This is a genomic window from Amycolatopsis echigonensis, assembly GCF_014174495.1.
GTDB lineage: Bacteria > Actinomycetota > Actinomycetes > Mycobacteriales > Pseudonocardiaceae > Amycolatopsis > Amycolatopsis echigonensis.
This window is the reverse complement of record NZ_JACJHR010000029.1, coordinates 57,554-105,781: the sequence shown is the minus strand read 5'-3', so window position 1 is coordinate 105,781 and position 48,228 is coordinate 57,554. Positions and strand designations below refer to the sequence as shown.

The window sequence follows — 48,228 nt, the reverse complement described above, 5'->3', positions numbered from 1 at the left end:
CTGAGTCCGTGAGGGTTCCCCTCACGGCATCCGGGGGCGGGTGCGCAGTAGCTTGGGGGCCATGGGTGACGAAAAGCGCGAACTTCCCCCGATCCCCGACCGGCTGCCGGTGACGGTGGTCGACGCGCACACTCACCTGGACGCGTGCGGAGCGAAGACCGCGGCCGATGTTGCGGAGATGGTTGACCGGGCGGAGCGGGCTGGAGTTGCTCGCGTCGTCACAGTCGCGGACGATCTTGCCGCTGCTCGCTGGGCTTCCGAAGCGTCCACCTGGGACTCTCGCGTCTTCGCCGCAGTAGCTATCCATCCCACGCGCACCAAGGAATTCGGGCCGGATGAACAGTCCGAAGTGGAGCGTTTGGCGCGCGGGGAGCGAGTGGTCGCGGTTGGTGAGACCGGCCTCGATTACTACTGGGACTACTCGCCGCACGATGCGCAGCAGGCGGCGTTTCGCTGGCACATCGACCTCGCGAAGCGGCTTGGCAAAGCGCTCATGATCCACGATCGCGACGCGCACGAGGACGTGCTTCGCATTCTCGACGAGGAAGGCGCGCCCGAGACGGTCGTCTTCCACTGCTTCTCCGGCGACGAGCGGATCGCGCGCCGCTGTATCGACAAGGGCTACATCTTGTCCTTCGCCGGCACGGTCACCTTTAAGAACGCCCGCGGGCTGCACGAGGCCGCGCGCATCGTGCCGCGCGGGCAGTTCCTTGCGGAGACGGACGCGCCGTTTCTGACGCCTCATCCCTACCGTGGGCGGCCGAACGAGCCGTATTGCACCGCCTACACCGTTCGCTTCCTCGCTCAGCTGCGCGGCGAAGCGGTCCACGAGGTGGCCGAAGCGGTCCGGACCACTGCCGAACGCGCATACCAGCTGCCCACGTGATTCCGTAGTGTCACAACGGGTTGCACGGATTGCGACATTCGAGACCGCGCATTCGTCCACCTGATGAGTGACACAAGTCACGACACTCCGGGGGGTGTTTGCGCAACCTGCCGACACCCGTTACTGTCCCGTGATCGTGCCGGTCGGTACCGCGCAGCGGAGCCGGCTGATACGCCCACCAGTCACGTCAGTGCACGTCGGGGAAGCGGAACCGAGGTTGGTACGACTCGGAACCGTGACGATGGCGCTGGCTGGGGGTGTCGGACTTGAGAGGCGCACCTGAGGGTGCGTCGCGAACGAAGGACGACGCGCGACGATCGCGCGGTGTCTTGGGAAAGGGAACGACCCGGTGACTGGTAGTCGGCAGGATGACTCGCGTCTTGACGCGGGTTCGGCGTATTTCTCCTCCTCCGAGTCCTCGGTGGCCGTGCTCGACCGCGAGCTCGAGGACACCGCCTACGGGCAGCTTGACTTCTCCGACGAGCTTCGCGTGACCGAGCAGGACGTGCTCGCCGCGCTCGGCCCGGACGCCGACGCTCTGATGTCGGAAATCGACGTCGACGTCGACGAGCTGATCCGCCTCATCAACGCGGAAACCACGATGCTTCCGCCGCTCGTCCTCCCGGACGAGGTCGAGCAGGACCGCACCGCCTCCCCGCAGGCCAAGAAGGCCGCGGTCGAGGAAGGGCTGCGCGAGGCGACCAAGACCTGGAAGCGCCGCTTCCTCAAGGGCGCCGTGCTTTCGCTGCTGGTCACCGTCGGCGGTGGCGGCGCGGCGGCGCTCGCGATGAACAAGAGCATCACCGTCGACGTCGACGGCCACCAGCAGACCGTGCACAGCTACGGCGGCACCGTCGGCGAGGTGCTCAAGGACGCGGGCCTGTCGGTCGGCGAGCACGACGCGCTTTCGCCCTCTCCGCAGGCGCAGGTCGGCGACGGCGGCGTCATCAAGCTCGAGCGCGGCCGTCAGCTGAACCTCGTCGTGGACGGCGTGTCGCGGCCCTCCTGGGTCCGGGCGACCACGCTCGGCGAGGCCATGAACCAGCTCGGCATGGGCAGCATGCTTTCGCAGGGCGCGTGGACGTCGATGCCGTCGTCCGGCGAACTGCCGCTCGAGGGCTCCACCGTCCAGGTCAAGACCCTCAAGCACATCACGCTTTTCGACGGCACCAACGCGCCGCGCCAGGTGAGCACCAACGCGGTGACCACCAAGGAGCTCGTCTCCGACCTGAAGCTGAACCTGGGCCCGGACGACGCGATCGAGGGCGGCCTCGACGTCAGCCTGAAGAACGGCGCCGAGGTCCACGTCAGCCGCATGGGCGTGTCGATGGTCAACCAGGAAGAGACCATCGACCCCGAGGTGCAGAAGGTCGACGACCCGACGCAGCTGCAGGGCCAGCAGAGCGTCGAGGACCCGGGCACGCCGGGCAAGAAGCTGGTGACCTACAAGGTCACCAAGCGCAACGGCGAAGAGATCTCTCGCGAGCAGGTCTCGGAGAAGACCCTCGTCGAGGCCAAGGCCAAGATCATCAAGGTCGGCACCAAGCAGCCGCCGCAGCCGGCGATCGGCGACGGGTCCGCGTGGGACCGCATCGCGCAGTGCGAGTCGGGCGGCAACTGGGCCATCAACTCCGGCAACGGCTACTACGGCGGCCTCCAGTTCGACAAGCAGACCTGGGACGCCTACGGCGGTGACCAGTACGCCTCGCTGCCGAACCAGGCGAGCCGGGAGCAGCAGATCGCGGTGGCCGAGAAGGTCCGCGACGCTCGCGGCGGCAGCTACAGCGCCTGGCCGGTCTGCGGCCAGCGCGCCTGATCGGGTTTTCCGCCGGTGGTCGTGGGCTTCGTGCCCGCGGCCACCGGCTTTTTCGTGCCGCGAGCAGGGTCGCGGGCGGCGCTGGGTAGGCTCGTCCGGTGGTGGAACTGCTGGGACCTGCCGAAATCCGCGGGCTGGCCGACGAACTCGACGTCCGGCCCACGAAGAAGCTCGGGCAGAACTTCGTGCACGACCCCAACACGGTCCGCCGCATCGTCGAACTCGGCGGCGTGCGGCTGGGGGACGTCGTGCTGGAGGTCGGGCCCGGTCTCGGCTCGCTGACGTTGGGGCTGCTCGCCGCGGGCGCTCAGGTCATCGCTGTGGAGGTCGACCCGGTACTCGCCGCCCGCCTGCCGCGCACCGTGGCCGAGCGCGCGCCGGAGGCAGCGGACCGGCTGACCGTTGTCGGAGCTGACGCGCTGCGGGTGCGGGCCGCCGATCTGCCGGCGGAGCCGGTGTCGATCGTGGCGAACCTCCCGTACAACGTCGCGGTGCCCGTGGTGCTGCACCTGCTGGCCGAACTGCCGTCGCTGCGCGGCGGGCTCGTGATGGTCCAGACCGAGGTCGCCGACCGGATGGCTGCCGGACCGGGCAGCCGCACCTATGGCGTGCCGAGCGTGAAGCTCGCTTGGTACGGCCCGGCGCGCAAGGTCGCCGCGGTGCCGCGTGCGGTGTTCTGGCCGGTGCCGAACGTCGATTCCGCGCTGGTGTCGTTCACCCGGACTGATCCGGTGTCCGGCGTGGACCGCGCGCGGCTGTTCGCTGTGGTCGACGCGGCGTTCTCTCAGCGGCGCAAGACATTGCGGGCGGCTTTGGCGGGGTGGGCCGGTTCCGCCGAGCGGGCTGGCGAGTTGCTCGCGGAGGCGGGGATCGATCCGAAGACGCGCGGGGAGCAGCTGGACGTGCACGCGTTCGCCCGGATCGCGGCTGCCGGAAACTGAGCAGGAACCCCTGCCGCGACGACGACGCTGGGTTCCCCAGTACCGTCGCTGGTCCGCCTTCTCCCTCGCGCTCCTTCGCAGGCGTGGCGAGCACCTCCCCCATCGCGGTACACCTTCGCCAGTCGAGCTCGTTTTCGCTGTTCAACGGCGGGAGCGCGGCGGGTATTCCGCGATCGGGAGCTGGGTTTGCGTCATCGCTGATCGTGGGCGATTCGGGGCCGCGCCACTACTCTCGGTCATGGCGTGAGCGCGGTGGAAGCTGTGACGAGCGGCTCGTCCGGCCCGCGGCATTCGGGGGAGTCCGCGTGCTCCCCGCTCCCGATTGTTCCGCGGCGCGACCGGAGGTGCTTCGCTCCGGTGACCTATCTCGACCCGGCCGTGGACCCGCCGAGCCGAGCGCCGAGGCCTGGGAGCGAAGCGCCCTTGACAACGAAAAAAGTCTTGTTCCATAAAGATCCTTGATCGTCCACAGTGGAACGAACTAGTTCGCGAACGACGCTCGTCACGAGCGTTTCGCAGGTCGAGGCACTGTTCGGCGACCGAGGTTCCGGGTTTCGCGGAACAGGACGGGCGTCCCGGTATGCGGGCACCACCAGACGTGTGATCTGCACCAACGCGCTTGCGTTCAGCCAATGGGATCGGCTTTACTCGAAAGCGTCCATCCCGAGCGACTGAGAGACCTGGCTCGCCGAAGTCGCAGCAACCACCCTCCGCAGGGCAGGTGCTACCGCCAGGACCGATGGAGGCTGTTTTCGATGAAGAGGGTCACCCGCCCGCTCCTGCTGACCCGCCGACGTGTAGTCGACGAAGGTCGCCGCTCGGTATGTGCGTGTCGACGCTCCATGGCCATCGCCTGATCGTTTTTTCCGCACTTTCTTGCGCCGTCCACTGTGGACGGTAATTCGATGACGCCTGGCGCGCCCGGAAACGGCGCCGCGCCTCGTTTGCCTGGAGCCCTTTCGTGATCACTGTCGAAAACGTGTCCAAGTCCTTTCCCTTCCACGGAAACCGGGTCGCCGCGCTGCGCGACGTGAGCGTTGACGTGCAAGCCGGCTCGCTGTTCGGGGTCGTGGGTCCGTCCGGTTCCGGCAAGTCGACCCTCGCCCGCTGCATCGCGCTGCAGGAGCGTCCCGACCGCGGCGTCGTGCGGCTCGACGGCCTCAACACCGCGACGCTCGACGGCAAGCGGCTGCGGGAAATCCGCCGCCAGCTGGGGGTCGTCGGGACCAAGCCGGAGCTGATCGCCGAGCGCACCATCGCCGGCAACATCGCCAGCCCGCTGGAGCAGCTCGGCGTCGACGGCCCGCAGCGGCGCAGCCGGGTCGGCTCGCTGCTCGACCTGGTCGGCCTCACCGCCCGCGCCGCGCAGAAGCCGGAAGAACTCACCGACGGCCAGCTGCGCCGGGTCGCGGTCGCGAAGGCGCTCGCCGCCGGACCGGCCGTGCTGCTCGCCGACGACCCGACCGCCGGGGTCGCCGCCGAGGAGGCCGGCGCGGTGCTCGCCGTGCTCGACCGGGCGCGGGCCGAGCAGGGCGTGACGGTCGTCGTCACCACGCCGGACGCGGACGTCGTCCGCCGGGTCTGCGACGACGTCGCGGTGCTCGACAACGGCGCGATCGTCGAGCGCGGCACGGTGCTCGACCTGATCTCGACGCCGGACAGCTGGACCGCGCAGGCGGTGCTGCCGTCGATCGAGACGTCGCGCGCCCAGTCCGCGAAGTACGACCGCTCGGTCGACGTCGTCCTGATCGGTTTCGCGTCGGTGGGCGCGTTGCTGCCCGAGGCGGCCAGCCGCTTCGACGTGGAACTCGCCACCATCGGCGGCGGTCTCACCCGCATCGGGGACACCCCGATCGCCCGCTTCCGTCTCGGTGTCCGCGGCGAGCGGGCCGACGCCGCGCTGTCCTGGATCTCCGACCGGGGCGCGCACGTGAGCCAGCCGGTTCGCGGACCGCAGAGCGTGGTCGCTGCCTGATTTCCCTTTCGCCGAACCGTTTTTCGAGGGCCGCTCCAATCGGTTGGAGCGGCCCTCGCCGTATCCGCGGGACGCGCCGCCCCAGGAATTGGGTCACGCGGCCGGACTGTTAGGACAACCGTCCTGAAGTCTGTCCATTGTGGTCGTTCCGGCGGAGGATCTCCGCGAGCTCCGGATCCGCGTGCGCCTCGGCGGTCTGCTTCCACGTGGCCACGAGGGCGGCGAACGGCACCGGGTTGCCGAGGGATTCGGCTCGCTCCAGGGTTTCGGCCAGTTCGCCGGCGAACCTCCGCACCTCGTCCGCCGACAGGTACCGCGCCCACGGGAACGCGGCGGGCAGCGCGTCAGCGGCGAGCGCGGCCGTCTCGCTGCTGCGGCGCATCAGCTCCACGAGGAGCGTGACGGTCGCCGAAAACCCGGCCGCTACCTGCTCGGCGCGTTCGGCGGTGACCAGGACCAGATCGGGTTTGTCCTTCTCCCGTCGGCGAATCCGGACCGAACGGCTCGGCGAACCCTCGAGCTGTTCGACGACCCGGCGCGGGTGCAGGGACAGCTCGGACAGGTTGGCCTCCGGAGTGCGCATAGTTCCAAAGTAGTTCCAAACTAGTCCGCCTGCCCACTCCCGGACGACGACTGGGGGAACTTCTGCGCCGACGTTTTCTCCTGGCGGGACCTGGCGCGGCGCAGCCACGTAGGCTGGACGGGTGCTCGCCGTCGTTCCTCCACCAGTCACCGTCCGGGTCCCGGCCAAGGTCAACCTGCACCTGGCCGTCGGCGACCTGCGGACGGACGGGTTCCACGAGCTGGTCACCGTCTTCCAGGCGCTTTCGCTCACCGACGAGGTGACCGTCGCGGCCGCCGACGAGCCCGGGCTCGAGGTGTACGGCGAGGGGGAGCGCACGGTGCCCACCGACGGCGCCAACCTCGCCTGGCGCGCGGCTCGCGAGCTGGCCTCCTACGCCGGACGGCCGGACGCGGACGAGCCGAAGGTGCGAATCGTGCTGCGCAAGGGCATTCCGGTCGCCGGCGGCATGGCGGGCGGGAGCGCGGACGCGGCGGCGGCGCTGGTCGGGCTCTCGTCGCTGTGGAAGCTCGACGTCACGCGCGACGAGCTGGCCACCGTCGCCGGACGGCTGGGCAGCGACGTGCCCTTCGCGCTGTACGGCGGCACTGCGCTCGGCACCGGCCGCGGTGAGCAGCTCGTGCCGGTGCTCGCGCGGCACACGTTCCACTGGGTGCTGGCCTTCGACGAGGAGGGGCTCTCCACGCCCAAAGTGTTCGGCGAACTCGACCGGTTGCGCGCCGACGGCAAACCGCCGCGGATCGGATCGCACACGCCGGTCGTGGAGGCGCTCGCGTCGGGTGATCCTCGCCAACTCGCCCTGTTGCTCGGCAATGACTTGCAGGCGGCCGCGGTGTCGCTGCGGCCTGGCCTGCGCCGCACGCTGCGCGCCGGGGTGAACGCGGGCGCGCTGGCCGGATGCGTGTCCGGCTCCGGACCCACCTGCGCGTTCCTGTGCTCCGACGCGGAAACCGCGGTCGAGGTGGCCGCTGAGCTGTCCGGCGCGGGCGTCTGCCGCACGGTGCGGGTCGCGCACGGCCCGGTGCCCGGGGCCCGGGTGGTCGGCGGCGACGACGCGCCGCGCAACGCGCCGCCGCGCGTGCACGCCTGAAAAGCTTGAATCAACAGTCCACAGTGGAAAGGATCCGGATGGCCAACCTGGTCAACCTGGAATCGGTGAGCAAGTCCTACGGTGTGAAGCCGTTGCTGGACAACGTTTCCCTCGGCGTCGCCGAGGGGCAGCGAATCGGTGTCGTCGGGCTCAACGGCGGCGGCAAGACCACGCTGCTCGAAGTCCTTTCCGGACTGAGTGAGCCGGATTCCGGCCGGGTGAGCCAGGTGCGCGACCTGCGGATGGCCGTCGTCACCCAGCGCACCGAACTGCCAACGGGCAGCACGGTCGGCGATGTGGTGCTGCAGCGCTACGGAGCCGAGCACGAATGGGCCGCCGACGCGCGCGTCCGGTCCATTGTGGACGGTCTGGGCATCACCGCGATCGGCCTCGACACCCCGACCGCGAACCTGTCCGGTGGAGAACGCCGTCGCGTCGCGCTGGCCGCCGCGCTCACCGGCGAACTCGACCTGGTGGTGCTCGACGAGCCCACCAACCACCTTGACGTCGAAGGCGTTCGCTGGCTCGCCGACCATCTGCTGGGCCGCCGGATCGCGGTCGTGGTCGTGACGCACGACCGGTGGTTCCTCGACACCGTCGCGAGCCTCACGTGGGAGGTCGCGAACGGCAGGGTCGAGCAGTACGAAGGCGGTTACGCCGACTGGATTTTCGCCCGCGCCGAACGGGCCCGCCTCGCCGCGACCGCGGAGGAGAAGCGGCAGAACCTGGCGCGCAAGGAATTGGCGTGGCTGCGGCGAGGTCCGCAGGCGCGTTCCTCGAAGCCGCGGTACCGCGTCGAGGCCGCCGAGGCGCTGATCGCCGACGTGCCGCCGCCGCGTGATTCCGTGGAGCTGATGGCGTTCGCGAAACGCCGGCTCGGCAAGACGGTGCTGGAACTGGAAGACGTGTCGCTGTCCGTCGGCGACCGGACGCTGCTCGACCACGTCACGTGGCGGATCGGCCCTGGCGACCGGATCGGTCTCGTCGGCGTGAACGGCTCGGGCAAGACCACGCTGTTGAAGCTGCTGGGCGGCGACGTCGAATCGTCGACCGGACGGCGGGTCCAAGGCAAGACGGTCGCGCTCGCGCACCTGCGGCAGGAACTCGACGACCTGCCTGCTGATCTTCGCGTGCTGCAGGCGATCGAGCAGGTCGCGGGGCGCGTCGTGTTCGGCAAGCAGGAGATGACCGCGTCGCAGCTCGGCGAGAAGCTCGGCTTCCCGGCCGCGCGCCAGTGGACGCCGGTCGGCGACCTCTCCGGCGGCGAACGGCGTCGGCTGCAGCTGTGCCGGTTGCTGATGGCCGAGCCGAACGTGCTGCTGCTGGACGAGCCGACGAACGACCTGGACATCGACACCCTGCAGCAGCTCGAAGACCTGCTCGACGGCTGGCCGGGCACGATGGTGGTGGTCTCGCACGACCGGTACCTGGTGGAGCGGGTTTGTGACGCCACGTACGCGCTCCTCGGCGACGGCAAGGTCACCCACCTGCCTGGCGGCATCGAGGAGTACCTGCAGCGCCGCGCTCGCGCGAAGGAAGCCGCGCCGCGTCGCGAGGCACCTCCCGCGGAGAAGACCGAAGCCAAACGTAGCGCGGCGGAAACCCGTGCGGCGCAAAAGGAATTGGGCCGGTTGGAGCGGAAGCTGGACCAGCTCGCGAAGCGGGAAGAGAAGCTGCACGCCGCGCTGGCGGAAGCGGCGACCGACCCGGAGAAGCTGATCGAGCTGAACACCGACCTGAAGGCCGTGCTGGCGGAGAAGGACGACGTCGAGGCGCGCTGGCTGGAGACGTCCGAACTCGCCGAGTGAGGCCGCGTCCGCAACCCGTCATCCGCCGTTCACGCCGCCGCGGGAAGGCCCGGAAAAACCGGACAGTAATCTGACGCACATGAGTCGGTTTGTGGACACACTCGTCGGGACTGCGGCGGACCGGGGGCAACGGCGCGGCATGGTGACCGGCGAGCCCAAGGAGCCGGTGCGCCGGACTTGGGCCCAGGTGCACGACGAAGCCCGCCGGATCGCGGGCGGGCTGGTCAGCGGGGGTTTGGCGCCGGGGAGCGCGGCGGCGGTGCTGGCCGCCGCACCGGTGCTCATTGCCCCGACCGTGCAGGCGGTATGGCTCACCGGCGGCAGCGTGACGATGCTGCACCAGCCGACGCCGCGCACCGACCTCGCCGAATGGGCCGAGGACACGGTGAAGGTGCTCGAGATGATCGGGGCCGAGCTGGTCGTGCTCGGCGAACCGTTCGACCAGCTCGCCCCGGTGCTGGAAGGCAAGGGCATCAACTACCGGCTGATCTCCGAACTGGCCGGAGCCGAACCGCTCGCCGAGATCGTGCCGACCGCCGAGAGCGACACCGCGCTCCTGCAGCTGACCAGCGGATCGACCGCGGAGCCGAAGGCCGTCCGGATCACCTACGGCAACCTGTACACCAACGTCAAGGCGATGGTCGACCGCGCCGAGTTCGACTTCGACAACGACGTGATGGTGTCCTGGCTGCCGACCTTCCACGACATGGGCATGGTCGGCTTCCTGACCGTGCCGATGACGTTCGGCGTCGAACTGATCAAGATCACCCCGGTCGAATTCCTCACCGGGCCGCTGATCTGGCCGGAGCTGATCAGCAAGTACGGCGGCACCACGACGGCCGCGCCGAACTTCGCGTACGCCATCGTCGGCAAGCGCATGGCCCGCGTCGAGGACGACAACGCCTACGACCTGTCGAAGCTGCGCATCGCGCTCAACGGCGCCGAGCCGATCGACGAGACGGCCGTCCAGACCTTTGTGGACGCCGGGAAGCGGTTCCACATGCCGCCCGAGTGCGTGTTCCCCGCGTACGGCATGGCAGAGGCGACGCTGGCGGTCTCGTTCGCGCCGCTGTTCACCGGCCTCACGCTGGACGTCGTCGAAGCGGACGCGCTGGAGGCCGACAACCGCGCGGTGCCGGTCCCCGAAGGCGACCCCCGCCGCGGAACGGACGAGGTGCGCTCGTTCGCCCTGCTCGGCCGCCCGCTCGACGGCTTGGAAGCGGACATCGTCGATGATTCCGGCACCGTGCTGGGTGAACGGCAAGTCGGCGAGATCCGCCTGCGCGGCGAGGCCGTGACACCCGGCTACCTGACCGTCGACGGCCCGCTGGACACCCAGGACCAGGACGGCTGGATGAAGACCGGCGACCTGGGTTACCTGGTCGACGGCCAGATCGTGATCTGCGGCCGCCGCAAGGACGTCATCATCATGGGCGGCCGCAACCTGTACCCGACCGACATCGAACGCGCCGCCGGCTCGGTCGAGGGCGTCCGGGCAGGCAACGCCGTCGCCGTCCGCCTGGACGCGGGCAGCCGCCGCGAACGCTTCGCCGTGGTCGTGGAGTCCAAACTGGCCGGTGACGCCGCCGAGGAAAACCGCCTGTCGAAGGAAATCGCCGCCCGCGTCCGAGACGCCGTGGACATGCGCCCCTTCGCCGTAGTGGTCCTCCCCGCCGGCAGCCTCCCCAAAACCCCCTCCGGCAAGGTGAAACGCGCCGCGACCGCGGTCCAATACGCGGACAAAATCGCGAAAAACGCAGACGCCTAGCCACCCACCCAACCGCACCTGGCACACAAAACCCACCAGCGCAGCCAGACCCGGCCCAGCACCCTCAGACCGTAGTCACACTCAGCTTCGGGGTGCCCCCACGCAACCCTCCCCGGGCGCAATGTGCGAAGCACGAGCCGTCAGCTCATTCCCCGGCTAACACCGCCGAGCTCACCGCCGCGGCATCTCCTCCACCGGCGCCTCCGCGACCACCGGCCACGCAGCCCTCCCCGCAGTGGCCTGCCCAGGATCCCGGCTCCCCGGAATCATCGGAGCCCTCCGTCCGGACCTCTCGGCCAGCTGCGTCTCCACCTCGTCGAGGAACTGGTCGACCTCGCGCTCGTCGTACCCTCGCTTGCCGATCAACGGCTTGGAGAACAGCACGTGGTGGACCTCGGCCGCGGTGAGATCGTCCTCGTCGGCGAGAGTTTTGGCGATCCGCCGCACGAAGTCGTCGACCTCGTGCTTGGCGTAGCCGCGGCGGCCGATCGGGGCGTTACCGAAAGCGACCTCAGCGAGATCCTCGGCGGTAAACGGCATGGATCATTCTCCGATTCAGGGTCGGGGTGATGCGCTCTCCTGAACTCCGTCCTAACTGGTCCCGGCCACTCCGGGAAGCCCGCACCCGCCCGGACGACTCGATCAGGGCCCCAGAAGCCGCCCATCGAGTGAGAAATCCATCACGCACGGCCACGACGTCTCACCCACACGCACAACGGCCTGACATGGCCTCAACGCGGCGTTGAGGGAAAAGCGCTCAGGCGGCGTGGAACGCGTTCTGCGCGGCGGCCAGCCCCTGCGAAATCAACGCCTCGGTGGCGTCCGCGCACCGGTCGATCTCGAACGGGAGCTCCTTGCGCTCGACCGTCGAGAAGTCCTTCAGCACGAAATCCGCCGGATCCTGCCTGCCCGGCGGCCGCCCGATGCCGAAACGCACGCGGTAGTAGTCACGCGTGCCGAGCGATTTGGTGATGGACCGAAGTCCGTTGTGCCCGTTGTCGCCGCCGCCGAGCTTGAGCTTCAGCGCGCCGAAATCGACGTCCAGCTCGTCGTGCACCACCACGACGCCGGACGGCGGGACTTTGTAGAACCGGGCCGCGCCGACCACCGGCCCCCCGGAGAGGTTCATGAACGACCGCGGCTTCACCAGCACCACGCGGGAGCCCGCGAGCCTGCCCTCGAGCACCTCGGCCCCGCTGCGGTGGGCCTTGAACTTCCCGCCGATCCGGCCGGCCAGCTCGTCCAGCACCATGAACCCGACGTTGTGCCGGTTCCCGGCGTACTGGGGCCCGGGATTGCCGAGGCCGGCGAGCAGAATCAGCTCGCCGGCCCCGGGCACGTCTTCACTCACGAAAGCGAGTTTATTCGGCGTCTTCGGCCGCGGCTTCCTCGGCTTCGGCGTCCTCGTCAGCGGAGCCGCGCGGGGCCTCGTTGACGGCGACGACGAGCGCCTCGGGGTCGGTGACCAGCTCGGCGCCCGCGGGCAGGGCGATCTGGCCGGCGGTGATCTGGGTGCCCGCCTCGATGCCCTCGACGGAGACCTCGAACTGCTCGGGGATGTGCAGCGCCTCGACCTCGACCTGGATCGTGTCGATGTCCTGGGCGACCAGGGTGCCCGGGCCAGGCGTGCCGGAGACGACGACCGGGACGTCGACGGTGACCTTCTCGCCGCGCTTGACGACCAGCAGGTCGACGTGCTCGATGTAGTTCTTGAGCGGGTGGACCACGATGGTCTTGGTCAGGGCCAGCTCGATGTTGCCCTGCAGGTCGAGCGTGATGACGGCGTTGGTGCCGTTCTCGCGGACGACGCGGGCGAACTCGATGGCCGGCAGCGCGAAGTGCCGCGGGTCCGAGCCGTGCCCGTAAAGCACCGCGGGGATTTTGCCGGCGCGACGGGTGCGGCGGGCGGCACCCTTTCCGAACTCGGTGCGCGGTTCGACGGAAAGACGTACCTCGGACACGGTGTAGCACTCCTTCAAATCACACGACGTGCGGCAGGGGGCGGCGGGATCGTCGATCTCTGCTCGGGGGCGGTTGTGCACGGCGGCGAGATTGCGGGCGTGAGCAGACCACGGGGCTTCTCGAGCCGCCGCGTCGATCACGCCGGGCACCCACTGGCGCACCCGCCTCGCCGAGACAACCCGAGAAGTGTAAACCAGCCGGTCCGCGCGGGCGTGCACCGGGTCGTCCCACGCTCCCCCGCGCGGGTGGGTGACGACACAATTCCCGTCCCGCCCGCCGATCTCAGGGGGGTGGCATGATTCCGGCGGAAAGAGGGGCGGCCGACATGCGGGCTCGATGGACTGCGACAGCACTGGTGCTGCTTGGTGGGCTTCTCGCGGGCTGCCAGGTCGCGGTGACCGGCACGGCGGGACTGTCCGATGCCGACCGGCAGCTGGCTACGGAGCGTGCGCAGCAACAGGCGGCGGTCGACGCCGCGCTGCAGTCGCTGGAGCAGGCACCGGCGCTGCAATACGACGCGACGCTGAAGGACGGTGCCGGCAACCCGGCGACGCTGACGTACCGCGTCGCGCGCGACGGCAACGGCTTCGGCGCGCTGCCGTTGGAAGGCAAGTCGGTGCGGATCACCGAGCCGGACGGGCAGCTGTACCTCGCGGCCGACGCGGACTACTGGAAGTCGCACGGCCTGGAAGAGAACAGCACCCAATTCGGCGACGGATGGGTGCACACCGTCGGCAGCGAACTGCCCGTCGACCCGGCCGCGCGGATGGCCCCGCCGAAGCTCGCCGGCGAACTGCGCAAGGCGCTCGGCGGCCTCGGTTCCGGCGCTCCGCAGAAGCAGAAGCTGCCCGACGGCACCGAGGTGTACGACCTCGGCGGCGCGCTGCAGGTGACCGCCGCCGAACCGCACCGGGTCACCGGATTCGCGCCGGCGCTGCTCGATCCGCGCGGCGGCCCGAAGCTGGGTGCGGCGTTCCGGGTCCGGCCGCTCAACGCGTCCGAGATCAAGCAGTTCCACACCGATTTCGACGGCGCGATCGACGCGATCGGGCAGCCGTTCGACGGGCTCGCGCAGGCGAGCGTCACGGTGCTCAACGACAAACTCGACTGCCAGGACTACGTCGGTTCCTGCAAGACCACAGTGGACGTTTCGAACAGCGTCGTCGGCAATCAGCCTGGTTCGAAACCGAGCGTGCACATCAAGCTTTCGGTGGAGATCAGCGCGGACACGCTCGGCTCGCAAACCTGCGCCACGGAGGGCGACGCCGACGCGGACGCGACCATCACGATGTCCTGCTCGGTCAAATTCACCCTGCCCAACCGCACCGCGAGCTACCAGGTGCTGGCGAAGCCGACGGCGGTCGCCGAGGTGCGGTCGCCGGTCGACGCGAACGCGGTGAAGGCGAAGCTGGCCACCGCTTTCGCCGCGCTCGGCGGCTGACCTGCACGCTCACCTCGGGGTGCGTTGCTTCCGTTGAAGTAGCCGAAGACCCGTCCCTACCATCGGCGGCGTCGAGGTCTTAGAGACGGACTTACTTTCGAGGAGCGGCAATGAGCAAGCTGGTGGTGTTCGGCGCGACGGGATTCGCCGGCGGCCGGATCACCGAAGAGGCGCTGCGGCGCGGGCACTCCGTGACCGGGGTCGCGCGCAAGGCCGAGGGGTTGCCGTCGGAGGTCGAAGCGCGGTCGGGGTCGATGCATGACGCGGAGTTTGTCGCTTCGGTGGCCAAGGGTGCGGACGTGCTCGTGGTCGCCACGCCGGGTCGCGCGGACGACGAGGGCCGCCGCCTGGTGGATGCCCTGCCGACACTGGTCGAGGCGGCGCGCGCGAACGGTGCGCGGCTGTCGTTCGTCGGCGGCGCCGGTTCGCTGCGGGTCAGCGAGGACGGCCCGCGTTTGATCGACACCCCGGAGTTCCCGGAGGAGTACAAGCCGGAGGCGGGCAGCCACGTGCTCGTCTTGGAGGCGCTGCGCGAGCTTCCGGACGACGTCGACTGGTTCTACGTCAGCCCGGCGGCCGAGTTCGGTGCGTGGATCCCCGGCGAGCGCACCGGCAAGTTCCGCCTTGGCGGCGACGTGTTGGTCAGCGACGCCGACGGCCGCTCGCACATCAGCGGCGCGGACCTGGCGATCGCGTTCCTGGACGAGATCGAAGAGCCGAAGCACTCGCGCGCCCGGTTCACGCTGGCGTACTGAGCGCCGAACCCGGTGGTGCCTGGTGGCGGCACCACCGGGTCGCATGGGGTCAGCCGGGAGACCCGGCGGTGCAGAGGAATTTCGTGGCGTGGGCCGGGTCGAGTGCGTTGGTGACCAGGTTCCAGACGTTGAGGTCGTAGGCCTCGCCGATGTGCCCGACGGGATCGAACGGGCAGGTGTCCTGGACGTATTCGTTCGTGACGCCCGGCTCGCGCACGAAAGACGTTTCGGTGGGCGTGACGAGTTCGTCGGACCGCGACGTGAGCACCGTGTAGCGCACGCCGTGCTGTGCGATGGGACCGTTCGTGAGCGTCTGGACCGCGCTGCCGCCGGTGATCAGGTTGTCGCAAGCCGGGCAGCCGAACGCGGTGAGGGCCGCGCCGACCTCATCGCGCGCTCCCAGCAGATACGCCAGTTTCGTCAACCCGGCGAAGGTGGTGCCGTGCGTGGGCGGCGCGATGGCCACGACGGACCCGATCCGGTCGGCGATGCCCTGCGTCTTGGTGACGTACAGGGTCTGGAAGCCGCCCTCGGAGTGGCCGACCAGATCCACTTGCGCCGCACCGGTTTCCGTCAGCACCTCGCCGACGAACTGCTTGATTTCCGTTGCGGAGTCGGCGATCGGGCGCAATCCGCCCACGAGCGGGAATTGCGGATAAGCGCCATAGGTGCGGCTGAAGGTGCAGTATCCCTGGGCGGCCACGTGCTCCTGCAGGTAGTTCAAGTCCTCATAGGACGTCGCGCCGAGGCCGTGCAGGAACACCACCGGACGCGGATGCGCGCTGCTCGGCCGGCACGCCGGATCGTTGACGCCGCCGGACGGGGCGGCGGTGGCTGGGGCGGCGAACGCGGCGGTCAGCAATGCCGCGGCGGCCAGGACGATGCGCAACCTCATCGGAGCGGTCCTTCCCTGTCGTCCTTGACAGTGGATACCCGTGGGTATTGGATACCTGAAGGTATTGAGCGGGCTGAGCCAGTGTCAACCCCCGGATGAGGGAGAAGCCGATGACCGGCCGGACGCGGCCGACGCGGGCGGAGACCCGGCGGCGCATCCTCGACGCGGCGTTCGCCGTGTTCGGGGAACAGGGCATCGCCGCGACGAAACTGACCGAGGTGGCCGCCGCGGCTGGACTGACGAAAGGCGCGGTCTACTCGAGTTTTGCGTCGAAAGACGAACTGGTGCTGGCGTTGATGGAAGAACACGCCGCGCACCGGCTCGAGGCGAGCCTGGCGAGTTTCGCCGAGGCGGACGACGGCGGCGCCGGGCTGGCGAACGTCGCCGCGGTGCTGATGTACGAAATGCGCGCCGACGCGGTGTGGCACCGGCTGCTGGCCGAGTTCTTCGCGATGGCGCACCACGACGACCGGCGGCGCGACGCATTGCGCCGACGCCGCCGGGAGGTCCGCGACACGATCGCGCGTGCCTTGAACCGGCTCGCCGAGGGACTGGACCTCGAACTTCCTTTGCCCGCCGAGGAATTCGCCGTCGTGCTGCTCGCCTTGAGCAATGGTTTGGCCGTGGAGGCCGACATCGACGACGAAGCGGTGCCGGACGGCCTCCTCGGCCGAGTGCTCACGCTCATCGCCGGTGACGCCGTCGCGAAGGTGCAGGCGGCGGCTAGCGACCCCGCAGTTCAGCCACCACCGGAGCGAAAGTCTCCATCATTCCCTCGAACACCGTGAAGTAAGAGAAGCTGTACCGTTCGCGGTGCGCGATCAGCTGCTGCACCATTTCGTCCACCGTGCCGAAGAGAAGCTGCGGTGCGCGCAGCAGTTCGTCGACGTCCGCCGCACTGCGTTCCTCGGTCTCGGCGTGCCATTCCGCCGCGGCCTCGCGACGGTCGTCGGTGACCACGACGCGCTGGATCAGCACGTTGTAGTCGATCTCGCGATTCCCCGCCAGGGAGCGGAAATACGCGACGCGCTGGTCCATCGCCACGTCGTTGTCGAGCACGAACGTGCCCGGCGGACGCCCGCGGTCCTGGCGAAGACCTGAGAACCCGACGATGTCCGCCTGTTCCGCCGCCAGCTTGAGCACGCCGTCGCTGTTGCCCGCGATCAAGAGCTTCGGCATGCCGCCCTCGTCCTCGAGGCGCGTGCGCAACTCGTCGAGACCTTCGGCCAGGTACGCGATCCGGTCGGCGGCCTTGCGCCACGGCAGCCCGGCGTCGTCGAACTCGTGCTTCATGTGGCCCGAGCCGAGACCGAGTTCGAAGCGGCCTTCGGTGAGCTTGTTGGTAGTGGCGACGTCGCGGGCGAAAAGCGCGATGTTGTAGAAGGGCACGTTGGACACCAGGGTGCCGACCCGCACCCGCTCGGTCACCGCGGCGGCGGCCGTGAGCGCGGGGAACGGCGACAGCCGCCCCGGCCCGAGATGGTCGGGCACAGTCAGGTGGTCGTAGCCGAGTTCCTCGGCCCGCCGGCTTTTCTCGGTCCATTCGGTGCCGTTGGCGGTGAGCCGGAGGCTGACGCCGAATTCGAATTTCCCCATGGCATGGACGCTATCCAGTCCCGGACGGGTGACGCACCAGTTTTCGCCGCCGGCAGAACCGGTTTTTGTCGTACCCCGTCGCTAGCTTCGGGGGCATGGTGTTGTCGAGTGAAGAACGGGAACAGTTTCTGGCCGAACCACACATCGGGGCGCTCTCGGTGGTCGAGCGCCCGGATCGGGCACCGCTCACGGTGCCGATCTGGTACCAGTACACGCCCGGCGGCGAGCTGTGGGTGAGCACGCCACCGGAATCGCGCAAGGCGAAGGCAATCGAGGCGGCCGGCCGGTTCAGCCTGATGGTGCAACGGGTCGAGCCGACTGTGCGGTACGTGTCGGTCGAGGGGCCGGTGGTGCGCACTCGGCCGGGGAGCTATGAGCTGACGTGGGAGATGGCTTCGCGGTACCTGCCCGCCGACAAGGTGGCCGGGTATGTGGAATTCGAGCGGACGCAGTTGGGGGAGCACATCGCGATCCACATGCGGCCGGAGAGGTGGTTGTCCGCGGACATGGGGAGTGTGTGAGAGCACTCGAGGCGAGGGGTTCGCGGTGAGGAGCAAAGGAGGGTGCGATTGATCAGTAGCGGAGGCGCGGATCTCGTGCGGTGATGAACGCGGCGGGGCCTAGTGGCTCCAGCGGCGCGGAGCGAGTGTGTCTTGGCTGGCCGGTGGCTGTGCGCTGGCTCGTGGCGGGTGGAGCCGCTCAGCTGGCGAGCGCGGCGGTGCGGGTCTAGGCGGGCGCTGAACGCGGCTGGTCTGGCAGCGGCTGTGCGTTGCCTGGTGGCGGGTGGAGCCGCTCGGCTGGCGAGCGCGGCGCTGCGGGTCTAGGCGGGCGCTGAATGCGGCTGGTCTGGCGGCGGAGCGAGCATGGCTGGTTGAGCGGGCTGCCACCGCCCGGCAAGGCGTGGAGGCAAGGTGAGCGTCGTCGGCGAAAGGGCGTGGTCGCCAAACGACGCGACCCGGAGCAGCCAATGCGACCTCAGGCCGCACCCGCCCGCTCCGGGCCGCGTCGATCAGAACCGTTCAGCGCCGTTCCCGCGCCGCAGGGCTCAGGCGTTGCCGTCGAACAGCGAGGTGACCGAGCCGTCCTCGAAGACTTGCTGAATGGCCTCCGCCAGCATCGGGGCGATCGACAGCACCGTCAGGCCGGGGAAGCGCTTCTCGTCCGGGATCGGCAGCGAGTTCGTCACGATGACCTCGCGGGCCTTGCACTGCGAGAGCCGCTCGGTGGCCGGGTCGGAGAGGATGCCGTGCGTGGTCGCGATGACCACGTCCGCCGCGCCCTCTTCCAGCAGGGCCTCGGTGGCCTTCACGATCGTGCCGCCGGTGTCGATCATGTCGTCGATCAGCACGCAGAGCTTGCCCTGGACCTTGCCGACGACGCGGTTGGCCACGGCCTGGTTCGGCTTGTCCGGGTCGCGGGTCTTGTGGATGAACGCGATCGGCCGGTCGCCGAGCTGCTGCGCCCACTTCTCGGCCAGCCGCACGCGGCCCGAGTCCGGCGAGACGACGGTGATGTCGGCGTTGCCGTAGGTCTCCTTGATGTGGTCGGCGAGCACCGTCTGCGCCATCAGGTGGTCGACCGGGCCGTCGAAGAAGCCCTGGATCTGCGCGGTGTGCAGGTCGACCGTCATGATCCGGTCCGCGCCCGCGGTCTTGAACAGGTCCGCGATGAGCCGCGCCGAGATCGGCTCGCGGCCCTTGTGCTTCTTGTCCTGCCGTGCGTACGGATAGAACGGCATGACCACGGTGATCCGCTTGGCGCTCGCGCGCTTGAGCGCGTCCACCATGATCAGCTGCTCCATCACGTACTCGTTGATGGGCGTGGTGTGCGCCTGGATCACAAACGCGTCGGTACCGCGCACCGACTCCTCGAAGCGCACGAACAACTCGCCGTTGGCGAACGTGTGCGCCGTCTGCGGGGTGATCGTCACGTTGAGGTGCTTGGCGACCTCTTCCGCGAGCTCGTGGTGCGCACGCCCGGAGAAGAGCATCAGATTCTTCTTCGGCGTACCTGACTTCGGACTCATGCTGGCGACTCCCCGTCGGTTCCTGCTGCTGACTCGGACACAACGGTGTCCTGCTGCTGGGCGGCGAGAGCAGCTTCCGCTGCCTCCGCCGCGGGCGTCCCCGGCCTGCGCCGGACCGCCCAGCCTTCGATGGTGCGCTGCGGGCCGGCCGACAGCGCCAAGGAGCCAGGCGGAACGTCGTCGCGGATCACCGCACCGGCTCCACTGTAAGCGCCGTCCCCGATCCGCACCGGCGCGACCAGCGTGTTGTCCGCCCCAAGCCGGACATGCGAACCGACGACGGTCTGGTGCTTGCTCACCCCGTCGTAGTTCACGAACACGCTGGAACAGCCGATGTTGCTGTGCTCGCCGACGATCGCGTCGCCCACATACGTGAGATGCGGCACCTTCGTCCCGGTGCCGATTTGCGCGTTTTTCGTCTCGACGAACGCGCCCAGCTTGCCCTTCGCACCGAGCTTCGTGCCCGGCCGCAGGTAGGTGTAGGGACCGACATTGACGCCGTCGCCCAGCTCAGAGCCCGAACCGTGCACACGGACGACCGAGGCGCCCGCGCCGATCCGCACGTCGGTCAGCGTCGTGTCCGGGCCCACCACCGAGCCCTCGCCGACCGAGCAACGGCCCTTGAGCTGGGTGTTCGGCTCGATCAGCACGTCACGGGAGAGCGTGACGTCCGCCTCGATCCAGGTCGTGTTCGGGTCGGTGACCGTGACGCCTTCGCGCTGCCAGCGGCGCACGATGCGGCGGTTGTACTCGGCGCCGAGCACCGAAAGCTGCACGCGGTCGTTCACGCCCTCGGTGACCCACGGGTCGTCGACCACCAGCGCGCCGACGCCCTTGCCGTCCTCGCGCGCGATGCCGAGGACGTCGGTGAGGTAAAGCTCACCCTGCGCGTTGTCGGTGGACAGCCGCGACAGGCCGTCGATCAGCACGGACGCGTCGAAGGCGTAGACGCCGGAGTTGATTTCGGTGATCGCCCGCTGCTCGGGCGTCGCGTCCTTGTGCTCGACGATCGCGCTGACCGAACCGTCGGCGCCGCGGACGATGCGGCCGTAGCCGGTCGGGTCGGCGACCTCGGCGGTGAGCACGGTGACCGCGTTGCCCGTCTTGGCGTGCTCGGCCCGCAGCGATTCCAGGGTTTCGGTGTCCAGCAGCGGAACGTCGCCGTAGCTGACGACCACGGTGCCGGTGAGTCCTTCCGGCAGCTGCGCCAGCGCGCACGAAACGGCGTGCCCGGTGCCCTTCTGCTCTTCCTGCACGGCGGTGGCGACCTCGCGGCCGAGCGCCTCTCCGACCCGGTCGAGCTCGGCGCGCACGGCGTCGCGGCCGTGTCCGATCACGACCACCAGATGCTGCGGCGCGAGGCCGGCGGCGGCGCGCACAGCGTGTTCCACCAGCGGCCTTCCGGCGATGGGGTGCAACACCTTAGGAGTGGAGGAACGCATGCGGGTGCCCTCACCCGCAGCGAGGATCAGCGTGCTCAGCGGGCCGCTCACGAGTCTCCCAACGAATTCACCGGTGCGTTGACGAGCACCAACGATCCTACGTGGGGTCCTCCGCGCTCCACGCGGGGTCGGTCGGAGCGGTTTCCGCAGGCCAGCCGCCCGCGCCGTCGCCTGCCATCGAGTTGGCCGACGCGACCTGGTTGCCCCCGCCGCGTTTCGCTTCGTACATCGCCGCATCCGCGCGCGCGAGGACCTGTTCGGCCCGCTCCTGCGGACGCAGCGACACCAGTCCGATGGACAACGTCACCCCGTGCGAAAGGTGGTGCGGCAGCGTCGCGACCGACTTGGCCGCACGGCCAAGCGCCATCTTCGCCGCCGATGCCGGTGCTCCGGGCAGCAGCACGACGAACTCGTCGCCGCCGTAGCGGGCCACTACGTCGTCGCCGCGCAAAGCGTCGCGCAGAGTGCTTGCGACAACACGCAAAACGTTGTCGCCCTCGGCGTGCGACTGCTTGTCGTTGACGCCCTTGAACCCGTCGAGGTCGACGAGCGCGACCGCGAGCGGCTGGGCGTCCGCCGACGACGCCAGCGCGCGCAGCCGTTCGTCGAGCGCGCGACGGTTCGGCAGACCGGTGAGCGGATCCTGCAGTGCCTGCTGGGTGATCGCGCCGTGCTCGGCGGAAAGCCGTTCATGCTCGCGACGCGCGTTCAGCGTGGCGATCTGAGATTCGCGCAGTGCCCACATTTCGGTTTCCAGCGCGGTCGCGTAGTCGATCAGCGACTGGCTCCCGGCTTCCGGGTCGAGGCGGGCGAGTTCGCGGGAGAGGGTGAGCCGCATCGACGGCTGCGAGACGTCCTCGGCCAGCACCTCGCGGGACTCGCGCAGCACGCGCAGCGCGTCGGCGCGGCGGCCGGCCTGGTCGAGGCAGCGGGCCAGTGCGATCGCGACCAGCTCCTGCTCGTGCGGGTAGTGATGGCCGAGATGCATGCTCTGCAGCCGTTCGACGTGCTCGGCGGACGGGTCGTTCAGCGCGAGCGCCGCGGCCAGCACGCCGACCTGGTCGACCGCGGCCACCCCGATCTTGCGCGGGAACAGCGATTCGGCGAACGGGCCCTCCGCGGCCACCGCCATCGACGCGGCGGTACGGAACTTCTCCGCCGATTCGTCGTACTGCTCGATCCGCTCGAGCCGAAGGCCCCAGCCGAGCAGCATCTTGACCCGGTTCATCAGCTGCAGGGTGATCTCGTGCGGGCTCGCGCTTTCCCGGATCGCCTGGTGCGCCCGGCCGATCACCTCTTCGGCGGCCTCGTAGACGCCGAGCTGATTGAGCACTATCCAGCAGTCGATGAGCGCCATCGACTGCATGCGGTTCCAGTTGCGCACGCCGACCTGGCGGTCCGGGATCGTGGAATCGTCGAGGATCGCGAGCGCGCGGGCGATCTCGGTGAGCGCGGCGTCCTCCTGCGCGGCGAGCACGAGCCGGCGCCCGCGCAGCGCGTGCGCGTCCGCGCGCAGCAGCGACAAGCCGTGCCGCCGGGTGTGGGCGAGCATCTCGTCGAGCCGGGGTTCGGCCTCGGCGGCGAGGCCGCGGGTGACGAGCCGGGCGAAAGCGGAGGCGCGCAGCAACTGGGCGACGAGCGTGGGCTCACCCCGGCGGAGGGTTTCCTCGAGCAGCTCGTCCATGATCTTGACGATCTCGAGCTGGCTCTCGTGCTCCTGGCGCTGAACGGCCGCGATGAGTTCCCGCGCGCGCCCCACCAGCCACGCGTCCGACATCTCGACCAGGGTCGGGCGACGGGCGCCCGCGGGGTCGCTCGGTTCCTCGCTCAGCCGCCCCCACTCCCATCGCCCTCGCCGGATGTGCAGCTCCGCCGCCAGGATTCGAACCTGAACTGTCAGAACCAAAATCTGAAGTGCTGCCGATTACACTACGGCGGATCGGTCCTGGTCAGGATAGCGATGATCGAGGACCGGGGCGCCAGGAGGGGGAGGCGTGCGCCACAGCGCCGTCCCGGGCACCGGGCAATCGGACTTTTCGGGCCTCCACAGCGCCGGAAACCTCCTGTACCGTAACTTACGACACCGTAGGTAAGGGCACCCTTCGCAAGGGGTTGCGAGAGGAAAGAAGTGAGCGCATGACGGCGACCCTCGATCGTTCTCAGTCAGCGGGCGACCCGCCCAAGGGGCCCAAGCCGATCATCGAAGGACAGCGGTCGATCGGGGTCCAGCTGTCGGTGTACTTCGGGGTGCTGCTGCCGATCGTGGCGCTGCTGGTCGCGGTTCCGTTCGCCTGGGGCTGGGGACTGACCTGGCTGGACGTCGCGCTGTTCGTCGTGTTCTACGGGATCAGCGGCCTGGGCATCACGGTCGCTTACCACCGCCACTTCACCCACGGCTCGTTCAAGGCGAAGCCGTGGCTGCGGGTCGTGATGGCGATCGCGGGCAGCATCGCGTTGCAGGGACCGGTGATCACCTGGGTGGCCGACCACCGGCGCCATCACGCGTTCTCCGACCGCGACGGCGACCCGCACTCGCCGTGGGCGTACGGCACCTCGCCGCTGGCCATCGCCAAGGGTTTCTGGCACGCGCACATGGGCTGGCTGTTCGAGCGCGACAAGAGCAACCAGGGCCGCTTCGCGCCGGACCTGGTGAAGGACCCGGCGATCCGCAAGGTCGACGACCTGTTCTGGCTGTGGTCGCTGGTGAGCCTGCTCGGCCCGGCGCTGCTGGGCGGCCTGATCTCGTGGTCGCTGTGGGGCGCGGTGACCGCGTTCTTCTGGGCGGGCCTCGTCCGGATCTGCGTGCTGCACCACGTGACCTGGTCGGTCAACTCGATCTGCCACATGATCGGCGAGCGCCCGTTCGCCGCCCGCGACCGTTCGGCGAACTTCTGGCCGCTGGCGATCTTCTCCTTCGGCGAGTCCTGGCACAACCTGCACCACGCCGATCCGACCTCGGCGCGGCACGGCGTGAAGCGCGGCCAGATCGACATGTCGGCACGGCTGATCTGGATGTTCGAGAAGTTCGGCTGGGCGCACGACGTGCGGTGGCCGACCCCGCAGCGGCTGGCCCGGATCGCGGCTCAGGCCAAGTAGCGGTCGTGAGCGGCGATCCCGGTGAGAACCGGGATCGCCGCTCACGACTACCCTGCAGCGAATGGCGGGGAGACGACGGGCGAAACGAGAAGCGGCGGTCACCGGCGCGCGGCCGGCCGCACCGGTCGCCCGGGTGCGCATGACCGGTACCGAGCGCAGGCAGCAACTGCTCAACGTGGCACGCGCGTTGTTCGCCGAAAAGGGTTTCGACGGCACCTCGGTCGAGGAGATCGCCGCGCGGGCGAACGTGTCCAAACCGGTTGTCTACGAGCACTTCGGCGGCAAGGAAGGCATTTACGCCGTCGTCGTCGACCGCGAGACGCAGCTGCTGCTCGACCGGATGGTCTCGACGCTCCACGGCGGGCATCCGCGGGTCATGCTGGAGCAGGCGGCCGTCGCGCTGCTGAGCTACGTCGAGGATTCCCACGACGGTTTCCGGATTCTCGTCCGCGATTCCCCGGTCGCCAGTTCCACCGGGACCTTCTCGACGGTCCTCAACGACATCGCCAGCCAGGTCGAGCACATCCTCGCGCAGCAGTTCGCGGCCCGCGGGTATGAGGAGAAGCTGTCCGCGCTCTACGCGCAGGCGCTCGTCGGCATGGTCGCGCTCACCGGGCAGTGGTGGCTGGACGCGCGCAAGCCGAAGCGCGACGAGGTCGCCGCGCACCTGGTGAACCTCGCCTGGAACGGGTTGTCCCACCTGGAAAACAAGCCGCGGCTGCTGGGCTGAAGCCTCAGCTGCCGGACGGCGCGTTGCTCAGATCCACTACGCAGAACAGGTTGTCGTCCGGATCGGCGAGGACCACGAAGTCCGGTTTCGGCGGGTAATGCTCCCAGTCGACGCGGCGGGCACCGAGCCGGACGAGCCGTTCCACCTCGGCGCGCTGCTCGTCCTCGGTGTCGGTGTAGAGGTCCAGGTGCAGCCGCGGCCTCGGTTCGGCGGGCGACTCGCTCCGCAGCAATCCCAGCGCGTGCGCACCGCCAGGGTGGGCCAGCGTCCGCCACGTTTCGCTGGCCCATTCCGGATCCTCGACGAGCCCGAGCGCCTCGGACCAGAACCGCGTCGCGCGTTCGACGTCGGCGACTCCGAGCACCGTGATGCCGAGTCGCAGCATCAGACCAGCTTTCCTTGGGCGTGCAGGTCGTCGAGGATCAGCTGGACCGTCGCCGACACCCGGTCGCGGTCGGCGTGGGCGAGCCAGCCGAACGACTCGATCTCGCTGCTCGGCTTCAGTTCGCCGGCGTAATCCGCGGTGTAGCAGGTCATCCGCACCACGACACCGTCTGCTTTGCCGTGCGCCTGCGCTTCCCAGGTACCGGCCAGCCGCGCGGAAGCCGGGTCCAGCGTCACGCTCAGTTCCTCGGCGATTTCCCGGACCAGCGTCTCGACGTCCGACTCGCCCTCCTCGCGTTTCCCGCCGGGCAGGTACCAGGTGTCCTTGCCCGCCGAACGCGCGGCGAGCAGCTTGCCGTCGACCACGTGCAGCCAGGCGACTTTGTCGATGGTGGACATGTCAGCCACCCTACCTCCGCGCCCGCCGGTCCAGGTCCGCGAGCAGGATGCGCAGGAGATCGGCGAGCTGCTCGCGTTGGGCCGGGGACAGTGCGGACACCAGGGTTTCCTCGTGCTCCAGCAGATCGCCGACGGTTCGCTCGATCAGTTCGTGCCCGGCCTCGGTCAGCTCGACGTACACCGCGCGACGGTCCGAAGTGGACTTGACCCGGCGGACGTGCCCGTCGCGTTCGGCGCGGGCGGTCTGCTGGGAGATCGCGCCGGGGCTGACCCGGCAGCGCTTCGCGAGTTCGCCCGCGCTGAGCCGGTACGGCGGCCCGGCCCGGCGCAGCGTGCTGAGCAGGGTGCGGGTCGAGGCGTCCATCCCGAGTTCGAGCATGGTCGCGCGCCGGTCGTCCTCCAGGAGTTTCGCGATGTGCCAGATCCGCGTGATCACGCCGATGGACGACACCGGCGTGCCCGGCCGCTCGCGCAGCCACGCCCGCTGAATCTCGTCCACCTCGTCGCTTGACGGGTTTTCGCCGCCGCCGGTACCGTCGTCCACGAGAGGTACTTTAGCAATAAAGGATGTGCGTGATGAATCGGGAAGCAGTGGTGACCGGGGGCGGTACCGGAATCGGGTACGCGATCGCCGCGGCGTTTGCCCGGGCCGGCGATCGGGTCACGATCACGGGGCGGCGCGAGGACGTGCTGACCGAGGCGGCGACGCTGCTCGGCGCGTGTGCGGTGAGCTTCGACGCGAGCGATCCCGAGGCGGTCGAGGCGGCGCTCGACCAGTTGCCCGAACGGGTCGACGTGCTGGTGAACAACGCTGGTGGCAACACGGATTTCCAGCACGAGCGCGGTAGGGACCTGAAGGCGCTCGACGCTGCCTGGACGGCCAACATCCGGGCGAACCTGTTCAGCGCCGCGTTCGTGACCACGGCACTGAAGGAGCGGCTGGCCGATCACGGCCGCGTCGTCACCATCGGTTCGATCGCCGGGCACACCGGAGCCGAATCGTACGGCTGGGCGAAAGCCGCGGTGGAAGTGTGGAATACCGAAATCGCCCGTCAATTGGGGCCGCGCGGGATCACCGCGAACGTCGTCGCGCCGGGACTGATCGTGGACACCGAGTTCTTCCGCGGAAAGCTTTCCGCCGAACGCGAGGAACGGCTGGTCGAGAACACGATGACGAAACGCGCGGGCAAACCGGACGACGTCGCCGAGGTGGTGCGGTTCCTGGCGTCCCCGGAGGCCGGACACGTCACCGGACAGGTCGTGCACGTGAATGGCGGCGCGTACGGCGGCTAACCCTTACTTGGGGTCACGCGCAGCACTTTGTCGTTGGTGCCGTTGGAAGTCGTCACGTACAGCGAGCCGTCCGGTGCGCTCCGGGCGGCTCGCAACCGGCCGAATTTGTCGTTGAACTCCGCGGGCAGCGTGACTCCGGTGACCTTCGCGGCCGCGTCCAGGTGCAGCAGCAGGAGCTTCTGTCCCTTCAACGCGACCACGACCAGCGCGCCTTCGTTCGCGCCCCATTGCTTGCCGGTGAGGAACGCGTCGCCGCTGATCGCCTCGGTGATCCGCCCGCTGGTCCACAGTGGACGGACCGCGTCCGGGAACCGGGTGGTGTCGGTCATCGGCACGCTCTCGTCGTAGCTGGGATCGGTGCCGCCCTTCGACGGATCCCAGCCGTAATTTCCGCCTGGCCGCAGGAGGTTCACCTCGTCGTCGAACGCCGGGCCGTGTTCGGAGGTGATCACCTGGCCGGTGCCCGGCCGGATCGCGACGCCCTGCACGTTGCGGTGGCCGTAGGTGTAGATCCGGCGTTCGTTCGGGTCGGTGGACGACAGGAAGGGGTTGCCCGGCAACGGTTCCCCGGTCTTCGCGTCGATCCGCAGCACCTTGCCGCCGAGGCTGTGCCGGTCTTGGGCCACCGTGGACCGAGCGGTGTCGCCGGTGCCGACGAGCAGCGCGCCGTCGGGAGCTAGCGTCGGGCGGCAGCCGGAATGCCGTCCGCTCGGATTGACCGGCAGACCGGTCAGCAGGTTGCGCACCTTGGCGGCGCTCGCGTCGTCGTCGGCGAGCCGCCAGGTGACGAGCCGGACGTCCACCGCGCGGCCGTTTTCCTGGTGGGTCTGGCAGGTGGTGAACTCGCGCGAGGTCGCGAAGTCCGCCGCGAGGACCAGTCCCATCAGGCCGCCTTCCCCCTGCACGAGAACGTCGGAGAAATCGGCGCGCACGTCGGTCGTCCGGCCGTCGCGGACCAGCGCGAGCTTGCCGGGCCGCTGTGGCACGAGCAGTGAACCGTCGGGCAGGAAGGCGACGTCCCATGCGTGTTCGAGGCCGTTCGCGACCTCCTGCACGGCGAATCCGCCTGGCTCCGATTTTCCCGGAGCACTCGCTGGCGCGGCCGAGCAGGCGGCGAGCACCAGGACGGAGGCGAGCAACGCGACGAGACGCATGGGTCCAGCATGCCCCGATTCAGCCGCCCGGACGTACCAATCCGGATTCATAAGCGAACACGACCGCGTGCACCCGGTCCCGCAGTCCGAGCTTGCTCAGCAACCGTCCGACGTGCGTCTTCACCGTCGTTTCGCCGATGAACAGCGTCGCGGCGATCTCGGTGTTCGACAATCCGCGCGCGATCAGGCCGAGCACGTCCTTCTCTCGTTCGGTCAGCGTCTCCAGCTTCTGCTCGTCCAGCGGCGTCCGATGGGCGCTGAGATAACGGTCGAGCAGGCGTTTCGTGACCGACGGCGACACCATCGCGTCACCGCGCAGCACGCCGCGGATCGCCACCAGCATCTCGTCCGACGGCGCGTCCTTGACCAGGAATCCGCTGGCCCCGGCGCGAAGTGCGGAGTAGGCGTACTCGTCGAGGTCGAATGTCGTGATCACCAGCACTGACGTGTCCGGCAGTTCGGCGCAGATCTGCGCCGTGGCCGCGACGCCGTCGAGCACCGGCATCCGGACGTCCATCAGCACGAGGTCCGGCCGTTGTGCGCGGGCGAGTTCGACGGCTTCCGCGCCGTCGCCCGCTTCGGCGACGACCTCGAGATCAGGCTGGCTGTCCACGATCATCCGCAGCCCGACGCGCACCAGTTCCTGGTCGTCGCAGATCAGCACGGACGTCATGCGGCGTCCGTCCGCAGCGTGGCCGACACGCGGTAGCCGCCGTCGGGCAGCGTGCCGGTTTCGAGCTTGCCGTGGTACATCGCGACGCGCTGGGCCATGCCGGTGAGCCCGCGCCCGGACCCGGGCAGGCCCGCCGCGACCGGTTGCCGTCCGCCGGAGTTGGTGACTTCGACGTGGATTTCCGGTCCGGCGAAGGTGACCCGGACCCGGCCGGTCGCGTCGGGCGGCGCGTGTTTGAGCATGTTGGTCAAGGCCTCCTGGACGATGCGGTACGCCTGAAGCGCCACGCCGGCGGGCAGGTCGGCGATGTCGCCGTTGACTTCGAGCGTGATGTCGCGGCCGGACTGCGCGACGAGCGTGCGCAACTGGTCGAGTGTCGGCTGCGGAGCACGCGCGGGTTCGCCAGCATGCATCACTTCTAACAGCCGCCGCAGTTCGGCGAGCGCGGAACGGCCGGTTTTGCTGATGGTGTCGAGTGTACGGTCGACAGCGTCGGGGTCGTGATGGCGTGCGAGCTTCGCTCCTTCGGCGTTCAGGACGATCACGCTCATGCTGTGTGCGAGTACGTCGTGAAGCTCGCGCGCGATTCTCGTGCGCTCTTCGGCAACTGAAGCGCGACTGCGGGCTTGTTCCTCGGACGCCGCTAGCTCAGCTCTCAGCCGTTCTTCTTCAGTGAGTTGTTCCTTCGTGCGGAAGAACGCGCCGAGCGCCCAGGCCGCTAGGTACAGCGGTACTACGCCGAAGATGGTGAGCGTCGGGTTCAGGGTGTTGACGCCCCAGGTGAATCCCCAGTAGGCGTCCAGCCCGGCGATAGCGACCGCGAAGCCGATGAACCATCTGTCGCCGGCTTTCACGAGCGTGTACAGAACCACTGCCATCGCGAGGTCGCTACGGCCACGGTCATACGCCCATATCTCGTTCGTATAGACGACAGCTACTCCGATGAGGATCAGGAGCGCGACTGTGCGCGGGTAGCGGCGGCGAAACAACAGCGGCAGCAGGAACAGCATCGAAATCATGCGCACCGGCCACGTCTGCTGATCCGCGATGTTGGGTCCGAAGGCGACGAAGACGGCGTACAGCGGCAAGTCGAGCAACCAACGCTGCTTGCGTACCCAAGTGACCAGTCCACGCACGAAACGAACGTAACGCGTGGTCGTCGTCGGGCGCGTCGTTCCGGAGGATGGCTGTGGTCCTCCGTGCGGACGACTTTTCGCGCCGACCGAGCCGATCCGCGACGACCGGGACGCTTCCTACCGTCGGAAACATGTCGATTACCAGGGAGTTCTTCCGGCACCCGATGCGTACCGGCGCGATCGCGGCCAGTTCGGCACGGCTGGCCGGAGTGATGACTGCCGGGCTGGGCGTCGAGAGCGCGCACAGCGTCGTGGAACTGGGGCCGGGAACGGGCGTATTCACGGAAGTGCTGCTTCGCATGCTTCAGCGCGACGCGCACTTCACGGCAGTGGAAATCAACCCGCACCTTGTACAGGAGTTACGCGAACGCTTCCCGTCGCTGCACGTTGCGGAAGGCTCCGCAGAGCACGTTGCTGCGTACGTGACCATGCCGGTCGATGTCGTCGTCTCCGGTCTGCCGTGGACAGCTATGCATTCTGCGCCACAGGCTGCGGTACTGAACTCTGTCTGCGAGGTGCTTTCCCCGCAGGGCCGCTTCACCACCTTCGCGTACGCGCACACGGCATGGACACCGCCAGCGCGTCGGTTCGCACGGTTGCTGCGAAGCCGCTTCGCGGTTGTCGAACGCACCAGTGTGGTTTGGCGGAATCTGCCGCCGGCGTACGTGTACCGCGCGGCCTTGCCGGTGCGGTCTGGACTGGACCGCTATGGGCAGCCTGCTTCAGCCGCTTCTTGACGCACCCGCGCCGCTCGTCTATTTGATCTGCGCGCTGGTGATCATGGCCGAGACAGCGTTGTTGCCCGGCATTGTGCTGCCGACGCTGTCCACCTTGCTGCTCATGGGTTTCCTGGTGCAGCGCGGGACTTTACAGCTGTGGCCTGCGCTCACAGTCTGCGTCGCGGCAGCGCTCGCCGGGGACCTGCTCGCGTACTGGGAGGGACGACTGTGGGGCCCGAAACTGCGTCGCTCACGCGTAGGCCAGCGGATCGGCGAAGCGAAGTGGGACAAGGCTGAAGCGACCGTTGCACGTTATGGCGTGCCAGCAGTCGTCCTAGGGCGGTGCCTGGCGGGCGTACGCACTCTCGTGCCGCGCGTCGCCGGTTCTGCCGGACTGTCGTACCGACGCTTCTTCCTCGGAAGCCTGTGCGCGGCAATGCTGTGGGCGGGTGTGGAGTTGACGATGGGTCAGCTCACTGGGTGGGTCGCGCCTTGAGCAGCTCCGCGGTTGGGGCGTCGGCGGGCAGGAAGGTTTCGAGGCTCAACTCAGCGACCGTCACGTCGACCGCGGTGGCGAACTGCGTGATCGCGGTGAGCAGCCGCAGTTCGCCCGCTGAAGTGGACAGCTGCAGCGGCACGGCGAACCCGAGGTGGTCGCCGGACGGTTCGCCGGGCGACGGCAGGTAGCCGGTGAGTTCGTCCAGCAACGCCTGGTGCCGCGGATCAGGTCCGTGCGCCAGACCGCGGCGAGGACGTTCGAGCACGTGCTGCGCCCAATCGGCGAAGTTCTGGATCCGCGGAGCCATCCCGCGCGGATGCAACGCCAGCCGCAGCACGTTGACCGGCGGTTCGAGCAGCTCCGCCGCGACGCCCTCGGTGAGCAGGCTGAAGCCGTCGTTCGCCGCGACGAGATCCCCGTAGCGGTTCACGACCAGCGCCGGGTACGGCTCGTGCCCGGCGAGCAGCGCGCGCAGCGACTCCAGTACCGGCGTCAGCGCGGGGTCGTCCAGCCGGGTTTCGGGGTAGACCGGCGCGTATCCGGCGGTCAGCAGCAAGGCGTTGCGCTCGCGCAGCGGCAGGCCGAGCGCCTCGGCGACGCGCACCACCATGCCCCGGCCAGGCAGCGAACGGCCGCGTTCCATGAAACTGACGTGGCGCTGTGTCGTCCCGGCTTTCAGCGCGAGGTCGAGCTGGCTGAGCCGATGGCGGGAACGGGCGTCGCGCAAGGCGTCGGCGAACGTGGTGGGCACCTGCGCGATTCTGGCCGAGTCCGAGGTCGGCCGGCGATTCCCCGCAGGGAATTGCCGGGACGCCGCGCCGCGCTGGATCGTCGACACCGTGGAATTCGGACTTCTTCTTCCTGCCGGACAGGCACAGCTCGAAGCTGGCGGCACCCCGCGTGCCCTCGTCGCATTGGCCCGCGAAGCCGAACGGCTCGGATTCGCGTCGATCTGGGCCGGTGACTCGCTTTCCCGTCCCCGGATCGAACCGCTCACCCTGCTCACCGCGGTCGCGCAGGCGACCGAACGCGTCACCGTCGGGACCGCCGTGCTGTTGCCCGCGCACCGCAATCCGGTGCAGACCGCGATGACGCTCGCGTCGGTCGACCTGATCTCGGAAGGACGGCTGGTGGTCGGTGTCGGCGCGGGCTTCCCCGGTTTCAGCGAGCGGGAGTTCGAGCTCGCCGGGGTCGATTTCCGGACGCGGTTCTCGCACCTGGACGACGTCGTCGCGCTCTGGCGCGAGCTGTGGACCGGGCAGCCGCGCTCGTTCCACGGCAAGGTGCTGCACTACGACTGGCTGCCGTCGGCGCTCCGGCCCGCGAGCCCCGGCGGTCCGCCGATCTGGCTGGGCGGCGCGACGCCCGCCGCGCTTCGCCGCACCGCTCTGCACTACGACGGCTGGCTTCCATATCCGCCGGACCCCGCGGATTACGCGTCCGGCCTTCAGACGGTCCGCGCCGCCACTGACCGCCCGGTCACCCCGTCGCTGTTCCTGACCGTCTACGTCGATCCCGATCCGCGCCGCGGCCTCCGCGTCCTGGAGGACTACGCACAGGGAAACTACGGGCGGCCGCTGGCGCAGATCAGGACCATCCAGGCGACTGTGACCGGTCCGGTCTCGGAGGTCGCGGAGACCGTGCGCAGGTACGCCGCGGCCGGGGCGGAGCACGTGCTGCTGCGCGTCGGCTCCCTGGAACCCGGTGCGGTCGAGCGGCAGCTGCCCCTGTTGGCGGAGGTGATCGCCGGGGAGCGGAAACCTGTCGGTGCCGCGACGTAGTCTGGGACGGTGACCGACGCTGTACTGTCCGGACTCCTCCAAGCCATCCTTCCCGACCCGGCGTTGCGCGGCGTTGTCGAGCGCGCCGGGGCTCCGCTGCTCGAACTGCAAGGCGCTGTCGCCGTGCGACAGCTCGTGGCCGCCGCGCTGGCCGAAGACCCCGAGCGCGGCGGCGCGGGCCGCCCGGTGCTGGCCGTCACCGCCACCGGGCGCGAAGCCGACGAGCTGACCGCCTCGCTCAGCGCGCTGCTGGGCCCCGGCCGCGTGGCCGACTTCCCGTCCTGGGAGACGCTGCCGCACGAGCGCCTTTCGCCGCGCGCGGACACCGTCGGGCGGCGGCTCGAAGTGCTGCACCGGCTGCACACCGGCGACGACGAGCTGCGGGTCGTGGTCGCGACCGTGCGCAGCCTCATCCAGCCGATGGCTCCCGGCCTCGGCTCGCTCGCGCCGATCGACCTGGTCGTCGGCGAGGAGCAGAGCTTCGAGGGCCTGCTCGAACGGCTTGTCGAGCTGGCTTACACGCGCGTGGACATGGTCGAGAAGCGCGGCGAGTTCGCGGTCCGCGGCGGCATCCTCGACCTGTTCGGACCCACCGCGCAGCATCCGGTCCGCGTCGAGTTCTGGGGCGACGAGGTCAGCGAGATCCGCGCGTTCGCGGTGTCCGACCAGCGGTCGCTGCCCGGCGAGATCCAGCGGGTCACCGCGCCGCCGTGCCGCGAGCTGCTGCTCACGCCGGACGTCAAGGCGCGCGCGGCCGAGCTGGCCACCACGTACGAGGCCGACGCGCACCTGGCCGAAATGCTCACCAAGCTGTCCGGCGGCGTCCCGGTCGAGGGCATGGAGGCGCTCATCCCGGTGCTCTGCGAGGGCGAGCTGGCCCTGCTCACCGACGCGATGCCGGCGGGCAGCCACGTGCTGCTGGCCGACCCGGAGAAGATCCGCGCCCGCGCTGCGGACCTCGTCCGCACCGGGCAGGAGTTCCTCGAAGCCTCCTGGACCACCGCCGCGGCGGGCGGGCAGGCCCCGATCGACCTCGGCGCGTCGGCGTACCGCGATCTGTCCGAGATCGCGTCGCACGCGCAGGAGACGAAGCGTCCGTGGTGGACGCTCACGCAGCTGACCAGCGAAGACCCGGACGTCTACCGCGTCGGCATCGAGCCCGCGCCCGCCTACCGGGGCGAGCTGGAACGCGCGATGACCGACCTGCGCGCGCACCTCGCGTCCGGCGGCACCGGCGTGCTCGTCGTCGCCGGACAGGGCACCGCCAGCCGCGCGGTGGAGCAGCTGATGGCGGCCGAGGTCCCGGCGAAGCACGTCGAGGTGCTCGGCGACGTGCCGCCGGCCGGGGTCGTCACGGTCACCTGCGGCGGGCTCGCGGAGGGCTTCGTCTCGCCGGAGCGCGCGCTCGTGGTGCTGTCCGAGGCAGACCTGACCGGCCGCGGCGCCGCCGCCGGAACGTCCACAAAGGACTTGAACACGAAGATGCCGTCGCGCCGCCGCGGCGCGGTCGACCCGCTGGCGCTCAAGGCGGGCGACTACGTGGTGCACGACCAGCACGGCATCGGCCGGTTCGTGGAAATGGTGCAGCGCACGGTCGCCGGCGCGACCCGCGAGTACCTGCTGCTGGAGTACGCGTCGTCCAAACGCGGCCAGCCCGGCGACCGGCTGTTCGTGCCCACCGACCAGCTCGACGAGGTGTCCCGCTACGTCGGCGGCGAGCTGCCCACGCTCAACCGGCTCGGCGGCTCGGACTGGAAGAACACCAAGGCACGCGCCAAAAAGGCGGTCAAGGAGATCGCGGCCGAGCTGGTGCAGCTCTACGCCGCCCGGCAAGCCGCGCCCGGCCACGCGTTCGGTCCGGACACGCCGTGGCAGTCCGAGCTGGAAGACGCCTTCCCGTTCACCGAGACCAACGACCAGCTCGCGGCCATCGACGAGGTCAAGTCGGACATGGAACGCGGCGTCCCGATGGACCGCGTGATCTGCGGCGACGTCGGCTACGGCAAGACCGAGATCGCGGTGCGCGCGGCGTTCAAAGCGGTGCAGGACGGCAAACAGGTGGCCGTGCTCGTGCCGACCACGCTGCTCGCGCAGCAGCACCTGAACACGTTCACCGAGCGCATGCGGTCGTTCCCGGTCACCATCAAGGGCCTTTCCCGGTTCACGCACAAGGCTGAATCGGACCAGATCCTGGAACAGCTCGCCGACGGCGAGGTCGACATCGTCATCGGCACGCACCGGCTGCTGCAGACCGGCATCCGCTACAAGGACCTCGGCCTCGTGATCGTCGACGAGGAACAGCGGTTCGGCGTGGAGCACAAGGAACACATCAAGGCGCTGCGCACGCACGTCGACGTGCTCACCATGTCGGCGACGCCGATCCCGCGCACGCTGGAGATGTCGCTGGCGGGCATCCGCGAGATGTCGACCATCCTCACCCCGCCGGAGGACCGGCACCCGATCCTCACCTACGTCGGCGCGTACGACGACAAGCAGGTCGGCGCCGCGATCCGGCGCGAGCTGCTGCGCGACGGCCAGGTGTTCTACGTGCACAACCGGGTGTCGTCGATCGAGAAGGCGGCGAAACGGATCCGCGAGCTGGTGCCGGAGGCGCGCGTCGTCACCGCGCACGGGCAGATGAACGAGGACAAGCTCGAAAAGATCATCCAGGGCTTCTGGGAGAACGAGTACGACGTCCTCGTCTGCACCACGATCGTCGAGACCGGTCTGGACATCTCCAACGCCAACACGCTGATCGTGGAACGCGGCGACATGCTCGGCCTCGCCCAGCTGCACCAGCTGCGCGGCCGGGTCGGGCGTGGTCGCGAGCGTGGCTACGCGTACTTCCTGTACCCGCCGGAAGCGCCGCTCACCGAGACCGCGCACGACCGGCTCGCCACCATCGCGCAGAACACCGAACTCGGCGCGGGCATGGCGGTCGCGATGAAGGACCTGGAAATCCGCGGCGCGGGCAACATCCTCGGCGCGGAACAGTCCGGGCACATCGCGGGCGTCGGGTTCGACCTGTACGTCCGGCTCGTCGGCGAAGCGGTCGAGGCGTTCCGCCGGCACGCGGGCGCGGAGCCGGCGGAGGACGAGGAACTGGCCGAAGTCCGCGTCGACCTGCCGGTGGACGCGCACATCCCGCATGACTACGTCCCCGGCGAACGGCTCCGGCTGGAGGCGTACCGCAAGATCGCGTCGGCCCCGGACACCGCGGCCCTCGACGCGGTGCGCGAGGAACTGGTCGACCGCTACGGCCAGCCGCCCGCCCCGGTCACCCGGCTGCTCGCGGTCGCCGCGTTCCGGCACGCCTGCCGCGCCGCCGGCGTCACCGAGGTCGCGGTGCAGGGCAACACGATCCGGTTCGCGCCGCTGCCGCTGATGGACTCGCAGCTGGTGCGGCTGAAACGCTTGTACCCCAAGGCGTTGTACAAGGCGGTCACCAACACGGTGTCGGTGCCGAAGCCGACCGAAGGCCCGGCGGGCGGCCGGATGGGCGCGCCGGTGCTGCGGGACCAGGAACTGCTCGACTGGTGCACGAAGCTGTTGGCACAGCTGACAAAAACCCCGGCGGCGGTGTGAGCGGCGTTATTCCGAGAGGTGCTGCACCACTAGGTCGGCGAACGCCTTGGCGGCGGCCCCTGCGGTACGTCCCGCTGGGGTCGCCAGGGAAATCGGCCAGTCGAGGTCGGCGTCGGCAATCGGCAGCACGGCGAGGTCGTCGTCTTGCGGAAGGATCGCCCGGGGCAACAGGGCCACGCCAAGGCGCTGCCGGACGAAATCGGTGCCCGCGGCGAGGTCGGTGATCTCGATGGCGAGCTGCCGCCGTACCCCGGCGGCGGCGAACGCGCGATCGGTCACGGCGCGATTTCCGTAGCCGGGCGGGAAATCGATGAAGGGTTCGTCGGCCAGGTCCGCCAGCGTTAGGTCTTTTCGGCGGGCGAGCGGATGATCGCGGGGAACCACGAGATCCAGGGGAGTGGCCGTCAGCGTCCGCAGGCGCACGGTGGCCGGCGCGTGTCCGGGAAGCGAGACGAAGGCGAGATCGAGCCGTCCGGCAGCTACCTCCGCGACCAGCCCGGGCGATCCGCCTTCGGATGACGCGGTCGCGAGCTGAACCGACACGCGGGGGTGCTCGCGGTGAAAGCCGCCCAGCAGCGCGGGCAAATCGATCAGCCCCAGGCAACTCATGGTCCCGATGCGCAGCGTCCCGCGCAGCCCGCCGCGGACAGCGTGCACGGTGTCGCGGGCATCGCGTGCGGCGTCGAGCGCTGCCCGCGCTTTCGGCAGAAGCGCGAGCCCAGCGTCAGTGAGGCTGACCCGCCTGGTCGTGCGCAGCAACAGCGGCGCGTCCAGTTCCCGTTCCAGGGAAGCGATCGTCGCCGACACCGTGGCCTGTACGAGGTGCAGTCGAGTCGCGGCGCGGGTGAAGCTCGCTTCCTCGGCGACCGCGACGAAGCACTCCAGCTTCCGCAACTCCATGACCGGATTAATAGCACTGATCGATCAATGTGACTAGTAATCTTTGTTGGACTCGATCAGTGGGGTCGCGGAAAGGTGGGGGTCGTAGAGACGAATTCCCCTCCGGAGGCACCCCTTGACGATCTTGATCACCGGCGCTCGTGGCGGCATCGGGGCGAGCCTCCTTCGCCGCTTGCCCGACGTCCGAGCCGCCAGCCGAGCCCCGGACCGGCTCGATTTGCCGGCCGTCCAGCTGGACCTCGCCAATCCGTCGACGTTCGCTCCAGCGCTGGCGGGGGTTACCGGCATGTTCCTCTACGCCGAGCCGACCGGTATCGAGGACCTGCTGGACGCCGCGGTCTCCGCCGGAGTGCGGCGAGTCGTGCTGCTCTCCTCGGACTCGGTGACCCTGCCCGATGCCGAACACAACGCGTTGGCCCAGCACCACTTTCTGGTGGAACGGGCGCTCCTCTCGGCACCATTGACCGCGACCGTGCTGCGCCCTGGCGGCTTCGCCACGATGACCTTGGGCTGGGCCGAATCCGTCCGCACCGGCCAGCCGGTCGAGCAGGCGTACCCGGACGCCCGGCTCGACGTCATCCACCCCGAGGACATCGCCGACGTCGCCGAACTGGCGTTGTCCACCGGCGAACTGGACGGCGAGACGCTCAGCTTGGGCGGGCCGGAGGTACTCAGTTTCCGCGACCAGGCAAGGATCTTGGCGGAAGTGCTCGGCCGGGAAATCGAACTGCGCGAACCGAGCCGGGACCAGGCAGTCCAGCAGTTGCGGGGGCACGTTCCCGCGCCGTTGGCCGAGGCGATCGTGGACTATTGGGCGCACTTGCCCGGCGAACGCGCCCGGAGCGTCGAACGGATCACCGGTCGTCCTGGCCGCACTTTCCGCCAGTGGGCAATGGAGTATGTCGCCGCGTTCCAGTAGTAACGGATCCCGGCGCGGTTACCTCGAAATAAAAGCTGTTCAGCCCGCCGTGCAGACCTCGAAACCCGGCGGTTCCGCGGTGGCCAACCGCAACGCCACGTCCTCCTGCGGCGTCGGCAGGGCCCCGCAACCGGACATCGGCAACGGCCGGGGACGTCGCGGTACCCGGGCTCCCGAACCGCCGCCGCGGCCCGGGTGGACGAGCAAGCCGCGCTCCGGATCCGGGACCGCGTCGAGAGCGGCCGTCACAGCGGGCAGGCTCCGGAAGCGATCTCGTTTCTCCTCCGAGGAAAACTCGATCTCCAGCGTCACGCCCCAGCGGTGCACGTGCCACGTCCACTGCTCGGCGCCGTTGGTCAGCGCGGCCTCGGTCAGACGGTCGCCGTGAGCACGCTGCCACGCGCTCGCCGCGAAGGCCCCGTCGAGGACTTCGATCGACAACCAAGAGTCCATATGTCGACAATAGCCCCCTGGATGCCTCGATGGTGTTGCGTTTCGAGGGCATGTGAGAGGGTAGGGCCTGTGATGCGGATCATGGGGCGCCGCCGTGCGCTGGGCGCCGTTCTCGCCGGAGCTCTCCTCCTTGCCGGATGCGGTACCGGGCCTAGTCAGGTGGGCACCGCCGCGGTCGTCGACGGTCAGGTCACCACCATTGACCAGGTTCAGGCGCTGCTCGACCGCGCCGTGCAGGAGCAGCCGTACGCGCGGCAGCTCGCGTCGCGGCACCAGCTCGACCTCGTCGGGCGCGAGATCGTCCGGCAGACGCTGCTGCACGAGGTCGTCGTGAAGGCCGCGCAGAAGGAAGGCATTTCCGTCGACGAGGCCACCGTCAGCGAGGCCATGCAACAAGATCCGCTCGCGTCGCCGGTGCCCGAGGCCGTCACGCAGGACCAGTCCGCGGCCGTCACCCAGCTTGTCTGGCGGCTCCGCGACCATCGCGAGGCCATCAGCGATCAGTACCTGCAGCAGCGGATCGCGCTGAAGTACCTGCCGACGCTGTCGGTGAACTTCGACTACACCAGCATCGGCGCGCCGACCTCGGAGAGCCAGGCCCCGTCGATCGACCCGAAGGCCGCGCGCAGCCAGGCCATCGCCAAGGCCGAGGAGTACGCGAGCAACCCGGGCAAGATCCAGGCCGACATCCAGAGCGGCGCGCAGGGCAACGTCGGCCAGCAGGCTCCCGCGTTGTCGTCGCCGCAGGACGCCGCGACCGTGCTGTTCGGCGTGCCCGCGAACACCGTCATCGCGTTCCAGCCGAACCCGGCGAGCGCGCCCACCTGGTGGGTCACCGCCGTGGTGCGGAAGCGGACAACCGACGCGAAGGTCGCCACCGACCAGGTCCAGCAGCCGACCGCGGCTCAGCTGGGTGCGATCGGCGTGCGGATGCTCCAGCCGTATGTTGGCGACGTGGACTTCAAAATCAACCCGCGCTACGGCGTGTGGGACCCGGTCGGCATGAACCTCGCTCCCAGCGCGGCCGAGGTCACGGGCGTGGCCGTGCCGCTGCACGGCGGTGCTCCGGCGAAGCAGTGACCGGCACCGTAGTCCTGGTCCGGGGAGGGACTCTGCCCGCGGCCGCCCTGCCTCTGCTTCGCACTAGTGCCGTATACGCCGCGACCGACGTCGACTCCGCGCAGTTCGGTGTGCCGCCGGTAGGCGAGTCCTCCGAGGACATCGTGCTGCTCGCCGCGTCCCGCACCGAGCCGACCGCGGCCGCGATGCTCGCCGCCGGCGCTCAGCTGATCGAGACCCCTGTGCCCCCGCTCGTCGAAGCGGTCGAGGTCATGGACCGCCTGCGCTCGCCAGGCGGCTGTCCGTGGGATGCCCGGCAGACGCACGAATCCCTGCGGCAATACCTGGTCGAGGAAACCTACGAACTGCTGGAAGCCATCGAGGACAACGACCGGGCGGCCCTGCGCGAGGAACTGGGCGACGTCCTCCTGCAGGTCCTGTTCCATGCGCGCGTAGCCGCCGAACACGGCCGGGCCCCCTTCACCATCGACGACGTGGCCCGTGACCTGGTGGGCAAGCAGGTCGGCCGCCACCCCAACGTCTTCGCCGACGCGGCCCGCATCGCCTCGGCCGAGCACCAGGAACTGAAGTGGGAAGAGCTGAAGCAGGCCGAGAAGCAACGCAAGTCCATTGTGGACGGCGTCGCGCTCGGCCAGCCCGCGGTCGCCCTGGCCGGAAAACTGGGCCAGCGCAGCGGCCGGGCCGGGATCCCGCTGGACCTGTTCCCCCAGGACTCCTCGGCCCCCGCCCAGCTCTTCCGAACGGCGGCCATCGCCCGCCGGGGCGGGCTGGACCCGGAGGGCGAACTGCGGGCGGTGGCGAAGCAGTTCGCCCGCGACATCCGCGCGGCGGAGACGGCCGCCCGGAACGCCGGGGTCGAGCCGTCGACGCTGGAGGCTGAGGGCTGGCGGAAGTTCTGGCCTTCGGTTTGAGTCGGGTTTTGGTGCCCTGCTTCGGTTTCCGTGGCGTGCGTGGCTGACGGGTTCTTCACTCTGGCCCGGTGCGCTGCTTGGCTTCTGAGGCGCTCGTTGCCCGTAATGCGCGGGTCTCTTCTTTGCGGCACTCACGAGCCCCGGCCTAGCGCTGCTTGTCGCTCGCGTTTCGCGCGCACCAGGGCTTCGCCTGCGGCCTCGCGCTTCCCGCTCCGGCCGCACATTTGCCGCCCCCGCCGTCGTTCGCTGGCAACCTTCCCGTGCCCAGATGCGGATCGCTGTCGCGTATCTGGGTGCCCTAGCCTCCGCGGGTCGGCCGCCTCACTCGAACGACGGAGACCTGCTCCATCCGCCACCACCCCCGCCAGACCCCGGGCACGATTGCTCCCGGCAGCCGTCCCGCCACGGCTCCCGAATGTGTGATCCAGATCACTCGTTTTAGAGAACCGGAAGCGCGGAGGTGGCGTCTTGCCGGGTGTGAAGCACAAGCCACCCAGGGAGCCGGACGAGGAACGCCTCCTCCGGCGCACCGCCCGCGGTGACCGTGCGGCGTTCGAAGAGCTCTACCGCCGCACGTCGCCGTGGCTCGCGATACGCCTGCGTCGCCGCTGCTCCGATGACCAGATCGTCGCGGAGGTGATGCAGGAGACTTATCTCGCCGTGTGGCGCGCCGCGGGTTCGTTCGCGGGCGTCGTCGCCGGCGGCTCCGCCGTGGGCTGGGTGTGGAGGATCGCGGTGCGGCGGCTCATCGACGCGTATCGGCGGCGTGCGCATCACGCGAATCCGCCGCCCGGAGTGCACGAGTCGCTGTCCGCGCCCGCCGCGGAGGAGGAGGCGCTGGCGGGCACGGTCGGCGATTCGGTGGGCGACGCCTTGCGCAGTCTCGCGCCGGAGCTGCGCGAGGTCCTGCACGCCATGGTGCTCGACGGATTGTCGGTGCGGGAGACAGCGATCCTGCTGGGTCTGCCGGAGGGCACGGTCAAAACCCGGGCCCGTCGCGCCCGGATCGCGATGCGGGAGGCGTTGTCGTGAACGCCGCCGAGAAACCAGGACTGTCTGAAGGAGGTCAAGCCATGAACCACGTATCCGACCGGATGCTCGCCGGCTACGTCGCCGGTCGCGAACTGCCGGGGGACGAGGCATGGGCGATCGAAGGGCACCTGGAGAAGTGCGCGCAATGCCGGGCGCGGCTCGCCGGCGCGTCCACCGCCGAGGTGACCGGTCTGCTCGACACCGTGTGGGCCGGGCTGGAGCCGAACCTCGCCGAAGCACCGCAGCCGAGGCCGCGCCGGGTCGCGGCGTGGCTGCATTGCTGGGCGACCCCGGTGATGGTGCCGTGGCTGCTGATGGTCCTCGTGGTCGGCGCGCTGTCGGTCTACCTCGACCGGTCGCTCCGGGAGGGGTTGTCGCTCGTGCAGCTGCTTTCCCCGGTGCTGCCAGTCTTCGGAGTGGCGGCGGCGTGGACCCGCGGGCTGGATCCGTCGTACGAACTCACCGCGGCCACCCCGCGCGCCGGGCTGGAGCTGATCCTGCGCCGGACCACAGCGGTCGTGGTGCCGGTGCTGGCGGTGCTCCTCGCCGCCGGCTGGCTGGTCGGCGCGCGGATGGGATTCGGGCTGCTGCCGAGTCTCGCGTTCACCACCGGGACCCTCGCGCTCGGCACGTTCATCGGCGTCGCCTGGGCGGCGTCGATCCTGGTCGGCCTGTGGCTCGGCGCGCTGGTGGTGCCGAGCGTCGCGTTCGGGGGCTCGGTCCTGCTGGAGGACGTCGCCTGGCCGGGCTGGCTGGCGGCTGCCGTCGTCGCGAGCGTGTTCGTAGTGCTTCGCCGGAACACCTTCACGCAGCTTGCTGCGCATCACTGACGGAAACGAGAGGGGACACCGATGCGGGCTGTGGAAGCCGCCGAGGTCGCTCCGGCGACCTATGCCTGGGAAATCCAAGCGCAGGCACTGAAAGTACGGGTCGGCCGCAAGAAGATGGCGGTCGACGGCCTCGACCTCGCGCTCGGCACGGGGGTGCACGGGCTGCTCGGGCCGAACGGCGCGGGCAAGACCACCTTGATCCGCACTCTGGCGACGGTGCTGCGGCCGACGGAAGGCGAGCTGACGCTGCTCGGAGAGCCGATCGGGGGGCGCTTCGACCAGCGCGGCCTGCGCCGCCGGATCGGCTATCTGCCGCAAACCTTCGGGTACTACAAGCGGTTCACCGTGCGCGAGTTCGTCGAATACCTGGCGTGGCTCAAGGAAATGCCCAAACAGGAGGTGCCGGGCGCGGTGCAGCGCGCGATCGAGCGGGTCGGTCTCGCCGAACGCGCCGAGGCCAAGATGAAGACGCTGTCCGGCGGCATGATCCGCCGGGTCGGCATCGCACAGGCGATCGTGAACGACCCGGTGCTCCTGCTGCTCGACGAACCCACCGCCGGACTCGATCCGGCGCAGCGGCTGCGCTTCCGGGAGCTGCTGCAGGAAATCGGCCGGGACGCGTGCGTCGTCGTGTCCACTCACCTGGTCGAGGACGTAGCGGCGGCGTGCTCGGACGTCGTCCTGTTCGCCGCCGGGAAGCTGGTTTTCCAAGGCACGCCGGCCGATCTGGCCGCGGCGGGCAGCGAGGCGGACGTCGGGGACAGCCCGATCGAGCGCGGCTATTCGGCGCTGCTCGGCCACGCGCAGGGGAAGGGAGCCTGGTGATGAGCGCGTTCCGGATCGAAGTCCGGCGCACCGTCGCTCCCTGGGTTCCGGTCGCGATGCTGGCGGTGAGCCTTGGCCTGCTGTTGTCGCGCGGACCGTGGAACTACGATTCCGGGGCCTGGAACGCGACGTGGCTGACCGCGGTGCGGTGGTCGCGCTACCTGCTGGTGCTGCTGTGGCCGATCATCGTCGGAGCCGCGGCGATCCAGGGCATGCGGGACGTCCGTGCCGGGGTCGGCGAATTGTTCAGTTCCACGCCCCGGCCTGCCGGGCAGCGAGCCAGGACACTCGGCCTCGCCCTCGGGCTCACCGCGGTGGCGGGCTATCTCGTGCTCGTCGCCGCCGGGGTTGGACAGGTCGTGGCGAAGGGCGGGCTGTTCACCACGGCGTGGATGATGCAACTGGTGCTCGGCGTGCTGTCCGTGCTTGCCGGCGTGGCACTGGGCCTGGGCCTCGGACGGCTGCTGCCGTATCCGATCACCGCTCCGGTGCTCGCCGTGCTCGCACTGGCGGGCGGGCTCTTCGCGCAGGTGTCGGGCACGAACCGAGCGGCGCCGAACGCGGTGGTCCTGCTGGGGATCGGGCAAGTGCAGCCGCGCGGTCCATTCGACCAGCCCAGGACCGCGGTGGAGATCGGGCAGTTGAGCTGGGTGCTCGGGCTCGCCGCTGCCGGAATTCTGTTGCTGCTGGCCAGCTCGGCGCGGACCAAGGTGCTCGCGCTGCTCCCGGTGGCGGCCGGGCTGGCAGTGGCGTTGCCGCTCTTCCCCGCGACGCCGGAGGACAACTACGCTCCGGACAAGACGGCCGCCGCTCTCGTCTGCGACGGTCCGGTGTGCGTCACGCGATTGCACGAGGACTGGTTGTCCACTGTGGCCGGTCCAGGCAAGGAAGCCTTGCGGCGACTGGAGAAGCTGCCGCAGCATCCGACTCGGGTCGAGGAGTCGGCAGAACCGTACCGGACCACGAGAGTCGGCCCGCGGGATCCTTCACGCCTGCTGATACAGCAGGACGACTACGCGCTGCGGGACAAGAGCGGGCCCGGCCTCACCATGGCCATGCTGAGCGGGGCCGGAACATTGCCCTGCCACGCCTTGTCCTACGGCGGAGAGAAGAACGACCGCGAGGACGCCGCGCGCTGGGTCATGGCGCAGTGGTTGCTCGGCTCGTACACCCCGCCGTCCTCGCAGCGGCAACCTCCGCTGCGGCCCCGGACAGACTCAGCGTGGGCAGCCTTGAAAGCAGCGCCGGAGGCGGAACAGACCATCCGGATCGCCGCGGCTCGGCAGGCGGAGCTGACCTGCACAGGCGACCCGTTGAAGATTCTCCTGGAGGGTGCGCGCTAATGCGGTGGACAGCGCTGTACGTGCGTTCGCGCCACCTCGCGGTGTCACTGGCGGCGGTGGTGCTCTGCGCCCTCGCATTGCCGCCGCTGCTGGGCAACAACTGGTCGACGTTCTTCGCGACCATCACCCTCGGTGGCGCGGTAGCAGTGGCAGGGGTGGGACTCAGCGGACAGGACATCGACCTCGATCGCACAGCCTCCTTCCGCTGGCCGCCTCGGCGTCTAGCGCACCTCTTGCTGATCGGTGCGGTGGCCGGCGGAGTAATGCTCGCGGCACAAGGCCTTGCCGAACTCCCGATGCAGGCTGGCTGGATTTTCCGCAACGCGGCAGGGCTGCTCGGCTTGACCGGTCTTGCGGCCACGCTGTTCGGCGGCCAGTTCGGCTGGACGATGCCCTTGGGCTGGGCGATGACGGCGGTGTTCATCCCGAGAGCCGCCAGCCAGGTCTACGACGTCGTGGCCTGGCCGATGGCGACCGCGGACTCCGCCCCGGCATGGTGGACGGCCGGACTCCTGTTCGTGGCGGGAACGGCGGCGTACACGCTGGCGGGTGCTCGACGATGAACCGGCCGACCGGCACGCCGGGCGCAGTCCCGTCCCTCCCCCGGGCAGGGGCGGGACTGCGGACCGGCGCGGCTTCAGACGTTCCGGTTGTTCGGCTTCACCTCCAGCGGTTCGCGGTCGGGGTCGTCGATGCCCATGCTGATGATGCGTTGCGGGTAGATGCGGATGACCGCGCCGTCGAGGTGCCCGTCCGGTTCGAAGGCGTCCGGCACGGCTTCCGCCCGGCCCCGGATCTCCAGGCAGCGGATGCGCATCGGTTTCGTCGAGGGCCGGTCGTCGATCACGATGGCGACGCGGCCGTTGGCCTCGACATTGCGGTATTTCCGGCTTTTCGTCAGGTTGTACCCGGTCACGTCGATGGTCTGCGTCTCCGGGTTCCAGCTGAACGCGACCGGGCTGACCTGCAAGGTGCCGTTCGGTTGCTGGGTGGCCACCCGGGCGAGGGGCTGGTCGGCGAGGTAGCTGAGTTCCGCTTCGGTGAACATGCACCTACCGTGCAAGTTCAAGCTTGCTTGAAGTCAAGCGCACGCGGGGAATCACGTGCTCGGCGAACCGTCGCATCTCCGCTTCGAAGGGCTGAAATTGCAGCATAAACGTCTCGATTCCCAGGTCGGCCCACTCGCGGATCCGCTGGGCGACGGTGTCGTAGCTGCCGACCAGGCCGGCCGCGGTGCCGCCGTTCGTGCCGATGTGCGGGTACTTCGCGAACGTCTGGAACATCACGGCTTTCGGATCGGCGTCCGCGACCAGCGCTTCCCACCGGGCCTTGCCCGCCTCGGCCAGTTCCCACAGCGCTGCCAGTTCCGCTTCCGCTTCGGCATCGGTTTCGCGGGCTACGACGAACGCGGACAGTCCAAAACGGACCGGTGCGCCGACGCGCGGGCGGGCGGCGACGTCCGCGATCAGCCCGGCGACATTCTCCTTCGGCTGTCCGTTGATGAACCACACGTCGGCCTTGTCCGCGACCAGCGCTCGCGCCGGGTCCGACTCGCCGCCGACGTACACGGTCGGTGCCGAACCAGCCGGCCGCAGCTGGTATCCGTCGACCTGGAAATGCTTGCCCTCGAACGAAACCCGCTCGCCAGCCAGCAGCCCGCGCACGACGCTGATCCATTCGCGGCCGTACTCGTACCGTTCGTCGTGCTCGGCGAACGGAATGCCCGCCCGCTCCAGCTCCGGCTTGTACCAGGCGTTGACCAGGTTCAGCCCGAACCGGCCGCCGCTGATCTCCTGGATCTGCAGCGCCTGCTTCGCCAGCACCACCGGGTGCACCAGATACGGCTTGATCGCCGCGATGATCTCGATCCGCTCGGTGAGCGCGGCGAGCGCCGCCGCGGACGTCCACGTCTCCAGCTGGTCCAGTTCGTCGCCGAACGGGTTCACCACGTGCTGCGCGATGAGCGTCGAATCGAAGCTGAGCCGGTCGGCCTCGACGATCAACCGCCGGTTGCGCTCCCAGCTGGCGTCCACCGGATCGTCCGGATGATCGAACGGGCCCCACGACCCGTAGACGACCGCCCATACCCCGAACCGCGGCTGTGCCACAGCGACCACGACCGAACTCCTCACCTCGCGCGGATGAACGCGGTCACCGTCGCTGGCCCGGAGGGCGCCGGCAACCGGTCCCACGCAGTGGCGGGGCGGGGAGGTTTGTACTGGTCAGGCGAAGAGCCCGTCACCCCAGTTGCTAGTCGGCGTGAGGCCCGGCGGAATCGCGAAGTGCGCGGACCCGGTGTGCTGCAAGTACTCCATCATCGCGTCCTTCGAGGACAGCACCTGCTGCATCGGGACGTACTGCGTGCGGGTGTCCCGGTTGAACGCCAGGAAGAACAGCCCCGCCTCGAGGTGGCCGACACCGTCGGAGCCGTCGACGAAGTTGTAGCCGCGGCGCAGGATCTGCACGCCCTTGCGCGTCTGGCGCGAGGCCAGCCGGATGTGCGCGTCCTCGGCGATCAGCGGGGTCCCGCCCTCGCCGCCGACCTGCAGGTCGACCTGGTCGAACTCGCCGGTCTGCCCGAGCGGCGCGCCACTTCCCTTCGTGCGCCCGACAATCTGTTCCTGTCCGGCGAGCGTTTCGCGGTCCCAGGTTTCGATGTGCATCCGGATCCGGCGCGCCACCAGGTACGTGCCGCCGGCCATCCACGCCTGTCCGTCGCTGGCCTGCGCCCACACCTGGTCGCGGAGCACGTCGGTGTCCTCGGCCTTGATGTTGTTGGTGCCGTCTTTGAAACCGAACAGGTTGCGCGGCGTCTGCTGCGAGCGCGAGGTCGACGAGCTTCGCCCGAACCCGAGCTGCGACCAGCGCACCTCGGTGACGCCGAAGCCCAGCCGCACGAGGTTGCGCACCGCGTGCACCGCCACCTGAGGATCGTTCGCGCAGGCCTGGATGCACAGGTCGCCGCCGCTGCGGGCGGGGTCGAGTTTGTCCTTCGGAAACGCCGGAAGGTCGATCAGCTGCGGCGGGCGCTTCGCGGCGAGGCCGAACCGGTCGTCGAAGAGCGAGGGGCCGAAGCCGATGGTCAGGGTGAGGTCGGAGGGGGGCAGGTCGAGCGCTTCGCCGGTGTCGTCCGGCGGGGCCTGCGAGGAGCCGCCGAGCGCGCCGTTCGGGCCGACGTCCTGGCCCGCGGTCATCCGCCGCGCCGCGGCCGTCCAGGTGCGCAGCAGGTCGCGGAGCTTCGTGGCGTCCTTCGTGATCACGTCGAGCGCGGCGAAGTGCAGGTTCTGCTGCGTCGGCGTGACGATCCCGGCCTGGTGCTCGCCATGGAAGTCCACAGTGGACACCGCGGCCGACGCGGGAGTGCCGCCGCCGAGCCGGTCGATGCCGACCCCCGCCGCCGCGCCCGCGCCGGCCAGCGCGACACCCGCGCCGGCCAGCCCGAACAGCTTCCGGCGGGAAACCTGGGTCCCCTCCTCGGTCACTTGGACACGACCTCCGCGAC

The 48,228-nt window shown here is 69.5% G+C and carries 48 protein-coding genes, 1 tRNA gene and 1 riboswitch (1 of these 50 running past the window's edge); of the genes, 26 read left to right on the top strand and 23 right to left on the bottom strand.

The annotated features are described in order from the left end of the window. Nucleotides 1–61: 61 nt before the first annotated feature. The 4 genes from H5411_RS21310 to H5411_RS21295 all read left to right on the top strand — a co-directional run bounded on the left by H5411_RS21310 (nucleotide 62) and on the right by H5411_RS21295 (nucleotide 5,618). Nucleotides 62–886 carry a TatD family hydrolase gene (locus H5411_RS21310; protein WP_101437613.1) on the top strand — a complete coding sequence of 275 codons (825 nt, stop codon included), beginning with the start codon at nucleotides 62–64 and terminating at the stop codon, nucleotides 884–886. A 427-nt stretch (nucleotides 887–1,313) separates the two neighbouring features. Continuing rightward, nucleotides 1,314–2,702: a resuscitation-promoting factor gene (locus tag H5411_RS48490; RefSeq protein WP_183124811.1), complete on the top strand. Its 1,389-nt coding sequence runs from the start codon at nucleotides 1,314–1,316 to the stop codon at nucleotides 2,700–2,702. 98 nt (nucleotides 2,703–2,800) lie between these two features. Continuing rightward, nucleotides 2,801–3,643: a 16S rRNA (adenine(1518)-N(6)/adenine(1519)-N(6))-dimethyltransferase RsmA gene (gene rsmA, locus H5411_RS21300; protein WP_183124800.1), complete on the top strand. Its 843-nt coding sequence runs from the start codon at nucleotides 2,801–2,803 to the stop codon at nucleotides 3,641–3,643. Nucleotides 3,644–4,298: 655 nt separating this feature from the next. Beyond that, nucleotides 4,299–4,389, top strand: a riboswitch (SAM riboswitch). 215 nt (nucleotides 4,390–4,604) lie between these two features. Beyond that, a complete protein-coding gene (locus H5411_RS21295; protein ID WP_183124799.1) occupies nucleotides 4,605–5,618 on the top strand; it encodes a methionine ABC transporter ATP-binding protein in 1,014 nt (337 codons plus the stop codon). A gap of 109 nt (nucleotides 5,619–5,727) precedes the next feature. On the opposite strand, the gene H5411_RS21290 is transcribed toward H5411_RS21295, so the two are convergent. Beyond that, complete coding sequence (locus tag H5411_RS21290) at nucleotides 5,728–6,201, bottom strand: hypothetical protein (protein WP_183124798.1); 474 nt, start codon at nucleotides 6,199–6,201, stop codon at nucleotides 5,728–5,730. 121 nt (nucleotides 6,202–6,322) lie between these two features. Between H5411_RS21290 and H5411_RS21285 the strand changes: the two genes are divergently transcribed. The 3 genes from H5411_RS21285 to H5411_RS21275 all read left to right on the top strand — a co-directional run bounded on the left by H5411_RS21285 (nucleotide 6,323) and on the right by H5411_RS21275 (nucleotide 10,867). Beyond that, nucleotides 6,323–7,291 (top strand): 4-(cytidine 5'-diphospho)-2-C-methyl-D-erythritol kinase, encoded by a 969-nt coding sequence (locus H5411_RS21285; protein WP_183124797.1) that lies wholly within the window; start codon nucleotides 6,323–6,325, stop codon nucleotides 7,289–7,291. Nucleotides 7,292–7,329: 38 nt separating this feature from the next. Continuing rightward, a complete protein-coding gene (locus tag H5411_RS21280) occupies nucleotides 7,330–9,099 on the top strand; it encodes an ABC-F family ATP-binding cassette domain-containing protein (protein ID WP_183124796.1) in 1,770 nt (589 codons plus the stop codon). Between the two features lie 79 nt (nucleotides 9,100–9,178). After that, nucleotides 9,179–10,867 (top strand): fatty acyl-AMP ligase, encoded by a 1,689-nt coding sequence (locus H5411_RS21275; RefSeq protein WP_183124795.1) that lies wholly within the window; start codon nucleotides 9,179–9,181, stop codon nucleotides 10,865–10,867. Nucleotides 10,868–11,038: 171 nt separating this feature from the next. On the opposite strand, the gene H5411_RS21270 is transcribed toward H5411_RS21275, so the two are convergent. The 3 genes from H5411_RS21270 to H5411_RS21260 all read right to left on the bottom strand — a co-directional run bounded on the left by H5411_RS21270 (nucleotide 11,039) and on the right by H5411_RS21260 (nucleotide 12,828). Then, complete coding sequence (locus H5411_RS21270; RefSeq protein WP_101437621.1) at nucleotides 11,039–11,407, bottom strand: DivIVA domain-containing protein; 369 nt, start codon at nucleotides 11,405–11,407, stop codon at nucleotides 11,039–11,041. A gap of 217 nt (nucleotides 11,408–11,624) precedes the next feature. Continuing rightward, on the bottom strand, nucleotides 11,625–12,218 hold the full coding sequence (gene pth, locus H5411_RS21265) for an aminoacyl-tRNA hydrolase (RefSeq protein ID WP_101437622.1): 594 nt from the start codon (nucleotides 12,216–12,218) through the stop codon (nucleotides 11,625–11,627). A 10-nt stretch (nucleotides 12,219–12,228) separates the two neighbouring features. After that, nucleotides 12,229–12,828, bottom strand: coding sequence for a 50S ribosomal protein L25/general stress protein Ctc (locus H5411_RS21260; protein ID WP_183124794.1), 600 nt, complete (start codon nucleotides 12,826–12,828; stop codon nucleotides 12,229–12,231). A 326-nt stretch (nucleotides 12,829–13,154) separates the two neighbouring features. Here H5411_RS21260 and H5411_RS21255 point away from each other — a divergent pair, with 326 nt between their 5' ends. Together H5411_RS21255 and H5411_RS21250 are read left to right on the top strand one after the other, a co-directional pair. Continuing rightward, a complete protein-coding gene (locus H5411_RS21255) occupies nucleotides 13,155–14,270 on the top strand; it encodes a hypothetical protein (protein WP_208637417.1) in 1,116 nt (371 codons plus the stop codon). A gap of 110 nt (nucleotides 14,271–14,380) precedes the next feature. Continuing rightward, the gene (locus H5411_RS21250; RefSeq protein WP_183124793.1) at nucleotides 14,381–15,025 is read left to right on the top strand and encodes an NAD(P)-dependent oxidoreductase; all 645 of its coding nucleotides are present in this window, start codon (nucleotides 14,381–14,383) and stop codon (nucleotides 15,023–15,025) included. A gap of 49 nt (nucleotides 15,026–15,074) precedes the next feature. Here the strand turns inward: H5411_RS21250 and H5411_RS21245 are convergent, their stop codons facing one another. Further along, a complete protein-coding gene (locus tag H5411_RS21245; RefSeq protein WP_183124792.1) occupies nucleotides 15,075–15,920 on the bottom strand; it encodes an esterase/lipase family protein in 846 nt (281 codons plus the stop codon). Nucleotides 15,921–16,030: 110 nt separating this feature from the next. Between H5411_RS21245 and H5411_RS21240 the strand changes: the two genes are divergently transcribed. Continuing rightward, nucleotides 16,031–16,708, top strand: a complete 678-nt coding sequence (locus H5411_RS21240; RefSeq protein ID WP_183124791.1) for a TetR/AcrR family transcriptional regulator — start codon at nucleotides 16,031–16,033, stop codon at nucleotides 16,706–16,708. Here H5411_RS21240 and H5411_RS21235 read toward each other — a convergent pair. Further along, nucleotides 16,644–17,516 (bottom strand): TIGR03621 family F420-dependent LLM class oxidoreductase, encoded by an 873-nt coding sequence (locus tag H5411_RS21235; RefSeq protein ID WP_183124790.1) that lies wholly within the window; start codon nucleotides 17,514–17,516, stop codon nucleotides 16,644–16,646. The genes H5411_RS21240 and H5411_RS21235 overlap by 65 nt on opposite strands. A gap of 95 nt (nucleotides 17,517–17,611) precedes the next feature. Between H5411_RS21235 and H5411_RS21230 the strand changes: the two genes are divergently transcribed. Further along, nucleotides 17,612–18,037, top strand: a complete 426-nt coding sequence (locus tag H5411_RS21230; protein WP_101441047.1) for a pyridoxamine 5'-phosphate oxidase family protein — start codon at nucleotides 17,612–17,614, stop codon at nucleotides 18,035–18,037. A 524-nt stretch (nucleotides 18,038–18,561) separates the two neighbouring features. On the opposite strand, the gene H5411_RS21225 is transcribed toward H5411_RS21230, so the two are convergent. The 4 genes from H5411_RS21225 to H5411_RS21210 all read right to left on the bottom strand — a co-directional run bounded on the left by H5411_RS21225 (nucleotide 18,562) and on the right by H5411_RS21210 (nucleotide 22,923). Beyond that, nucleotides 18,562–19,542, bottom strand: coding sequence for a ribose-phosphate diphosphokinase (locus tag H5411_RS21225; protein WP_101437629.1), 981 nt, complete (start codon nucleotides 19,540–19,542; stop codon nucleotides 18,562–18,564). Continuing rightward, entirely contained in the window at nucleotides 19,539–21,035 is a 1,497-nt protein-coding gene (gene glmU / locus H5411_RS21220; RefSeq protein WP_183124789.1) for a bifunctional UDP-N-acetylglucosamine diphosphorylase/glucosamine-1-phosphate N-acetyltransferase GlmU, read from the bottom strand. The genes H5411_RS21225 and glmU overlap by 4 nt, the downstream gene beginning before the upstream one ends. 46 nt (nucleotides 21,036–21,081) lie before the next feature. Further along, nucleotides 21,082–22,761, bottom strand: a complete 1,680-nt coding sequence (locus H5411_RS21215) for a GGDEF domain-containing protein (RefSeq protein WP_101437631.1) — start codon at nucleotides 22,759–22,761, stop codon at nucleotides 21,082–21,084. Between the two features lie 90 nt (nucleotides 22,762–22,851). Then, nucleotides 22,852–22,923: transfer RNA gene (locus H5411_RS21210), tRNA-Gln, on the bottom strand. Nucleotides 22,924–23,120: 197 nt separating this feature from the next. Here H5411_RS21210 and H5411_RS21205 point away from each other — a divergent pair. Together H5411_RS21205 and H5411_RS21200 are read left to right on the top strand one after the other, a co-directional pair. Then, a complete protein-coding gene (locus tag H5411_RS21205) occupies nucleotides 23,121–24,080 on the top strand; it encodes an acyl-CoA desaturase (protein ID WP_101437632.1) in 960 nt (319 codons plus the stop codon). A 139-nt stretch (nucleotides 24,081–24,219) separates the two neighbouring features. After that, complete coding sequence (locus H5411_RS21200) at nucleotides 24,220–24,810, top strand: TetR/AcrR family transcriptional regulator (RefSeq protein ID WP_037357077.1); 591 nt, start codon at nucleotides 24,220–24,222, stop codon at nucleotides 24,808–24,810. Nucleotides 24,811–24,814: 4 nt separating this feature from the next. Here H5411_RS21200 and H5411_RS21195 read toward each other — a convergent pair whose 3' ends face one another. From H5411_RS21195 to H5411_RS21185, 3 genes are read right to left on the bottom strand one after another with little or no spacing between them, the layout of a single operon-like run. Beyond that, on the bottom strand, nucleotides 24,815–25,195 hold the full coding sequence (locus H5411_RS21195; protein WP_183124788.1) for a VOC family protein: 381 nt from the start codon (nucleotides 25,193–25,195) through the stop codon (nucleotides 24,815–24,817). Then, nucleotides 25,195–25,593, bottom strand: a complete 399-nt coding sequence (locus H5411_RS21190; protein WP_183124787.1) for an NUDIX hydrolase — start codon at nucleotides 25,591–25,593, stop codon at nucleotides 25,195–25,197. The genes H5411_RS21195 and H5411_RS21190 overlap by 1 nt, the downstream gene beginning before the upstream one ends. A 10-nt stretch (nucleotides 25,594–25,603) precedes the next feature. Then, nucleotides 25,604–26,137 carry a MarR family winged helix-turn-helix transcriptional regulator gene (locus H5411_RS21185; protein WP_183124786.1) on the bottom strand — a complete coding sequence of 178 codons (534 nt, stop codon included), beginning with the start codon at nucleotides 26,135–26,137 and terminating at the stop codon, nucleotides 25,604–25,606. A gap of 32 nt (nucleotides 26,138–26,169) precedes the next feature. Between H5411_RS21185 and H5411_RS21180 the strand changes: the two genes are divergently transcribed. Further along, on the top strand, nucleotides 26,170–26,886 hold the full coding sequence (locus H5411_RS21180; protein ID WP_183124785.1) for an SDR family NAD(P)-dependent oxidoreductase: 717 nt from the start codon (nucleotides 26,170–26,172) through the stop codon (nucleotides 26,884–26,886). Here the strand turns inward: H5411_RS21180 and H5411_RS21175 are convergent. Genes H5411_RS21175 through H5411_RS21165 form a run of 3 tightly spaced genes read right to left on the bottom strand, consistent with a single transcriptional unit; the run spans nucleotide 26,883 to nucleotide 29,849 of the window. Then, nucleotides 26,883–28,040, bottom strand: a complete 1,158-nt coding sequence (locus H5411_RS21175; protein ID WP_183124784.1) for a PQQ-dependent sugar dehydrogenase — start codon at nucleotides 28,038–28,040, stop codon at nucleotides 26,883–26,885. The genes H5411_RS21180 and H5411_RS21175 overlap by 4 nt on opposite strands. A gap of 19 nt (nucleotides 28,041–28,059) precedes the next feature. Then, nucleotides 28,060–28,713: a response regulator gene (locus H5411_RS21170; protein ID WP_101437638.1), complete on the bottom strand. Its 654-nt coding sequence runs from the start codon at nucleotides 28,711–28,713 to the stop codon at nucleotides 28,060–28,062. Beyond that, entirely contained in the window at nucleotides 28,710–29,849 is a 1,140-nt protein-coding gene (locus H5411_RS21165; RefSeq protein ID WP_183124783.1) for a sensor histidine kinase, read from the bottom strand. Before H5411_RS21165 ends, H5411_RS21170 begins: the two co-directional genes overlap by 4 nt. A 131-nt stretch (nucleotides 29,850–29,980) precedes the next feature. Between H5411_RS21165 and H5411_RS21160 the strand changes: the two genes are divergently transcribed. After that, entirely contained in the window at nucleotides 29,981–30,586 is a 606-nt protein-coding gene (locus H5411_RS21160) for a class I SAM-dependent methyltransferase (RefSeq protein ID WP_101437640.1), read from the top strand. Continuing rightward, the gene (locus H5411_RS21155) at nucleotides 30,558–31,064 is read left to right on the top strand and encodes a DedA family protein (protein ID WP_101437641.1); all 507 of its coding nucleotides are present in this window, start codon (nucleotides 30,558–30,560) and stop codon (nucleotides 31,062–31,064) included. The genes H5411_RS21160 and H5411_RS21155 overlap by 29 nt, the downstream gene beginning before the upstream one ends. Here H5411_RS21155 and H5411_RS21150 read toward each other — a convergent pair. Beyond that, the gene (locus H5411_RS21150) at nucleotides 31,042–31,827 is read right to left on the bottom strand and encodes a helix-turn-helix domain-containing protein (protein ID WP_460431778.1); all 786 of its coding nucleotides are present in this window, start codon (nucleotides 31,825–31,827) and stop codon (nucleotides 31,042–31,044) included. The genes H5411_RS21155 and H5411_RS21150 overlap by 23 nt on opposite strands. On the opposite strand from H5411_RS21150, the gene H5411_RS21145 reads away from it, so the two are divergent. Further along, on the top strand, nucleotides 31,808–32,848 hold the full coding sequence (locus H5411_RS21145; RefSeq protein ID WP_416333126.1) for an LLM class flavin-dependent oxidoreductase: 1,041 nt from the start codon (nucleotides 31,808–31,810) through the stop codon (nucleotides 32,846–32,848). The two genes, H5411_RS21150 and H5411_RS21145, sit on opposite strands and share 20 nt — an antisense overlap. A 24-nt stretch (nucleotides 32,849–32,872) precedes the next feature. After that, nucleotides 32,873–36,433 (top strand): transcription-repair coupling factor, encoded by a 3,561-nt coding sequence (gene mfd / locus H5411_RS21140; protein WP_183124809.1) that lies wholly within the window; start codon nucleotides 32,873–32,875, stop codon nucleotides 36,431–36,433. Nucleotides 36,434–36,439: 6 nt separating this feature from the next. Here mfd and H5411_RS21135 read toward each other — a convergent pair whose 3' ends face one another. Beyond that, the gene (locus H5411_RS21135; RefSeq protein WP_101437643.1) at nucleotides 36,440–37,333 is read right to left on the bottom strand and encodes a LysR family transcriptional regulator; all 894 of its coding nucleotides are present in this window, start codon (nucleotides 37,331–37,333) and stop codon (nucleotides 36,440–36,442) included. 115 nt (nucleotides 37,334–37,448) lie between these two features. On the opposite strand from H5411_RS21135, the gene H5411_RS21130 reads away from it, so the two are divergent. Beyond that, complete coding sequence (locus H5411_RS21130) at nucleotides 37,449–38,252, top strand: NAD(P)H-binding protein (protein ID WP_101437644.1); 804 nt, start codon at nucleotides 37,449–37,451, stop codon at nucleotides 38,250–38,252. 39 nt (nucleotides 38,253–38,291) lie between these two features. Here the strand turns inward: H5411_RS21130 and H5411_RS21125 are convergent, their stop codons facing one another. Then, the gene (locus H5411_RS21125) at nucleotides 38,292–38,705 is read right to left on the bottom strand and encodes a hypothetical protein (RefSeq protein ID WP_183124781.1); all 414 of its coding nucleotides are present in this window, start codon (nucleotides 38,703–38,705) and stop codon (nucleotides 38,292–38,294) included. 81 nt (nucleotides 38,706–38,786) lie between these two features. Here H5411_RS21125 and H5411_RS21120 point away from each other — a divergent pair, with 81 nt between their 5' ends. The 7 genes from H5411_RS21120 to H5411_RS21090 all read left to right on the top strand — a co-directional run bounded on the left by H5411_RS21120 (nucleotide 38,787) and on the right by H5411_RS21090 (nucleotide 45,289). After that, nucleotides 38,787–39,785, top strand: coding sequence for a hypothetical protein (locus H5411_RS21120; RefSeq protein WP_312878500.1), 999 nt, complete (start codon nucleotides 38,787–38,789; stop codon nucleotides 39,783–39,785). After that, nucleotides 39,782–40,696, top strand: coding sequence for a nucleoside triphosphate pyrophosphohydrolase (locus H5411_RS21115; protein ID WP_183124780.1), 915 nt, complete (start codon nucleotides 39,782–39,784; stop codon nucleotides 40,694–40,696). The genes H5411_RS21120 and H5411_RS21115 overlap by 4 nt, the downstream gene beginning before the upstream one ends. A gap of 477 nt (nucleotides 40,697–41,173) precedes the next feature. Next, complete coding sequence (locus tag H5411_RS21110) at nucleotides 41,174–41,728, top strand: RNA polymerase sigma factor (protein ID WP_183124808.1); 555 nt, start codon at nucleotides 41,174–41,176, stop codon at nucleotides 41,726–41,728. A 41-nt stretch (nucleotides 41,729–41,769) separates the two neighbouring features. Next, nucleotides 41,770–42,558: a zf-HC2 domain-containing protein gene (locus H5411_RS21105; RefSeq protein WP_183124779.1), complete on the top strand. Its 789-nt coding sequence runs from the start codon at nucleotides 41,770–41,772 to the stop codon at nucleotides 42,556–42,558. Between the two features lie 21 nt (nucleotides 42,559–42,579). Further along, nucleotides 42,580–43,383, top strand: a complete 804-nt coding sequence (locus H5411_RS21100) for an ABC transporter ATP-binding protein (RefSeq protein WP_183124778.1) — start codon at nucleotides 42,580–42,582, stop codon at nucleotides 43,381–43,383. After that, on the top strand, nucleotides 43,383–44,726 hold the full coding sequence (locus H5411_RS21095; RefSeq protein ID WP_183124777.1) for a hypothetical protein: 1,344 nt from the start codon (nucleotides 43,383–43,385) through the stop codon (nucleotides 44,724–44,726). Before H5411_RS21100 ends, H5411_RS21095 begins: the two co-directional genes overlap by 1 nt. Beyond that, nucleotides 44,726–45,289 carry a hypothetical protein gene (locus H5411_RS21090; protein WP_183124776.1) on the top strand — a complete coding sequence of 188 codons (564 nt, stop codon included), beginning with the start codon at nucleotides 44,726–44,728 and terminating at the stop codon, nucleotides 45,287–45,289. The genes H5411_RS21095 and H5411_RS21090 overlap by 1 nt, the downstream gene beginning before the upstream one ends. Nucleotides 45,290–45,363: 74 nt before the next feature. Here the strand turns inward: H5411_RS21090 and H5411_RS21085 are convergent, their stop codons facing one another. The 4 genes from H5411_RS21085 to efeO all read right to left on the bottom strand — a co-directional run. Further along, complete coding sequence (locus tag H5411_RS21085) at nucleotides 45,364–45,774, bottom strand: PPOX class F420-dependent oxidoreductase (RefSeq protein ID WP_183124775.1); 411 nt, start codon at nucleotides 45,772–45,774, stop codon at nucleotides 45,364–45,366. Between the two features lie 4 nt (nucleotides 45,775–45,778). Continuing rightward, a complete protein-coding gene (locus H5411_RS21080) occupies nucleotides 45,779–46,843 on the bottom strand; it encodes an LLM class flavin-dependent oxidoreductase (protein ID WP_312878499.1) in 1,065 nt (354 codons plus the stop codon). Between the two features lie 105 nt (nucleotides 46,844–46,948). Then, nucleotides 46,949–48,208, bottom strand: a complete 1,260-nt coding sequence (gene efeB / locus H5411_RS21075) for an iron uptake transporter deferrochelatase/peroxidase subunit (protein ID WP_183124774.1) — start codon at nucleotides 48,206–48,208, stop codon at nucleotides 46,949–46,951. Then, on the bottom strand, nucleotides 48,205–48,228 hold the end of the coding sequence (gene efeO, locus H5411_RS21070) for an iron uptake system protein EfeO (RefSeq protein ID WP_183124773.1). It continues 1,128 nt past the right edge of the window; only the last 24 of its 1,152 coding nucleotides appear in the window; the start codon falls outside the window, past its right edge; it ends in the stop codon at nucleotides 48,205–48,207. The genes efeB and efeO overlap by 4 nt, the downstream gene beginning before the upstream one ends.

Excerpts from the sequence above, each read along its gene's own strand:
- H5411_RS21125 (WP_183124781.1), bottom strand. The coding sequence starts at position 38,705 with ATGGACTCTTGGTTGTCGATCGAAGTCCTCGACGGGGCCTTCGCGGCG.
- H5411_RS21245 (WP_183124792.1), bottom strand. The coding sequence starts at position 15,920 with ATGAGGTTGCGCATCGTCCTGGCCGCCGCGGCATTGCTGACCGCCGCG.
- H5411_RS21160 (WP_101437640.1), top strand. The coding sequence starts at position 29,981 with ATGTCGATTACCAGGGAGTTCTTCCGGCACCCGATGCGTACCGGCGCG.
- H5411_RS21175 (WP_183124784.1), bottom strand. The coding sequence starts at position 28,040 with ATGCGTCTCGTCGCGTTGCTCGCCTCCGTCCTGGTGCTCGCCGCCTGC.
- H5411_RS21100 (WP_183124778.1), top strand. The coding sequence starts at position 42,580 with ATGCGGGCTGTGGAAGCCGCCGAGGTCGCTCCGGCGACCTATGCCTGG.
- H5411_RS21215 (WP_101437631.1), bottom strand. The coding sequence starts at position 22,761 with ATGTCGGACGCGTGGCTGGTGGGGCGCGCGCGGGAACTCATCGCGGCC.
- H5411_RS21235 (WP_183124790.1), bottom strand. The coding sequence starts at position 17,516 with ATGGGGAAATTCGAATTCGGCGTCAGCCTCCGGCTCACCGCCAACGGC.
- H5411_RS21310 (WP_101437613.1), top strand. The coding sequence starts at position 62 with ATGGGTGACGAAAAGCGCGAACTTCCCCCGATCCCCGACCGGCTGCCG.
- H5411_RS21170 (WP_101437638.1), bottom strand. The coding sequence starts at position 28,713 with ATGACGTCCGTGCTGATCTGCGACGACCAGGAACTGGTGCGCGTCGGG.
- H5411_RS21135 (WP_101437643.1), bottom strand. The coding sequence starts at position 37,333 with ATGGAGTTGCGGAAGCTGGAGTGCTTCGTCGCGGTCGCCGAGGAAGCG.
- H5411_RS21085 (WP_183124775.1), bottom strand. The coding sequence starts at position 45,774 with ATGTTCACCGAAGCGGAACTCAGCTACCTCGCCGACCAGCCCCTCGCC.
- H5411_RS21275 (WP_183124795.1), top strand. The coding sequence starts at position 9,179 with ATGAGTCGGTTTGTGGACACACTCGTCGGGACTGCGGCGGACCGGGGG.
- H5411_RS21225 (WP_101437629.1), bottom strand. The coding sequence starts at position 19,542 with ATGAGTCCGAAGTCAGGTACGCCGAAGAAGAATCTGATGCTCTTCTCC.
- H5411_RS21190 (WP_183124787.1), bottom strand. The coding sequence starts at position 25,593 with ATGTCCACCATCGACAAAGTCGCCTGGCTGCACGTGGTCGACGGCAAG.
- H5411_RS21120 (WP_312878500.1), top strand. The coding sequence starts at position 38,787 with ATGGGGCGCCGCCGTGCGCTGGGCGCCGTTCTCGCCGGAGCTCTCCTC.
- H5411_RS21250 (WP_183124793.1), top strand. The coding sequence starts at position 14,381 with ATGAGCAAGCTGGTGGTGTTCGGCGCGACGGGATTCGCCGGCGGCCGG.
- H5411_RS21270 (WP_101437621.1), bottom strand. The coding sequence starts at position 11,407 with ATGCCGTTTACCGCCGAGGATCTCGCTGAGGTCGCTTTCGGTAACGCC.
- H5411_RS21240 (WP_183124791.1), top strand. The coding sequence starts at position 16,031 with ATGACCGGCCGGACGCGGCCGACGCGGGCGGAGACCCGGCGGCGCATC.
- H5411_RS21095 (WP_183124777.1), top strand. The coding sequence starts at position 43,383 with ATGAGCGCGTTCCGGATCGAAGTCCGGCGCACCGTCGCTCCCTGGGTT.
- H5411_RS21290 (WP_183124798.1), bottom strand. The coding sequence starts at position 6,201 with ATGCGCACTCCGGAGGCCAACCTGTCCGAGCTGTCCCTGCACCCGCGC.
- H5411_RS21230 (WP_101441047.1), top strand. The coding sequence starts at position 17,612 with ATGGTGTTGTCGAGTGAAGAACGGGAACAGTTTCTGGCCGAACCACAC.
- H5411_RS21200 (WP_037357077.1), top strand. The coding sequence starts at position 24,220 with ATGACCGGTACCGAGCGCAGGCAGCAACTGCTCAACGTGGCACGCGCG.
- H5411_RS21105 (WP_183124779.1), top strand. The coding sequence starts at position 41,770 with ATGAACCACGTATCCGACCGGATGCTCGCCGGCTACGTCGCCGGTCGC.
- H5411_RS21195 (WP_183124788.1), bottom strand. The coding sequence starts at position 25,195 with ATGCTGCGACTCGGCATCACGGTGCTCGGAGTCGCCGACGTCGAACGC.
- H5411_RS21280 (WP_183124796.1), top strand. The coding sequence starts at position 7,330 with ATGGCCAACCTGGTCAACCTGGAATCGGTGAGCAAGTCCTACGGTGTG.
- H5411_RS21155 (WP_101437641.1), top strand. The coding sequence starts at position 30,558 with ATGGGCAGCCTGCTTCAGCCGCTTCTTGACGCACCCGCGCCGCTCGTC.
- H5411_RS21255 (WP_208637417.1), top strand. The coding sequence starts at position 13,155 with ATGCGGGCTCGATGGACTGCGACAGCACTGGTGCTGCTTGGTGGGCTT.
- H5411_RS21180 (WP_183124785.1), top strand. The coding sequence starts at position 26,170 with ATGAATCGGGAAGCAGTGGTGACCGGGGGCGGTACCGGAATCGGGTAC.
- H5411_RS21205 (WP_101437632.1), top strand. The coding sequence starts at position 23,121 with ATGACGGCGACCCTCGATCGTTCTCAGTCAGCGGGCGACCCGCCCAAG.
- H5411_RS21090 (WP_183124776.1), top strand. The coding sequence starts at position 44,726 with ATGCGGTGGACAGCGCTGTACGTGCGTTCGCGCCACCTCGCGGTGTCA.